Genomic DNA, 57,671 nt, shown 5'->3' on the forward strand with positions numbered 1-57,671 from the left:
ACCACAATCTTTTTGCCTGACGCTTTAGCTTCTTCCAACCCTTTGATAACGAAACTGTCTACTTTATCGAAAGTTTCATCTTTACCGTCTAGTTTAGGCTGCTTTACTTTATCGTTATCATAAAGAGAAAGTACACTTGCCTGAGCTCTTGCGTTAGTTTTACCTAAATCGCCACCAGCCGGGTTGGGTTCAATTTTGATAGGTCTACCTTCACGGGTTTTTACTAAAACACTAGCAAAGTCGAAACCGTCAAAATAAGTTGAAGCGTAATAATTAGGGATTCCCGGAATAATATCATGCGGCTTTACCACATAAGGAATCGTTTTGATTACCGGAGCTTCGCAGGCAGCTAATGTAACTGCTGCTGTAGAGAACCCTAGTAATTTAAGGAAATCTCTTCTTGAAGTACTAGATCCGTTTTTCTCAGCATCTCCAAGGAAATCTTCTACCGGAATTTCTTCCTGAAACTCTTTCTGAGCCAGCTTATTATTCAAAGCTGGATCTTTAAGTTCATGAATACTTCTGAATTGTATTTTGTTTGAAGCCATTTATACTTCTAATTTTTTAGTTATTAATAATGACATTTACCACACTCAAGACCTCCAATTGCATCTACAGTGATCTTACCTCCATCTTGAGGATATTGTTTTTTCAACTTGTCATGTAGATTTTTGAAGTACTCTTTATTATAACCGTTGTTCATATCAACTTCAGTCGTTCTGTGGCACTCGATACACCATCCCATAGTAAAGTCGTTTGCCATCTGAACAACATTCATTGTATCAATTTTACCGTGACAAGCTTTACATACAACATCAATTTTGTTGTTAGGATTCTTTTTGTTGAAAGAATTGATGATCGCTTGTTCTCCAGCAATTACGTGCTGTGAGTGGTTGAAGTAAACGAAGTCTGGCATGTTGTGGATTCTTGTCCATTCAACCGGCTGTGTTTTTCCTGTGTACTGTTGTTTTGCAGGATCCCAACCTGTTGCAGCGTAGATCTTCTGGATTTCACCGTCATAGAATGCCTTGTCTTTTCCTGGCTCCATGTAGTGATCTGCGTTGTATTCAGAAATCGTTCTGTGACAGTTCATACAAACGTTCATAGAAGGAATCTCAGATACTTTTCCGTATTTAGCACTAGAGTGACATAACTGACAGTCAATTTTCTGTTCTCCGGCGTGAATTTTGTGAGAGAAGTAGATAGGTTGCTCAGGTTTGTACCCTTTGTAAACCCCAATCCACATTAACCAGTTCCATACTCCGTAAGCGGCTAAAATAGCAAGGATTGCCAATAAACCTTTACCAATGAAGTGGAACTTCTCATACATTTCACTGAAAGAACGAACTCTTGTTTCATTAAGTCCAGCTAAATCTTCAGACTGACCTAGTTTTACCAATTGTCTTAGCTTAACCAAGATCCAAACCAGTAAACCTGCGATCGCTAAAAGTGAAATGATGACAACGTTTGTTGTAGTTTTGTCTGCAGGAGCTGCCGCAGTAGCGTCAGTTGCAGGAGTTGCTTCCGGTTTTTTCTCCTCCGGAGCAGGAGGGTTAGTTGTGAAAGCTAAAATGTCGTCAATATCCTTATCTGTAAGATTTGGAAAGACCTGCATTTCAGTCTTGTTAAACTTTTCAAAAATCTCATTGGCGTATTTATCCCCAGAAGCTCTTAGAGCTTTGTTGTCTTTGATCCACTTGTGAAGCCAATCTTTGTCTACACCACCTTCTGTCTTTACACGTTCTACAACCCCTTTTAGAGGTGGTCCTACAACTTGTTTGTCCAGCGCGTGACATGCAGTACAATTCGCTTTGAAAAGTTTCTCTCCGTTTTTAGGATCGCCGTCTTGCCCGTAAAATGAAGCACTGGTTGATAGCAATAAGCCTATTGCGATCAACGTTTTTTTATAATGCTTTCTCCAACTAATCATTTAAATTATCTTATGTTAGTAAATTATTGAACATTCAATCAATTCCGCAAAAATAATATTTTTAACAGGAATTTAACGGTATATCGAAAAGGGAAAATATCATTTACGTTTAATTTGTATTGATTCTAAATAACCAGTTTGGTATAGTTTTTTAATTTGTATAAATTTGCGGAAACAAGTTTAAATGAGAAATCTAATCAAAATATTTTCGATATTATCATTATTTGGATTTTATAATATTGAAGCACAACAAGTTGTTAAAAAGGATACCCTGTCGGGAACAGAGCTTATTATGACAATGGATTCCAAAATAAATGCTGCTTTGGAAGGAATTGAAGGAAAGTGTGCGAAAGTTACTCCAACAAATTCTCCTAAAGATTTCGGTAATAATGATAGTGGAATTTCTACAGGAATCAATACAAAACCACCTAAGATCTTTGTACCGAGCAGAGAGCTTACCAATGCTGAAATCTGTAAGAAAAATCCTAGAATTTTAGGGTTCAAAATCCAGATTACAACGGTAAAAAGTAATGAGGAGGCTAATGAGGTGAAGTCTTATTTCAGAAAAAGATTCCCGAATCTGAAAGTGGAGACCGATGCTTCTTTAAGACCAAATTATAAGATTTTAGCTGGAAGTTATTTCACAAAACAAAGTGCCGCCAGTGATCTTTCGAAAATCAGAGAATACTTTAAATCTGCAGTTGCAGTACAGTATAGAATTTTCTGTGCCGAGGCGAAATAAGAAGAATTTATTTCAATATAAAGAACAAAAAGCTGAGAAATTTCTCAGCTTTTTTTATTGATAATAATTTTCCATAAACCAGAAGAATTCTGCCATTCTAAAGATATTGTTGATCAGCAGATAAGTAAATAATATTGCCACAATGAATGTTAAAAATGACATCATTTTCGGTGATGATCTGTACGCAAAAAAGAGCCATCCTACAAGCAAAGGATAGACAAAAACAAAATGTCCTCCGTAGATGTAGGAAGTATGAAGACCAAATCTCATCACGCAATGGATGATGATATCAACTGCAAATGAAATAGTAATGATCTGGACCCATTTATTCTTGAAATTTTTAAAATAACTCCAACTTATCAGGATTAATAATATTGCTACGAAAAAGTAAGGAATGGCAGATGAATAAAGATCCATATAAAGTCCTTTGAAATTGAACCCTTTCATATTGTGCTTGTCTGACATGATGAAGCTGGGGAAAAGAATATTCCCGCCAAAGAAAAATGAAAGAATCATATCCCATGTCGGCATAGATTCTACATTGGAAAACTTTTCATATTGCTGATTGGTTTTTGAAAAGATATTCTGATATTTAAAATCAATTCTATTCAGATAAAGCAGGATAAAACAAATAACCGCAATTATTGCCCTTAATGTTGCATTTCCGAACTTCTTCCAGCTTGTAAAAATGCCTTTCTCAAAAATAAGAGGAATGAAAACTTTTACAAAGTTGGTAATAGTAAGTCCTCCGATAGTAATCCCTGCCAATGATAAGGCTGTTGCCGGTATTTTCTCTTCTTTCCTTAGTTTGATTGCCGCATAGTAGTTGTATAGCGATAGTAAAAATAAAGTGTAGGTAAAGTTTTCCGGTGTGAAAGACAAGATGATATTAGTGGCAAAAGCTCCAAAGAATAATACGATTAAAAGGCTTAACCATAAAGGAAGCTGAATGATATTCTTTACATATTTAAATACCTGAACAATGTTCAATGTGATGATGATATTACTGAGCCATGCCAGAGTAAGCCTGAAATTAGCATCCATTTTTCCTCCTGAAATAAATAACGAAAATTCTCTTATCCAGTTAAAAAAATAGTAAGATAAAGGGTGTCTCTCAAAGCTGCCTCCTGTCATAAGGATAGATTTGTTGTCAAAGCTGAAATAGGCATCCCATGGAATTCTGCTGTCAAAAATAATCCTGTAATGAAGGGCAATATAAGATCCCAGAATTCCATAGCAGACAATGAAAAACAGAAATACTGCCAGTTCGGTATAAGTGGATGGGAAAACCAGTTTAAGAAAATTGATAAATTTTGTTTTGATAAAAGACACGGGTCAAATTTTTTGCAAAAGTAAAATAAAAAAACCACCAAAATTGGTGGTTATAAAAGTTTGTATAAACGTTGTTATTGTTTGATTACTTTCTCGGTTTTGGAAGTTCCGTCTGAGAAGTCTACTTTTAATAGATAAACTCCTTTTGGAAGCGAAGAAATATCCAATCTTTCTGAAGTATTGTTGAGTAGAGATTTTCCACTTGCATCAATTATTGTAGCAGATTTGATTTTTTTGTCTGTTTTTATATTGATTTCTCCTTTTGTAGGGTTTGGATAGATGTTTGTGAACTCTTTAACTTTAGCATTGGCTTCCTGAGTAGCTAATGTAGCACTTGCTAAGACCTGTACATCATCTATGGAAAGACTATCTGCATCATTGGCAACATAACGGAATCTGAATTTAACGTTCGCCTGCCCTGCATAGGAAGCTAAGCTCACGGTAATTGCTAATGTTTCATAATCCGTATATACTCCGTAGTTTTCTTCAACCCATACCTGATTCCAGGTAGTTCCTCCATCTGTGGAGACCTCTACTTTTAAATCTCCGTTAGGATTTGGATCAACCATGTATTCGTATCCAATTTTAGCATTGAACTTTAGTACCGGACTTGTTGTTCCTACCAAACTGAAGGAGGGGCTTGTTAAATGAGCGTCCTGTGCCTGGGCAATCCATCCTATAGCGGCAGATTTTCCACCATTGATATTGAATGTTGCTTGTCCGGTTGCATTAAATATGGTAGTGGTAAATCCCCAAGGTCTTGAAGCCACATTTGTTCCGGTTGTCCATCCTGTTGGAGGAAATGTCGTACCCTGAAAAGTTTCTGTGAGAATCTGTGCATTCCCAAATACAAAAGAGATTAGGGAAATGAATAGTAATTTTGTTTTCATTTGGTTTACGTTTAAAGTTGTTAGTAAATGTAATAAAAAAATGAAAATAATTACATGTTTTTTAATTTTTCATGAATATTTGTTAATTACGAACTGCATGAAAGTGTGGAACATCCGGCAGTATCATCATATCCAGACGGTCTTTTGGCGGAGAACTCGGAGTATATTTCCTGATATGGATTTCCGAGTGCTTTCATGAGCTTTTCCAGCATCTCTTTTTTGCCATTGCTGATCTCTTCAATGCATTCGTAGAGAAGATAATTTCGGAGTATAAATGTTGGATTTGCCTTTTCCATCATAGCTAAAGAGTCTTCTTCTGAAATAGAGTTTAAAGCTTTTCTTGCTTCATATCTTTTGATGAAACTATTTAGCTTTTCCAGCTTTTCTTCATTCAGGATAATATAAGAGACATCTTTAAAATGTTCTGATATATTTGTGGCTTGGGTTATTTTTTTCAGTTGATTGAAAAACAAGGTGTAATCTAACTGAAGTTCTTGCATAAGACCCTGCCAGCTGGTGAAAAACTCTTCATCATCCTTTTGAAGCTGATCAAAACCGAACTTTTTACAAAGCATCTGGTCATGAGCTTCCCAAAAATAAGTTCCGAAATTATTTAAAGTATCTTCTAAAAACTTTTCATCTTTGATTAACGGATGAAGAGCATTGGCAAGCTGCCAAAGATTCCATTGAGCAATTTGTCCCTGTTTTCCGAATGCATATCTTCTTCCCGGAAGGTCTGTTGTGTTGGGTGTGAAATTCAAATCATATTCATCCATCATGGAATAGGGACCGTAATCAATGGTTAATCCGAGAATTGACATGTTATCTGTATTCATTACTCCGTGTACAAAACCGACTCTGAACCATTCAACCATTAAGTTAGCCGTTCGGGTGCAGATATTTTCAAAGAAATCTCTGTATTTCGTACTGTCAGTAGCTGTAATTTCCGGATAATAATTTTCAATGGTAAAATCGGCAAGTTCCTGAAGATTATTGTATTCTCTTTGGGCAGACATAAGTTCAAAATGTCCGAAACGTAAAAAGCTTTCAGCAGTTCTGATGACCACTGCACCTTTTTCAAGCTGTGGATTTCCACTGTACATGATATCGCGCATCACATCTTCACCCGTAAAAGCAAGGCTAAGCGCTCTTGTTGTAGGTACACCTAAATGATGCATGGCCTCACTCATAAGATATTCGCGTACAGAAGACCTTAATACGGCTCTTCCATCAGCATGTCTGGAATATGGAGTAGCACCGGCTCCTTTCCATTGTATTTCGGTCTTTTTTCCTGCCTCATTGGTAATTTCACCAGCAAGGATGGCTCTTCCATCTCCAAGCTGTCCTGCCCAGTTTCCGAACTGATGTCCTGCATAAGCTGTGGCGTATGTTCGAACGTTTTCCGGAAGGTTATTTCCAACCAAAAAATTCAGGTCTTCATCTTCATATTTTCCCAGGCCAATTTCTTCTGATAAAGCTTCGTTAAAAGCAATCAATTCGGGTTTATCAAAACCTGCAGGCTTAATAGTAGCAAATAAGACTTTTGGAGTGTTTCTCTGCATAGGGTTATTGGAAAAATCACCAGGAAAAGTTTCAATAAATGGCTGTCTGATACGTTCGATATTCATCCTTCAAAGGTATTAATTAAAAAAGAAAAGACCTTTCAAATTATTGAAAGGTCTTGTGTATTTCTAAAAGAGAATTTATTTATTGAAATCTACTTCATCATTAGAATGAAGGTTTTCATTGATGTTGTCCTCTTTCTTTTCTGTTGGTTTTTTTGGAGTTGGATCTGCCGGCCTTGGATTTTTGATCTCATCGATCGTCTGAAGACTTCCTTCATCTCCATATCCTCCGCTTAGTCCTTTAAGGTTTGAACATCCGTCTTTCCAGTCTGAAGGCTTAACAAACTTGTCATCAGGAGTTACACCTAAGCTCTTATCAGCCCATACTTTTTTCATGAAAATTGCCCAGATTGGTAGTGCCATTCTCGCACCCTGACCTTCACCTGTTCCAAAGAAATGGGTTGCTCTGTCTTCCCATCCAACCCATGCTCCGGTTGCCAGTTTTGGTGTGATTCCCATAAACCATCCATCGGAGTTATTCTGAGTTGTTCCTGTTTTAGCTGCAATTTCCACAGCTTTTGAAATTCCTCTTCTTCCTAATTCTCCGGAAGCAGTTCCGTATTGTGCAACACCTTTCATAAGTTCAATCATGGTGTAGGCATACATTGGGTTCATTACTTCTTTAGGCTCTACGTTTACTTCTTTAATTACTCTACTGTTGGCATCTTCAATTCTCCAGATCATCTCTGGTTTGTTGTAATTACCATAATTGGCAAAAGTACTGTAAGCACCTAGCATTTCGTAAATCGTGATGTCTGATGAACCTAAAGCAATGGTATTGTTTCTAGGAATATCTTCTGTTACTCCCAGATCTCTTGCCGTCTGGATTACAGCGTCTACTCCTGTCATTTCAATAAGTCTTGCAGCAACAGGGTTTTGAGAGTGTGCCAATGCATCTTTTAAAGTAAGCATTCCACCTCTTCCCGGTACATGCCATCCGTTATGATCATAAGTTCCGTTAGAAACAGCAGAACAAGGTGTCATTCCCAGTTTCATAATAGCAGTAGCATATACGAAAGGCTTGAATGTAGATCCTACCTGTCTCTTACCTTGCTTGATATGGTCATATTGGAAGTGCTGCCAGTCTATACCACCTACCCAAGCTTTGATTTCTCCGGTTCCCGGAACCATAGACATCAAACCTGCCTGTGCAATTTGTTTGTGGTATCTGATAGAATCCCATGGAGACATTTCCACCTCTTCTTCTCCTGCCCATGTGAATCGCGAAGTTTTAATAGGTTTTTTGAACTCCATCATGATAGAATCCTCAGGCATTCCATCAGCTTTCAGTAATTTGTAACGGCCGGTTCTTTTCATCGCCTGAACCATTACGTCCTTGATTTGTTTATCATTAAGATAGTAGAAAGGTCTGTTCTTTCTTCCTCTCTGTTCTGCATCAAATCTCTTCTGAAGATCTGTTAAGTGTTCTTTGATTGACTCTTCAGCATATTTCTGCATTTTAGAATCAAGAGTAACATATATTTTTAGACCGTCCTTGTAAAGGTTAAGCTTTTTACCGGTTTCTTTTTCATGAGCTTCAAGATATTTGTCAATCTCTTTTCTCAGATAGAACTTGTAATAAGCAGAATATCCATCAGTGATACTCTTGATAGGATGGAAGTCTACTTCAATCGGGGTACTGGCTGCTTTTTCATAAGTTGCAGCATCAATGTATCCGGTTTTCTGCATTTGATCCAATACAACATTCCTTCTTTCTTTAGCCTTTTCAGGGTATCTGTAAGGATTGTTTTTTCTTGGATTTTCAAGCATTGCTACAAATGTTGCAGCTTCCGGTAATGTAAGTTCAGACGTTTTCTTGTTAAAGTAAACTCTGGAAGCCATTTCAATACCATTAGCATTGAAAAGGAAGTCGAACTTGTTGAAATAAAGAGTGATAATTTCTTCTTTGGTGTATCTTTTCTCAAGACTTACTGCTACTACCCATTCTTTCAGTTTCTGGAATGCTCTCTGAACTTTATTCTGAGAAGCATTTCCTGTGAAAAGAAGTTTGGCAAGCTGTTGAGTAATGGTAGAACCTCCACCACGTCCACCACCATATGCTACGGCTCTGGCAACGGAGTATAAATCGATTCCTGAGTGTTCTTTAAAACGCTCATCTTCTTTAGCCTGTAGAGCATAAATAAGATAAGGAGGGAGATCCTTATAAACAATTGGTTGAGTCTTTTCTTTTTCGAATTTACCCAAAGTTACTCCGTCTGAAGAAATGATCTCAGAAGCAACAAAGATATCCGGATTTTCAAGTTCTTTTACATCAGGCATTTCCCCAAGGAATCCTTGAGAAACCGAAAAGAAAAGCCCTGAAATTCCCAGAACTACCGCAATGAGTCCGATCCAGATAAATGAAACCCATTTTCTCCAGGAGGTATCTTTCTTTTTCTTGGGAGGCAGAGGAAATGTTTTCCCCTTATTTCCTGTATTTTTTTTGTTTTCTTCCATTTATGGTTACGGTTTAGCCGTTTCTATTTTTACCCCAATATCCTCAATTCCCGGAAGGTTATCATTTCTCATCGCCTGAGTAAGACCGATTTCATATTTTCCTTTTCCCGGAAACTGGTAATTTACTTTATACTGAAACAAAGTTTCTTTCGTATCACCAAACCCTGTACCAAGCCATTCTCCGTTTGGTTTAGCCAGAACATAATTCAACGTGTCTGTTTCCTTTTTTTTGTTCTGTAGATTGGTGAAATTCACTATAAACCTTATATTGCTGTAAGGATAAGTGTTGTTATTTCTTACGACAAATATAATATTTTTAGGATTCTGCGGATCTGAAACTTCAAGATTAAATTTTTGTTCACTTTTCTTATTCCATTTGTTATCAACGGAATTCATGATGACATCTCCTCCTGAGGAAGAGTTGCAGCTAAAGAAAAGGATAAATGAAAGTAATCCTAAAATTTTATGCATTGTTATCTTTTTTTGGAGGATATTTCTTTTTGAATTTTTTCTTGTTCGGATTGTTGCTCTGTGGTTTTTTATCAGCGTCAGAATTATTCACTGCTTTTTCCACAGGTGTTTTTTGCTGTGGGTGCTGCTTTTGAGGTCTAGGCTGATTGGCGGATTGAGCGTTTGGGTTTTCGGTTTTTTCAGATCTTTCCGGTCTCTCTTGTCTTTCCGGTCTGTTTCTTTTTTGTCCTTGGCCCTGACCCTGACTTTGCTGGTTGTTGTTTTGCTTATTCTGGTTGCTCTGGTTGTTTCTGTTCCTGTTGTTTCCTCTGTTTTTCTTTTCGAAACGGTCCACATTGTTTTCCTGTATCAAATCGATCGTGTGAGTAGAGGTTTCAGGCTGTTTCAGGTCTTCAAGAGGAAGTGTTTTTTCTCCTCTTTTATTCTTTGAAATCAATTTTTTAACAAGGTCAATATCAAAATCATACCATGCAATTGAGCTGTCTACATAAGCAAACCACATTTTCTTTTTGAAAACGTCGATTTTAATACAGAATGCTTTTCCTTTCTCTGTTTCCAAAGTCGTTGAAGAAGAAGGGAAGTTGCTTAATGCGTCCAGATAGCTGTCAAGCTCATAGTTAAGGCAGCATTTCAGCTTACCACATTGTCCTGCCAGTTTCTGAGGATTGATACTCAGCTGTTGATATCTTGCAACATTGGTGTTTACAGACCTGAAATCTGTAAGCCATGTTGAGCAGCAAAGTTCACGTCCGCAAGACCCGATTCCGCCCACTTTGGCGGCTTCCTGTCTAAAACCGATTTGTTTCATATCGATCTTGGTACGGAATGCACTAGCGTAATCTTTGATCAGCTGTCTGAAATCTATTCTGTTATCAGCAGTATAATAAAAGGTTATTTTTGAAGAGTCACCCTGATATTCCACATCGGTAACTTTCATTTCAAGGCCTAATCTTTGTGCAATTTTTCTTGCTTCAAGCTTTACGCCGTCTTCTTTTTTTCTTGCTTCCTGCCATACCTCAAGATCTTTTTGGTTGGCCTGTCTGTATATTTTGAGTGCCGATTCTTCCGAAAATTTTTTCTTTTTCATCTGAATCTTTACTAATTCTCCCGTAAGGCTTACTACGCCTACATCGTGTCCCGGACTTGATTCTACTGTAATTACGCTACCTATATGTAAAGGAATATTATTTACATTCTTATAAAAAGATTTTCTGTCATTTTTAAACCTAACTTCTACAAAATCACACCTGTTTGGTGCCGGATTGTTGATGTTAGAAAGCCAGTCAAAAACACTTAATTTATAACTATTCCCGCAGGTATTTACATTTTCACAGCCATTTGCGGTTTTTTTAGGGCCGCAAGAATGTGCAGAATCGCCGGATGTTTTACATCCACAACTCATATTTTCTATTATTTATAATCTGCAAATTTATGTATTTTTATCTTTATGCGATTCTAAAATACTTAAATAAGGTGAATTCGGTATAAAAGATTTCCCTATTTTAACTAAGAATGATGTCTGTAGATGTAGTCAGAGGCTTTATAAGGGAATAAAAATGCTGATTTTTAATTTATTCTATTTTTTTTCCTTTAACATTTATTATCTTTTTCCTTTCCTGGATTGCTTTTTTAGTGCATTATTGTTTAATTTTAAACGATCGTTTAAAATTAAACAATGAATATAACTTGATTTTTAAACTATTTTAAGTGTTTAATAATGATTGTTTTGTATTTTATTTTCTTTGAGGTGTTATTTTAAACATAGTTTTCTTTTGCAATATTGTTTAAAATATTAGGAAATATTAACAGACGTATTCAAAATAATTTTATATTTGGCTTATATATATAATAATAGTCTATGAAAAAAATATTAGTATCAACTGCTTTATTGGCGGGAGTTCTATCTTACGCAGGAGGCTTCAGAGTTTCCCTGCAGGGGGTAAAACAATTGGCAATGGCGCATACTAGTGCTCATGCCGAAGACGCGAGTGTGACATTCTTTAACCCGGCGGGTATGTCATTTATCCCTTCCAAGCTGAGTGTAGTGGCAGGAGGGTTTGCAGCAAGTAACAAGGTTACTTTTCAAAACTTCAATACTTTACAAAGTACAGAGACAGATAACCCTGTAGGAACTCCTTTCTATGCCGCAATTACTTATAGACCGATAGAAAAGCTTACCGTAGGTCTAAGTGTAACAACACCTTTTGGAAGTACAATTAAGTGGCCGAATGACTGGGAAGGTAAAGAAATGGTTCAGAAATTAGAACTGAAAAGTTTCTACTTCCAGCCAATGGTCTCTGTAAAACTAGCTCCATGGGTATCTTTTGGTGCCAGCTATATCTATGCAAAAGGAGTTGTAGACTGGGATAAAGCAGTAACACAATTTGGAGGACAGGTAAATATCAACGATAAAAAAGCAAGCGGACACGGATATGGTTTTGGTTTCTACTTCAGACCTGATCCGAAATTAGATGTAAGTATTGCTTACCGTTCAGCAATAGATATGAAAGCTAAAAAAGGTACGGCTACTTTCCAGTTCCCTTCTCAATCTATCTATAATCAGCTGAAATTAAATGCTGCCGGACAGGATGGGTTCTCTGCAACACTTCCGTTAGTGGAAGAATACACCATTGGTTTAACTTATAAAGTGACACCGAAATGGCAGGTTTCTGCTGACTTTAACTATCACGGATGGGAAAGATACAGTAAGCTTACTTTAGATTTCGAGAATGCTCCTATTGGAAACAACCCATCAGATCCAACTGTTCTTACAAGTCCTAAAAACTTTAAGAATTCTAAAACATTCAGACTGGGAACTCAGTATGCATTTACCAATATGATTTACGGACGTTTGGGAGCTTATTATGATGAAGCACCTTACACTACAGAAAACTTTATCCCGGAAACACCTTCATATGATACGTATGTTATTACAGGAGGGATTGGCTTTAAGCTGAAACAATTCGGAATTGATATTGCAGGAGGATATGCAATGCCTCAATACAGAAATGTAAATAATGCTAATCTAGGTTTCTACGGACAGTCGAAAGCAACAGCATTTTACTTAGGTCTAGGTTTATCCTATAATCCATTTTAATTTTAGAAGACTATGAAAAAAATTATAATATCGACAATTGCAGTTTCTGCACTTCTTTTTACAGTAAGCTGTAATACGGATTTCGATACGGATGTGAAAGATATCCCGGTAACAAAAGGAGACGCAGACTTTTCAAAATATATCTCATTAGGAAACTCTCTTACTTCAGGATATCGTGATGGTGCATTGTATAGCAGTGGACAGAATGAATCTTATCCAAGTATGATCGCTGCACAAATGAAATTGGCAGGTGGAGGAGATTTTAAACAACCTTTAATGCCTAATGACGTAGGTGGGTTCAACAATCTTCCGGGTTTCCCGGGAAAACTGACTCTTCAGGTAGTTAATGGATCTTTAGCTCCTGTGCCAAGCGGGGCAGCAGCAGCATTAGATGTATTATCTGGCGGAGGTACTTATAATAATATGGGGGTTCCTGGTGCCAAGTCCTTCCACTTAGTTGCTCCTGGGTATGGTAGTCAGGCAGGTCTTGCAGCGGGTACGGCTAATCCTTACTTTGTAAGGTTTGCTTCTTCAGCTACTACAAGTGTATTGGCGGATGCTATGGCTCAGAAAGCAACATTTTTCTCTTTGTGGATAGGGAATAATGATGTACTGTCTTATGCTACTAATGGAGGAACAAACTCTCAGACTGTAGGAGGTGTTACCACTTATACAGCAGCTACAGTTCAGACAGGAAATACCAATCCTACAACGTATAAATCAAATGATATCTCTGATCCTGCATTAGTAGCTGGATCTATTAAAGCGGTTTTAGATGGTCTTAAAAGTGTAGGAACTACAAAAGGAGTTATTGCTAATATCCCTTCTGTTACTTCAGTTCCTTTCTTTACTACGGTACCTTATAACCCTTTGACGCCTGCTCTTTTAGGTTCAAACCTGACAACTCTTAACACCAGTTTATATGGTCCGTTGAAGCAGGCTCTTACTGCTTTTGGAGCTGGGGATAGAATTAATCTACTTTCCGCTACGGGTCCAAATCCTGTTTTAATTAAAGATGTTGCTTTGACAGATTTATCAGCTCAGCTTACAGCTGCTTTAACTCCTTCTTTGGGAGCACCGACAGCTGCTGCTTTTGGTCAGATCTTTGGACAGGCAAGACAGGCTACTGCAGATGATTATATTTTGCTTACGACTAGTTCTGTAATTGGAAGTACTGCGGTGGGAGTTCCTGCTCCGGTAAATGTTTATGGAATTTCTTATCCATTACAAAACCAACATGTATTAACAAAAACAGAAGCTGGCTATGTGAAAACAGCAACTACTGCATATAATGCTTCTATAAAATCACTTGCTGATTCCTATGGACTTGCATTTGTAGATGCCAACACTAAGATGATTGAACTGAATGCACAGTCAGGAATTTTATTTGATGGTGTAAAATATACTGCGAAATTTGTAACAGGAGGAGCTTTCTCTCTAGATGGAGTTCACCTTACAGGACGTGGATACGGTATTGTTGCTAATGAATTTATCAAGTCTATCAATGCTAAATATAAGTCTACACTTCCGCAGGTAGATCCGAACAAATATTCAGGAGTTAAATTCCCTTAATAATTGATAAAATAAAAACTTAGAAACCACAAGAGTAAATCTTGTGGTTTTTTTTTAAATTTGCAAAATCTTTTAAAAAGTAAAAATGGCCGATCAGTTAAGTTATCTATTTTGTACAAGAACCAGCAGGGACTTGGCAGAGAAAATTGCCCAGAGTTATGGGAAAGAATTAGGAAAAATCAACTTTCAGGAGTTCAGCGACGGGGAATTTGAGCCTGTTTTGGACGAATCTGTAAGAGGAGGAAGAGTTTTCCTGATTGGATCTACATTCCCTCCTGCAGACAATCTTTTGGAACTTCTTCTAATGATTGATGCAGCAAAAAGAGCTTCTGCAAAGAGCATCACCGTAGTAATTCCTTACTTCGGACTTGCCAGACAGGACAGAAAAGACAAACCAAGAGCGCCGATCGGTGCAAAATTAGTTGCTAACCTTCTTACTGCAGCAGGAGCGACAAGAATCATGACAATGGATCTTCACGCAGATCAGATTCAGGGATTCTTCGAGATTCCGGTAGATCATCTGTATGCTTCTACTATTTTCGTAGACCACATCAGATCTTTGAATCTTGATAACCTTACCATTGCTTCTCCTGATATGGGAGGTGCAAAAAGAGCGAAAAACTATGCCGGTCACCTTGGTGCTGAAGTAGTAATTGCTTATAAGGAAAGAAAAAAAGCAAACGTTGTAGAAGAAATGTTCCTTATCGGGGATGTTACAGGTAAAAATGTAATCCTTATTGATGATATGATTGATACTGCAGGTACACTTTGCAAAGCTGCAGATATCTTAATTGAAAAAGGAGCAAAAACAGTAAGAGCTATGGCTACTCACGGAGTGCTTTCAGGAAAGGCTTACGAGAATATTGAGAACTCGCAACTGCTGGAAGTTATTGTAACTGACTCAATTCCTGTTAAAAATAATTTGTCATCTAAAATAAAAGTGCTATCTTGCGCCCCGTTATTTGCAGACGTTATGACAATGGTTCATGAGCACAAATCAATTAGCAGCAAGTTTGTTATTTAATTGATTTTAAAGAAGTTGCAAATTAAAATAAGAACAATTTTTTAAATTTTTTATAAATGAAATCTATTACAATTCAAGGTACAAAAAGAGAAAGCGTGGGCAAAAAGTCTACAAAAGCTTTACGTGATGCTGAATTAGTTCCTTGTGTTGTTTATGGAGGTGAAGCACCTTTGAACTTCTCTGCTGAAGAGAGAGCTTTCAAAGGATTAGTATACACTCCTGAAGCACACACGGTATCTATTGAGGTTGACGGAAAAACAATTCCAGCTGTTCTTCAGGATATTCAGTTCCACCCGATTACTGACAAAATTCTTCACGTTGACTTCTATCAGTTATCTGATGATAAGCCAGTGATCATGGAAGTTCCGGTAAGAATTACAGGACGTTCAAAAGGTGTTGTAGCTGGTGGTGTTTTACGTCAGTCTTTCAGAAAACTAAAAGTAAAAGCTATCCCTGCTAACCTACCTGACGAAGTAGTAGTTGATGTTACTCCATTAAGAATTGGTAACAAACTTTACATCGGTGGTATCAAAACAGAAGGATATTCTTTCATGCACCCTGACAATGCAGTAGTAGTTGCTGTTAAGATGTCTAGAAATGCAATGAAAGGTGGTGCAGCTGCAATGGATGATGATGATGAGGAAGAAGTTGCAACTGAAGAAGGTGCAGCTCCTGAAGCAGCAGCAGAAACTGCAGCAGAATAAGAATTGCTTATTTAAACAATATAAGAACCCGTCAGTTATGGCGGGTTTTTTATTTGATAGCCAGTCTCAGCTGAAAGAACTGAGCAAACTTAAAAGGGTTGGTTTCAATTTCATCTTTTTGCTTTATTGTCTTTCTTCACCTTACACTATCGAATATTTCTATCAACTGACAATGATCAGGAGCCAACCCCATGCTTCCTTTCGGAAAAAAAGCCGTAAATTTGAAGAGTTCTAAATAAGGACGTTTTAATTTAAAAAATAAATAAATGTTTGACATTCAGGAAATAAGAAGCCAGTTTTCTATATTGGACAGAGAAGTGAACGGTAAACCTTTGGTTTATCTGGATAATGCAGCTACATCCCAAAAACCAAATTCAGTTTTGGAAGTCTGTCACGCATATTATACAGAACTTAATGCCAACGTTCACAGAGGAATTCATACACTGAGCCAGCTGGCAACAGAAGAAATGGAGCTTTCAAGAAGAAAGATTCAGAAATTCATCAATGCTGAACATGACTTTGAAGTAATTTTTACAAAGGGAACAACAGAAGGGTTGAACCTTATCGCTTATATTTTAACACAGAAACTGCAGAAAGATGATGAAATCATTATTTCTTATCTGGAGCACCATTCCAATATTGTTCCATGGCAAATGCTGTGTGAAAGAACCGGAGCGAAACTTCGCGTAATTCCGATTGATGAGAACGGAATCCTTCAGATGGATTATTTTGATCAGTTTTTGAGTGAAAAAACGAAGGTTGTTTCTGTAAATCAGGTTTCTAATGCTTTGGGAATTGTAAATCCAATTGAGGAAATTATTGCTAAAACAAGAAAAAATACCGATGCTTATGTTGTGATAGACGGAGCTCAGTCTGCTCCGCATTTCAATATTGATGTACAGAAGATGGATTGCGATTTCTTTGTGTTTTCAGGTCATAAAATGTATGCTCCGATGGGAACAGGTATTTTATATGGAAAACAAGAAATATTGGAAGCTTTACCGCCGTTTCACGGAGGAGGGGAGATGATTGCGACGTGTTCTTTCGAAGGAACTACCTATGCAGGTCTTCCATTCAAATATGAAGCAGGAACACCGAATGTAGGAGGAAATATCGCTTTAGGTGCTGCCGTTGATTTCATGAACAGAGTAGGTCGTGAGAATATTCAAAACCATGAAAATGCTTTGTTGGAATATGCTCAAAGACATCTTTTAGAAATTGAGGGTCTGAAAGTATATGGTGAGAAAGCAAAAAGAACAGGTGTTGTATCCTTTAATCTGGAAGGAGTGGGTATTGCCTCTGATGTAGGGATGATCCTTGATAAAATGGGAATCGCTGTAAGAACAGGACACCACTGTACACAGCCTATCATGAACTTCTTTAATATTGCCGGAACAGTAAGGGCAAGTTTCGCTGTTTATAATACTTTCGAAGAAATTGATGCCCTGGTGGAAGGTGTTAGAAAAGCACAGAGAATGTTGAGTTAATTAATAAAGAATCTCTACGATATAGAATTAAAGCAGTCTTTGAGCTGCTTTTTTTATTAGTCTATTGGTATACAATAACACCGGCCCTCAATAATGACCGGATAATTGCCGGTAGCACATTCCAGGCAGATTTGTCCTTCTACTATAATACTTTTCATCTTTACTTTGTTTAGCTTTTTCATATGATGTGATTTAAAGGGGTAATAATCAAATGTAAAAACCTCCGGAAAATTAATTACAATAAAAAAGCCCTGTTAACGGATAACAAGGCTATTGTATTTTTAAGAGAATAATCTTACAAATTCGGTTTCCAGTCTACTACTGCTCTGATGAAAGCTTCAGCATTTTCGACAGGAACATTCGGTAGAATTCCGTGGCCTAAATTGGCAATGTATCTGTCTTTTCCGAAACGGTTGATCATTTCATTCACCATCTTCTTAATGGTTTCAGGTGTTGAGTGAAGTCTTGCAGGATCAAAGTTCCCCTGTAGCGTCATTGTATGGTTCGTTAAAGTTCTTGCGAATTCCGGTTTAATAGTCCAGTCAACTCCAAGAGCAGAAGCCTTAGACATTGTCATATCTTCCAGAGCAAACCAGCATCCTTTTCCAAATACTACAACATGAGTAAGGGGGCTTAATGCTTCAACAATCTGGTTGATGTACTGCCATGAGAATTCCTGATAATCTGTAGGAGAAAGCATTCCTCCCCAGGAATCGAAAACCTGTACTGCAGAAACTCCTTTTTCTACTTTTCTCTTCAGATAAGCGATTGTAGTATCTGTAATTTTTTGTAATAATAAATGTGCTGCTTCAGGCTGTTGGAAGCAGAAGGATTTTGCAATATCAAAAGCTTTACTTCCTTTTCCTTCTACACAGTAACAAAGAATGGTCCATGGAGAACCGGCAAAACCGATCAATGGAATGTCATTGTCCAGCTTCTGAAGTGTAAGTTCAATAGCATCGAAAACGTACCCTAAAGTATCATTCACATCCGGAGTTTCAATATTCTGAACTTGTTCCATTGTTCTGATTGGAGTATCTAACCATGGTCCAACAGATTCTTTCATTTTGAAATCAATTCCCATTGCCTGCGGAACTACCAGGATATCAGAAAACAGAATCGCGGCATCCAAAGGAAATCTGCGGATAGGCTGTAAAGTGATCTCAGCAGCAAGCTCTGGAGTCTGACATCTTGTAAAGAAATCATACTGATCTCTTAAAGCAATGAATTCCGGCAGATATCTTCCAGCCTGCCTCATCATCCAGACAGGAGGTCTTTCAACGGTTTCTCCGCGAAGTGCTTTTAAATATAGGTCGTTTTTTATCATAATCTATTGTAACTAATATTACCGCAATATCCGGTAACAGATATTCTAAATCCTACTTCCGATTTCTTTTCTGATCAATGCAAATATGGATGTCAGTGTATTTTCTTCAGAAGTAAAAATTTCTTCCCGCGTATAATTTCTCAGCTCACCGGAAGTGGTTTCACCAATGGAAAACAGCTTCATGCCTTCCAGAGAATTTCGCCTTGCAAAACTACGAACTCCGCTCGGACTAAAAAATACCACAGCATGATATTTTTCAGTTATTATAGGATTGATTTCCTCAGTATTATAAATTGTAACTTTTTTGTACTTAATGTTTTGTAAAGGAAGGTCTTTGTCCAGAACATTGATGGCAAGATTACCACAAAAGTGCAGGAACTGCTCGTGCTGGCATTTTCCGATAATGAATCGCGAAAGAGTTTCAGCATTTTTCAGTACCTTAAATGTTCCAAAACCATGCTTTCTAAGCTCTCTTTTGGTCTTTTCACCTACACAATAGATTTTGTTATAGTTTTTGGCTGTAAAATTCTCATTGGGTTTGAATCTGTTTTTAAAAAAAGAAGCAACTCCATTGACACTGGTGAAAATCAGAGAATAGTTTTTCAGCTCAAAAGGACTGATCATAATGGGTTTAGTCTTAATTACCTCAACACAGTCGACCAAAATACCCTCTCCTAATTCTTTGGATATAATCGTCTGGTCTATATTTTTGGTAAATAAGATTTTCATGTCTGTAAAATTAAGAAGATGAAAAAGAGTGGCTAAAGGAAGGTGAAAATGTAAATCTGAGCTATCAGATCTGGCTTTTGATTTCTGCCATTAATTCTTTTCCTCCGTTTTCAAGAACAACTTTTGCAAACTTTTCTCCAAAATTCTCGGTTGGAGTATACACAAAGTTTTCATCCACAGAAATGCAGTTTTTCCCATCCAGAGAGCAAAGTGCCGCTTTGAAACGGATCTGATCACCGATGATTTCCGCAAATGCTCCGATAGGTGCAGTACAGCCTCCTTCTAAAGTGCTCAGGAAGTTTCTTTCAATCTCTACACAGATCTGAGTCTGTTGATGATTGATCTGGCTTACAATTTCGTTAATTTCCGGTTTGTCAGTATGTCCGGCTACAGAGATTACCCCTTGTGAAGGCGCAGAGATCATTAATGGAAGCATTTCGTAATCAATTTCCATTTTCATTCTTTTGATACCTGCCAAAGATAAAATCGTAGCATCGAAATCTCCGTCTTCAAGTTTTTGAAGTCTGGTTTGAATATTTCCTCGGATATCCGAAAAATCAGTAGTCGGATAATTTCTCAACCAGAAAGCTCTTCTTCTCAAACTGCTTGTAGCGAGTTTAAGTTCATGGAATTCTTTATTCCTTGAAGATTCTTTTCTGATCAGAATATCCTGTGGATAATCTCTTTCCAGATAAGCGATCATCTCAATATTTTGAGGCAATTGAGTGGGAACATCTTTTAAAGAATGTACGGCAATATCAATCTCGTCATTCAATAGAGCAATATCAAGATCTCTTGTGAAAACCCCGGTAATTCCTAAAGAATAAAGCGGCTGATTAAGGTTCTTATCGCCAGAAGAAACGATAGGAACAATTTCCGTTAAATAATTGTTGTTCTGAAGGTGCCTCGCAACCTCTCTAGCCTGCCAAAGTGCAAGTGCGGAATTTCTCGTTCCGATTCTAATGCTTTTCATTGAATTCGTTGTTTGGTTGTTCAACTAATATTTCGTGCATTAATTTACTAATTTCTTCGGCTTTTAAAGGATTATCGATGATATATTTTGCAAAACGGTTGGTGATTTTCTGGATCATTTTGTCAGAAAGTTCCATGTCCGTGATGTTTATGTATTTATTCTTTTTATAAAAATTATGCATTTCATTACGTTCCATGTTCTTTAGAACTGCTTTGAAATGATGAATATTGGGTGCCAGTTTTCTCTTTTTCTCCCATTCAATAAAGTCTTTCATCAGTTCCTTAATGATTTTTTCAGCTTTCGGGATTTCTCTTTCTCGCTGTTGAATCGTTTCCTGAATCTGTTTTGAAAGCTCATCTACGTCAATCAGGGTTACATTTTTATTTTCTGTAACATTCTTTTCAACGTTATGAGGAATAGAAAGATCAATGATCAGTGTTTCTTTTCCATTCGGGAAGTGAGACTGGTTGACAATAGGATGCTTGGCTCCTGTTGCCACAATAAGAATATCTGTATTTTTTAATTCCTGGTCAAAATCAGAATAATCAACGTGAGGAATATTATATTTCTGGGAAATTTTTTCCGCTTTCTCCTGAGTTCTGTTGGCAATTTTAATTTTCGGCTGATAGACATGTTTTACCAGATTTTCAACGGTATTCTGTCCAATTTCACCTACTCCCAAAAGAAGAATATTTTTTTCAGTGATTCTCTTCTGGTTGTTTAGAATATAATGAACTGCCGCATAAGAAACAGAAGCCGCACCATTGGAAATGCCGGTTTCATTTTTTATTCTTTTCGAAATCTGAATAGCCGCATTGATGGCTCTCTCCAGATAAGGATTAGAATTTTGTCTTTCTTTTTTGAAACGGCTGTATGCTTTTTTTATCTGCCCGATAATTTCAAAATCTCCGATAATCTGACTTTCAAGACCAGCTGCTACCCTGAAAAGATGAATCAATGCTTCCTCTTTGGTAAGAATATTCGCGAACTGAAGAAAATCTGTAAGTTGTACTCCAATGGTTTTGCAGTACTCTTCAGCTACTAAAAGATAATTGGGAGAAGTGGTGTAGATTTCGGTCCTGTTACAGGTGGAAACCACAAATGCATCACCAAGGTCTTCCTGATGGACTCTGGAAACAAAGTTTTTGATGTTCTCATCAAAGAATGCAAACTTTCCTCTCGTTTCTACGTCGGCTTTCTCGTAGCTTATTGAAAGCACGGCAAAATTTGACGTTCGATGAATGTTGGAATACTGTAACATAAGCAGTCGCAAATTTACGATTTTTTTAATTAACCTCTCTCAGATAGTGTATATGATAATTATCGTAAAAAACTATAAAAGGGAAGAAAAGGTGTTTCTGGCAGGAAGACAAAATCTTAAAATGATAAAATTCCGTGTTGGAAAAGAATTGTTGACGTTTCTGAGTTTTTGTTTTGGTCTTCAATACTGTGTTTTCTTGGTTTTTTACCCTTTTGTAATTACTTTTTTGCCCTTTTAACATCCTATTAATTTTAGTTGAAATCAAACTCTGTAAATGTCTAAATTGAAAGTTAATAAAGAATTATAAATTTTAATAAAATTTTAACCAAATTAAGTTGGTGGGAAATTTCTTTAGTAGTCTTAAATTTATATCTTTGTAAACTTAAAATCAGAAGAAAAATATGAGTTTATTTGATATGTTTACGCAAGAAATTGCGATAGACCTTGGAACTGCTAATACCCTAATCATCCATAATAATAAAATTGTTATAGATCAACCTTCAATTGTTGCAATTGAACGTTCATCGGGTAAGCCGATTGCCGTCGGAGAGCAGGCTAAGCATATGCAGGGTAAAACTCACGAGGATATCAAAACAATCCGTCCTTTGAAAGACGGGGTTATTGCTGATTTCCACGCTTCTGAACATATGATCAAGGAATTTATCAAGAAAATTCCTGGAATCAAAGGTAAATTCATTCAACCGGCATTACGAATTGTAATCTGTATCCCTTCTGGTATCACTGAAGTTGAAAAAAGAGCGGTAAGAGACTCTGCTCAGAAAGTAAACGCGAAAGAAGTAAGATTGATCTACGAACCAATGGCAGCTGCAATTGGGGTTGGGATTGACGTTCAAAAGCCCGAAGGAAATATGATCATCGATATAGGTGGTGGTACTACGGAAATTGCTGTGGTAGCGTTAGGAGGTATCGTTTGTGATAAATCTGTGAAGATTGCAGGAGACGTATTTACCAATGATATTGCTTATTACTTAAGAACTCACCATAACCTTTATATCGGAGAAAGAACTGCTGAAAGAATCAAAATTGAAGTAGGTTCTGCGGTAGAAGATCTTGATGTAGATATCGAAGACATCCCGGTACAGGGTAGAGACCTTATTACAGGTAAGCCAAAAGAAATTATGGTTGGATACAAAGAGATTGCACGTGCATTAGATAAATCAATCATCAGAATTGAAGATGCCGTAATGGAAACATTATCTCTTACACCACCGGAATTGGCTGCTGATATTTACAAAACAGGTATTTATCTTGCTGGAGGAGGAGCGTTATTAAGAGGTCTTGCGGACAGAATTCACAAGAAAACAGGTCTTCCTGTATTTGTAGCTGAAGATCCGTTGAGAGCTGTAGTTCGCGGAACAGGTATTGCCCTTAAGAATATGGATAAGTTCAATTTCTTAATTAAATAATTTTAACTTTTTACGACTTTATATCTGAATGGGATTTTTGCTGAGATTATTTTCGAAGAATACTCTTTTCGTCTTCTTTATATTCCTGCAAATTATTGCTCTGGTTTTGATATTCTCAAGAAATGCCATGCAGAGATCCTGGATTGCAGGCCAAACGGCTGCGTTCAATTCCTGGGTTTCCGGATATATTGATGAAGGAGTTTCTTATCTGAAGCTAAAACAGATCAACGAAGATCTTGTGGTTCAGAATAAAGCCCTTATGACTGAACTCTATGGAAAAGACGGAGAGAAAAATCCTGTTTTCAAAAGAGTACACGATACCATTGGTGGCGGGCAGATCTATACTTTTGTTGATGGAGAAATTGTTTTCAACAGTATCAACAGAAGAAACAACTATTTTACAATCAACCGTGGCCGTAGAGACGGAGTCTTTCCTCAAATGGGAGTAATGGCGCCGAGAGGTATTGCGGGAATTGTAATCAATTCTACAGATAGTTATGCATTGGTTCAATCCGTGTTAAGTGTTAACAAGATCAGAATTAATGCAGCACTTAAAAACTCAGGGTATTTTGGTACTTTAACATGGAATGGAGATAACTCAAGGGTGATGCACCTAGCAGATATTCCAAAATATGTTGCATTGAAAGTAGGTGATACTGTTGTTACAGATGGTAAATCTGCTATTTTCCCTAAGGGAGTAACCATTGGTACTATTGCAGGATACTCTGTGGACAATAAAACCGGCTTCTGGGACATTTCCGTAGAGCTGAGTGAAAAAATGGGAGCGTTGAATAAAGTGTATGTAGTGAAGAATCTTAAGAAAGCAGAAGTGCAGAAGATTCAGGATACTATGCAGGCTGTAATAAAAAAAGAAAATGATTAGCAGGACTTTATTTACCGATATATTGATCATGATCTTTCTTGTTGCATTACAGATATTTGTATTGAACAGGATTACTCTTTTCGGGAAATATACTCCGGTATTATATCCTGTGTTTGTTATGTTCTATCCATTTTTCAGAAACAAATTTCAGTTCCTGGCATTGAGCTTTTTAATAGGGCTGTCTATTGACGGTTTCCTCTATTCATGGGGGATCAATGCATTTGCAACAACGTTAATCGCTTATTTCAGAACGTTGATCTTCAGGACTTCCACAGATACGTCTACGGACTTTTTCTCATTCCAGTCCCTTCAATGGGCGCAGTTTTTGCTGTTTTTATTTTCAAGTATTTTCCTGCATCAGCTTTTAGTCCAGTATATTGAGTTCTTTAAGTTTAGCAGGTTTTTTGAAATATTATTTAATGTGTTGGTGACAAGTGTAATTTCATTTATCTTTATAGTCATCTACGCATTAATATTTAAAATCAAACAAAAAGTTTGAACACACGTTATTTAAAAATTTTTTCCATCCTCGTTATCATCGCCCTTATTTTTGTGGCGAGGCTTGCTTATTTGCAGTTGTTTACAGACCGCTATGCCTTAAATGCGGCTAATACCTCCATCAAAACAGAATATGTTATTCCACAGCGTGGAGTCATTTTTGATAGAAATGGGAAAATCATGGTGGGTAACCAGCCTGCTTATGAAATTTCGTTTACCCAAGCTTTAATGAAACCTGACTTTGATACACTGGCGTTTTGTAGTTTAATGAAAATTACAAAACAGGATTTTATCAATAAAATCAATGTGATCAAAAAGGAAAAATATTATTCTAAGCTGACCCCGATGACTTTTATTAAAGACCTCAGCAGAGAAGATATTGCAAGAGTTCAGGAAATTATTTTTAAGTATCCCGCATTTAATATTGTATCAAGACCTCAGCGTCAGTATGAAGTTTCCACCTCCGGAAACCTTCTCGGTTATACCAGTGAGGTGAATGAAAGAGATATTAAAAAAGATTCACTATACTATTTACCGGGAGATTTTATTGGAAAAACAGGGGTTGAAAAATCCTACGAAAAAGAGCTGCGCGGAGTTAAAGGAGTGAAATATATCCAGAAAGATATCAGATTAAGAAATATTGGCTCCTATAAAAACGGATCTTTGGATAAAGACGTGATTACGGGTAAAGATATTACTTTAACCATTGATTACGACCTTCAGAGGACGGCAGAAGAAATGCTGGTTAACAAACACGGCGCAATTGTAGCTTTAGATCCTAATAACGGAGAAGTTTTAGTGGCTGCAACCGGACCGGATATTGACCCAAACCTTTTTACCGGACCTAATAAATCAAAAAACTTATATGCCCTTTCAAAAGATACCCTTTATGAAAATAAGCCAACTTTTGATCGTGCACTACAGGCCGGATATCCTCCGGGATCAACATTCAAATTACTGACTGCTTTAGCAGCAATGCAGATGGGTGTGATGGACGAGAAAACTATTTTTCCTTGTGGAGGAGGATTTTTCTATAAAGGGAAAAGAATTAAAGGCCATGGTGGAGCAGATCCGCTTATTCCTTCCATTCAGGTTTCCAGTAACTGTTTTTTCACCTACGCCTTTATTGCTATTATCAAGAAATATCCGGGAAATCCTTCAAAAGGTGTTGATGAGTGGAAAAAAATCATGAGCAGCTTCGGAGTCGGTGAATTTTTAAATAATGACTTTGCCGTTGGGGCAAGGGGTAGAATACCTTCAGGAGATTTTTACGAAAAAAGATTTAAAGCCATCATGAAGGCAAGCGGTTCTCAGAGAACTGATTTTAAAAACTGGGATGAAATGTCCACTGGTGCTATTTATAACGGAATGGGGCAGGGCGATGTTTTGGTAACTCCTATTCAGCTGGCCAATTATGTGGCGGCTATTGCTAATAGAGGATGGTATTATACTCCTCATATTGTAAAAGGAATTGATGGGAAACCCAATCCGGATCCAAGATTTAAGGTTAAACATAAAACATTAGTTGATCCGAAGCATTTTGAACCGGTATTGAAAGGAATGGAAGCCGTAGTGTTGAGAGGAACGGCAAGAGGATTGAAATCCAATGACTTTACACAATTAGCAAAAACAGGAACAGCACAGGTGCCGCAAGGGAAGGATAATTCCATTTTTGTACTGATTGCTCCTGCTGATAAGCCTAAAATTGTTGTAGTAGCTGTAATGGAGCATGCGGGATTTGGTGCTACATGGGCAGGGCCAGCCTGTACAGTGATTGCTGAAAAATATATTACCGGTGATTTGAAAAGAGAAAATCTTTACAAAAAAATGATTACCTCGAGTTTCATGCCTGAATATAAAAGACAATGGATTGCAGATTTGAAGCGTAAAGGACTATATGTTGACCCTAAACCTGATTCCATCAAACAAAAAAGAATAAAGGATAGTCTGGAATTGGTAAAACAACAAAAGGCTAAGCTGCAAAAGAAAATAGAAGAGGACGCTAAAAAGAATAACACTGCTAAAAAACCTGTAAAGCAATGAAATGGACAGAAGGAATAGATAAACTTGGCCTTGGGCTGTATTTCCTGCTTTGCATTTTTGCCATTGCAAATATTTACAGTGTTGACCAGAAACTAGGAGAGAAGCAATTGGTTTTTTTCTGTATTTCTGTATTTGTAGGGCTGGTTATATTCGTAGGAAGAAGCAAATTCTTTGAGAATATGGCTGGTATTATTTACATTGGAGGAGTTTTACTGTTGATAGGTCTTTTCCCTTTTGGTAAAGAAATTCTGGGCCAGAAAAACTGGTATAAGTTTGGAAGTTTTACCATGCAGCCCGTTGAGTTTGCAAAGATAGGCACTGCTTTGATGCTGGCTAATTTTGTTTCAAGCCCGGATTTTAATATTAAAAATAAAAAATCTATCTGGACTGCCCTTGCTATTATAGGAATTCCGGCAGCAGTTGTTCTGGCTATTCCGGATGTAGGTTCTATGCTTGTGTTCATCGCCTTTTTCATCGCCTTATATAGAGAAGGATTGAGTGGTCTTTTATTCGGTATAGGATTTATTTTCGCCGGAGTTTTTCTGATCTCGCTGGCGATTCCTCCCATTTATGTTGCAGTAGCAGTTTTAGTGATTGCCGGTGTTTTGATCGCCATGAATTATCATAGAATGTCATGGGACGTCATTTCTATTTCAGGAATTGCAGGTTCTATTCTTATATTGTGCGGACTGGCTTTCGGATCACCTTATATTTTAGAAAAACTGCCGAAACACCAGAGAGAAAGAATTGAGGTTCTTTATAAGGGTGAAAAGGCATTCAGAGATACTTCCGGGTACAACTTATTATATTCAAAAACAGCCATCGGATCAGGTGGAATCTGGGGAAAAGGATACCGTGAAGGATCCGTTACCCAGGGGAAATTCGTTCCCGAACAGGAAACAGATTATATCTTTTGTACCGTAGGGGAAGAATGGGGCTTTGTTGGAAGTGCAGTTCTTATCCTGTGTTATATGGTTTATATCGGAAGAATCTACTATCTGGCAGAACAGCAGAAGTCTACTTTTAACCGGGTATTTGGATATTGCTTTGCCTCGATTCTGCTGATGCACTTTTCAATCAATTTAGGGATGGTTATGGGGCTTTTCCCAACCGTTGGGATTCCGCTTCCGTATTTCAGTTACGGAGGAAGTTCTTTATTGGCTTTCTCGATGATGACTTTTATCTTCTTTAAGCTTAATTATTCGGATAAGAATAGTTTGGTGTAAAAAAGGGAGGTTGGAAGCTGAATGATGGAAGTTTATCATTGTTCTGCTGACCAATTCGTTTTCAAAATCAACTTCATCAACACATTTTTATGAAACAATCCTATTTCTCAGACGAAGATTTCGAGAGCAAAGATTTCACGCAACTTCCTTTAGAAAAAAGTGAGTATGAAAACTGCACATTCAGAAACTGTAATTTTGAGTATGGAAACCTATCTGGCTTCAGCTTTACGGACTGTGAGTTTATCGAGTGTAACCTCAGCATGGCAAAATTGATAAAAACAGCATTCCATAACGTGATCTTCAAAGAATGTAAAATGTTCGGGCTTCAGTTCAATGAATGTAATGCATTCGGACTCTCTTTCAGATTTGATGGAAGTGCTTTACATAATTCCGTTTTTTATCAGACAGCCATTAAGAAAACAGTTTTCAAAAATACCAAGTTAATTGAGGTCGATTTTAGTGAATGTGATTTATCAAATGCCGTCTTTAGTAATTGTGATCTGTCAGGCGCTGTTTTTGATGCTACAAACCTCGAAAAGGCTGATTTCCGGACATCGGTAAACTATTCGATAGATCCGGCTTTAAATAAGCTTAAAAATGCCAGATTTTCACTTTCTGAAATCTATGGACTACTGTATAAATTAGATATTGAAATTGACAAGAACAGTTGATATCTTCAGTCGTGTATAACTGCTATATTAAAATTTCAAAATTAAATCAATAGGAGCGGATTTTAACCGCTTTTCTCTTTAGCTGCTATTCCCATTGGTTTTAGCGAAAACTTGCCAAAAATGAGCACATAAAAAAGCCGTCAGATTTCTGACGGCTTCATTATTTAAATCAATTATTTATAAAATTAAAAATTTGCGGGTGTAGCAAGAGTAGTAGCGGCTAAGTTATTGTAAGCTTCTCCTTCTTCGTTGATCACTCTTTTTGCGAATCTGAACTTAGGTCCCCAATAAGAATCATTCAGTGAAGAAATCATTACCCCTTTTGATGTTGCTGCGTGGATAAATTTAATCTCACCCTCTTCAGAAACACTTTCTACAATACCTACGTGAGAAATTCTTCTTCCGTGAGAAAAGAAAATTAAGTCTCCTTTCTGTAGCTCTCCTTTTTCAACTCTCTCTCCTTCTTGAGCCTGAGAAGCCGCTACTCTAGGTAAGCTAAGCCCTGCTGCTGCTCCGAATACAGAAAGAACAAAAGCTGAACAATCGATACCGTTTCTGGTTGTTCCTCCATATCTGTAAGGAGTTCCAAGGTATGTTTCAGCTTCTTCAAGGATACCGTCAATGGTTTTATTATGTTTGATTGCTTTTGCAATTTCAGAATTCTTAACTGCTTTTTTAGCACTAGCGATAGATGCCGCCTTTTCTGCAAGGAAAGAGTCGATAAGTTTTTGCTTATCCTGCTCCATTTTTTTGTTATCTATAGAAGCTAGTTTGGCATCTGTTTTGTATTCTTTTGTGTAAGTTGCTGGTTTTGAAACCACATAATTTGTAGCACACGATTGCAATGAAACTGTAGTAACTAAAGCAACTAAATAAAACAAAACTCTTTTCTTCATATATATTTGATTATCCGTGTTAAAAAGGAATATTTATTTTCAAAAGCATTACAAAAGTAGAGATTCCGAGCAAAAGACCCCTGATATGATAATTGTCAGGATCTTATTTTAACACATTTTAACATATAATTTACATATGTTAAAGAAAAATAAACCGCAACAGCCTGTTTTTGGTAAGTGTGCGGTTTTTTTTATTAAGATTCTTTAACAAACCTAATCGACTTTCTTCTAGAAATCAGGTTTTGTGACATAAAACTCTAATTTTAAGGGTTGTTAATAAAACAAAAAAAATTCCCCGGAAAACCGAGGAATTTAAACTAATATGGAACTTTACAGGTGTTATTTGGTAAACAACATTTCTCTGTATTTTGTCATTGGCCAAAGCTCATCATCCACCATCATTTCCAAAGCATCAGAAGCTTCTCTGATAGGATCAAATAATGGTTTTACTTTGTTACAATAGTTTTCTGCCTGTTTTTGGCTGTCAGATATAGTTTTTGCAGCCTCTCTGGCTTTGATAAGATCTTCAACACCAAGCTTGATTTTAGAAACATTTTCAGAAATGCTTGTAATTAAACTCATCTGCTCTTTTGCCAGCGTTTTAAATTCTTTATCACCAAAGATATCTTTAAGACCTTTTACGTTTTCAATTAATCTGTTCTGATAATTTAATGCAGATGGAATGATGTGATTTCTGGCGATATCACTTAACACTCTTGCTTCAATATCAATTACAGTAGAGTATTTCTCTAATTTAATCTCGTTTCTCGCTTCAACTTCTCTGTGGTTGAAAATTCCCATCTCTTCATAAAGGTCTAGGAATTTCTTGTCCATTTCCTGTTTTAAAGCTTCAGGAGTCGTCTTAAGGTTGTTCAATCCTCTTTTCTTAGCCTCTTTTGCCCAGTCATCAGAATAACCGTCACCTTCAAACATAATGTTTTTACACTGCTTGATGTATTCTCTCAATACATTAAAGATCGCTTCGTCTTTCTTAAGACCGGTTTCAATTAAAGCATCCACTTCTTTCTTGAAATCATTAAGCTGTTTAGCTGCAATTGTGTTCATTACAGTCATAGACTCTGCACAGTTTGCAGAAGAACCTACCGCTCTGATCTCAAATTTATTTCCTGTAAATGCAAATGGAGAAGTTCTGTTTCTGTCTGTGTTATCTAACAGGATTTCTGGAATCTTTCCGACTACATTTAATTTTAATTCTGTTTTTTCTTCCGGAGATAGTTTTCCGTTGGTTACTTTTTCAAGTTCTTCCAATACACTGAACAACTGGGTTCCGATAAATACGGAAATAATTGCAGGAGGAGCTTCGTTAGCACCAAGTCTGTGGTCATTGCTTGCAGAAGCAATACTTGCTCTTAAAAGGTCTGCATATTCGTGAACAGCTTTAATCGTGTTAACAAAGAATGTTAAGAACTGTAAGTTTTTCTTTGGATTCTTTCCAGGGCTTAAAAGGTTTTCACCAGTATCTGTTGCTAATGACCAGTTGTTGTGTTTTCCGCTTCCGTTTACTCCCGCGAATGGTTTTTCGTGGAAAAGAATGTGGAAGTGGTGTTTGTGAGCTACTCTTGCCATGATGTCCATCAACAGAGAGTTGTGGTCTACCGCAACGTTTACTTCTTCAAACATTGGAGCAAGCTCAAACTGGTTAGGGGCAACCTCGTTGTGTCTTGTTGTTGCAGGAATTCCTAACTTCATACATTCGATTTCCAGCTCTTTCATGAAGTTCATTACTCTTGTAGGAATAGAACCGAAATAGTGGTCGTCCAATTGCTGCCCCTTTGCAGGAGAATGTCCTAATAAGGTCTTACCTGTTAATACAAGGTCAGGACGAGATTGGTATAATGCTGAATCAACAAGGAAATATTCCTGCTCCCAACCCAAAGTAGGAGTTACCTTCGTTACGTTTTTGTCAAAATACTGCATTACGTTAGTCGCAGCCTCATCTACAGCATTCAAAGCTCTCAAAAGAGGTGCTTTGTAATCTAGTGTTTCTCCTGTATAAGAGATAAAGATGGAAGGAATACATAATGTAGTTCCCATAATGAATGCCGGAGACGTAGGATCCCAGGCTGTATAACCTCTTGCTTCAAAAGTATTTCTGATACCTCCGTTAGGGAAAGACGATGCGTCTGGTTCCTGTTGGATAAGCATGTTTCCGCTGAATCTTTCAATTGCTCTTCCTCCTTCAATGGGTGTAAAGAAAGAATCGTGCTTTTCTGCAGTAGTACCTGTTAAAGGCTGGAACCAGTGCGTGTAGTGGGTTACCCCTTTGCTCATTGCCCAGTCTTTCATCGCTACAGCTACCTGATCTGCAATATGTCTCTGGATCTTAGTTCCTTTTTTAATCGCATCCATGATAGAACCGAATGCTTCTTTTGTTAAATATTCTCTCATGGTTTCTTCTGAGAAAACATTTTTACAGAATAGCTCTGATAATTTCGCAGGGATCTCAACAGAGTTGTCTTTTCTGAAATCCTTAAATGGAAGGGTTTCTAATGCTTTGAATCTTAAGGTTGACATAATTGGGTTGATTTTTTACAGCGCAAATTTACAAAAAAAATGAATCAAAAATATTTTAACCCTAAAAATTTTAGGGGTGATTTGAAAATTTATATAATTTAAACAATTGTTTGGTGTTTTTTAACAGGGGTGTTTGTGATTTAATATTTAAGATGTGAGAATTCGCGCCTGTTTTATAGATGTCAATGTAAATATACTGTATATTGTGCAAATTAAAATAATACGATGGGATTAAACGACTTGTTAAAAGACAGTTAAAATAAAGTGGGCAAAGATTTTGTATATTTGTGTGAAATTTATTTTATGACAAATTCTAGAGCAAGAGAAACCACAGAGGCTATTGAAAGACTATATATCTCTATGAGACACCTATTTTATAGAGGATTTTTCAAGCCGGGCGGAGTTTCAGGAGAAAGTATCAGAAGTTTGTTGAAGACCATCAATCCCGAAATTTATGGAACCATGAATATTCCAAGTAAATTGGAACTTGACGGTTTGATGTATGTACTGGACAGACTTCCGGAAGGAATTGAAGAATGTGCTTTTATTCATCTTACATCTGATGAAGGGTTTGATAAAGGAAGTTTCGAACCCATTGTTCCGAAGAAAAGAAGAAGAAACTGTTATAGAATAGACGAACACCAGATGAATATTGAGGTTCTTTTGGGCCGTTCCGAAATTTATGATATTCTTACCCACCTTACCTTCCTTTTTATAGAAGCTGACAAAGTCCGTAATCTGGCATTTATCCAGGATGAAAACTGGAAGCCGACACGTGCCTTCAAAATTATTGAGGAAGTGGTAAAAGGTGAAAAGAAATACAGCAGAAAAGAAAAAGAAGTAGCACTTATTCATCTTTCTTCTTTAATAGGAAGATCTTTTGATGAGACTTTAAGAGCTTATAATACTTTTGGTGACGATCATAATCCTGACCGTCTGTTCAAAATCATTTACAACTTAGCAAAAGTAAGTCTTGATGATGCAAAAGGAAGCAGAGAAAGAGAGATTCATTTCAGTTCTATATTAAAAGAAAGAGTAGGTCACCACTATTTTGGAGAAAAATGGGCGAACAAAGTGAAAGAGGTTTTATTTGAAAATGATCTTCATATGCGTCCGTTACATATTATTTCAGCCAACATGCACTCGGTGAAAAATATGCTGTATGCCAATAATGCCCTTAAAAAGAAGCAGCACCACGAGGTGGATTATAAACTGTATGAAGAGATCTCCAACAAGAAAGAACTTCGTGATAAAGTTTTAAAATATGCTTTGGATGAAGGGATGATCCATATTGCAGATAAGAGTGGAAGTAATATTGACGTTCAGATTATAGACCTCAGCAAAACAGACCTGAAGAATACCCCATTTGCAGACATCAAGTTCGGAGGTGATGATGTGGTAATGGTTTTTGACTACGCATTCGGAGAGCAGGCTTTTGAAGTAATGGATGAATTACTTAGACCTTTTGAGCATAAAGGAGAAGTGTATATGATGCATGTAAAATCTGTTTCCATTATGGGTAAAGCAGGTATTCTTACCGGAGAAAAAGGAGATATCATGATTCCTACTTCTCATATCTTTGAAGGAACAGCAGATAACTATCCTTTTGAAAATGCTTTAAAACTGGAAGATTTTAAAGATGATGAATTAAAAGCTTTTGAAGGACCAATGATTACCGTTTTGGGAACTTCCCTTCAGAATAAAGATATTTTATCATATTTTATGAATACTTCATGGAAGGCTATTGGTCTTGAAATGGAAGGCGCTCACTATCAGAAAGCCATTCAGGTAGCATCTAAAATCAGACATCATATTTCACCGGATCTTTTTGTAATGTATGCTTATTATGCATCTGATAATCCGTTGGAAACAGGAAGTACATTATCTTCAGGAGGGTTGGGTCTTACAGGGGTGAAACCAACGTATCTGATTACTTTAAGAATCCTTGAAAAGATTTTAAGAAGTGGTAAAAAAGAAGCTTCTGCTAAAAAATAATTGTAATTCAATATTATAATATCAACCTCAGATACTTTTGTATTTGAGGTTTTTTTGTAACTAGTTAAACACGAATGTCACAAATGTATTTGCACAAATTGCACTATTTTATTGTGTTTAAAATAGTGGTTTTCATTGGTAACATTTGTGTTTAAATAAAAACTTATCTTTAGGAAACATAAATAAAATATCCATGAGCTCAGTTTCACAACTCGCCAAAAGATTCAGAGAAGTACTGCTTGACGGTTTCTGGATCGCCAATACCAATTTTAAAGATCAGCTTTCAGATGTTACCTGGCAACAGGCTGTGACAAAGATTGATTCTTTAAACACTATTGCGATGCTCACTTTTCACATTGATTATTATATTGCAGGAATTGTCAATGTCTTTGAAGGAGGAGATCTTGAGATTAAAGATAAATTCAGTTTTGATATTCCTTCCATAGAATCTCAGCAACAATGGGAAGCCTTGTTGAGTAAACTCTGGACGGATTCTGAAAGGTTTGCCGCATTATTGGAACAAATGCCGGATTCCCAACTTGATGAGGTTTTCGTTGATGAAAAATATGGAACTTACCGAAGAAATATCGACGGAGTGATTGAGCATAGCTACTATCACCTGGGCCAGATTACTTTAATTAAAAAACTGTTGAAAAGCCGATAAAGTATCCTTGTCAAGGTCTAAAACCTTGACAAGGATCACAAATAAGGTTAAAAAAAGAATTTAACCACCCGAAATAAAATCCATCTAAAACCATAACAAACAGAATAAAACCTCAGAATAACTCCTATTTGAGGTTCTTAGTTAAATTACCTACCTTTAGAAAAAATAAAATTTTAAATGAGAAAATCGGCTGCAATCATTTTTGCGTTTATCATTTCACAATTTCAGGCTCAGCAAGGAGCTTATTATCAGCAGACTGCGAAGTACAAGATGGATATTGATGTTAATGCTGAAAAATTTACCTATCAGGGAAAACAAACTTTAGAATACACCAACAATTCGCCGGATGAGCTGAATGTGGTTTATTTCCATTTATACTGGAATGCTTTCAAACCTAATTCCATGATGGATCAGAGAGTGGCTTCACAGGGAAAAAATGGTGATGGGAGACTTCAGAAAGACGGTATTTCAAGACTCGCTTCCATTCCAAAAGATCAGGAAGGAGCTCAGAACATTCACTGGATTAAACAAAATGGGAAAGAGCTGAAATTTGAAGTTCAGGAAACCATTATGAAAGTGTATCTGGCAGAACCTATCAAACCTAATTCTACGACTACCTTTACAATGGATTGGGATGCTGTGATTCCTATGCAGATCAGAAGAAGCGGAAGAAACAACAGAGAAGGAGTAGACATGACCATGACGCAGTGGTATCCGAAAATTGCTGAATACGATTATGATGGCTGGGCCACTTTCGATTATCTGGGAAGAGAATTTCATGCGCCGTTCTCCGATTTTGATGTTACTATTAAGATTAATAAAGATTATGTAGTTGGAGCAGGAGGAATTCTGGAGAACCCTTCAGAAGTGAAAGGCTATGATGCCAATGCAAAAATAAAAACGGAAAAAGATAAAAAGGCAATCTGGAAATGGACGGCAAAAAACATCCTTGATTTCGCATGGAGTGCAGACAGAGATTATTCTGTAGAAAGCTTCAATGTTCCGGAAGGTCCGAAAGTATATCTGGTGTATCAGAAAAATGATAAAACGAAAGCCTGGGGTGAATCTCAGCCTTATATTACGAAATATTTCCAGATCATGAATGCTCATTTCGGAAAATATGTATATCCTACCTATGCCTTTATCCAGGGAGGAGACGGCGGGATGGAATACGGGATGTGTACCATGATTTTAGGAGAAGCTAAAAGTGTTAAAGATTTGATGGGATTAATGGCTCACGAAGGATCTCACTCATGGTATCAGCAGATGCTTGCCACTAACGAATCTGTACGTCCGTGGATGGATGAAGGTTTTACAAGCTATGCGGAAGGCTATACCATGTATCAGTTATTCCCTGAAGATCTTCCGAATCCTTTTGTTGAAAGATTGGATGCCTACAGAAAATTTGTTAAGAAAGGAATTGAAGAGCCAGCTGTTTGGTTAGGTGATCACCATGATAACGGGACGTCTTACACATTTGCATCTTATGTAAAAGGTGAGTTATACCTGGTGCAGCTTGGATATATTATGGGAGAGCAGAATCTTGCCGAAACCTTAAAGCAATATTATGACCAGTGGAGTATGAAGCATCCTTCAGACAGGGACTTCCTTCACATTGCACAGAAAGTTTCAGGGATGGATCTGAAATGGTTCCATAACTACTGGATCAATACGACAAAAACTATCGATTACGGAATTAAGGATGTAAAATACGATGCAAAATCTACTACCATTACCTTAGTCAATAATGGCCAGGTTCCAATGCCAATTGATTTTGGCGTAATGACAACCGATAAGAAGATCGTTACGTATCAGATTCCAATGAATATGACTCATACATGGAAAGAAAAGGATGCGTATGGTGAGTTTAAAACAATGCCTTACTGGCCTTGGACTCAGAAAGAATATACGCTTACCATTCCTTACACAAAATCTCAATTATCTGTCCTGGGAATTGATTTCAGCCAGAGAATTGCAGATGTGAATATGGAAAATAACTTTGTTGAAGTGAAATAACAATAGACATATACAACGAAAAAACCACAGATGAATCTGTGGTTTTTTTTATTTTATTCCAAATTGCTGTACCATCCAGTGATTGGGATGATTTTGAGTAAGATCCTTCCGCAAATTTTCATCTTTGGTATTTAAATAACTGTATACCTTTAAAGGAACAGAATCCGGATATTCTTTTAAGCCGCTGGCCACCGTCATTTGTGCTTCTTCTTTTTTTGAGCCGCTATCTAAAGCCTCTGCTTTAAAAATGTAAATAATTGCCGGGAGCTTTCCATATACTTCTTTTGTTTCACTTTCCAGAAGATTCATGGTTTCAATCTGAAACAAGGGATTAGGTTTTTTCCCTTCTGCCACGGCCTGGCTGATATGCTGCTGATACATCAGAAAAAGATAAAGCAGGTGTATATTCTTGGTATTTGAATCAGAAACTGCTCTTTGAAGTTTGTGGGTAAACTCGGGAGTCATTTCATCATTGTCAGCCTGAAGATTTTTTTGATAAAACTCATCCATCAGATCATAAACTGTTTTATCCTGAGTATCAATTTTCGACTGACTCTTTATTTTTTGTAAAATGCTTGCCATTGAATTGCCGGATTGCGCAAAAATGGTGACGCTGAGGCATAGTAAAGTACCGAGGATCAGTTTTTTCATGAGTTAGTCAGAATAATTATAATGTGTTATTAAATATAGTGATTTGTTCAGGAGAAAGTCTCATATCTTTTTTTGTCAATTATTAATTTTCCAGTTAAACTCTTAATGTAAGAGAGGTGATATAATTTCCATATTCATAATTTATTTTTTACAAGCAAATACCTTACACATATCATTTTCTTTTTCAATAAATTGGATTAATCCTCGAATTTGTTCTTCAGTGTATAAAGGAAGGTTATTGTCGGCCCGATATTTTATAATATTTTGAATAAAAGCATTTATGATGTTTTTATCTGTTTCAGAAATATGCTTATTGTTAAACCCTTTTATACCTAGGAGATTTACATCGGTGTATTCCTGCTTTCTTGAAAATAAAGACGGTATTTTCAGATGAATCTTCATAAAAGTTTCAGTGTCTGCAATTAATATTAATAGAGGCCTTGAATAACTATAGCTCGAATTTATATAATTATATGTGGAATATTCTTTTTCATCCAATTTCTTCACATACTCAGTGGTTTCACATTTTATATTTTGTGAAAAGCAATGTATGAAGACTACACTAAAAAATAAAATAAATAGATTTTTCATATCTGTAATTATGATTTTAATTTAATTCCCAAATATCAATATATTCTATATCTCCATCAAAAAAATGACAGTTATTTACGCAAGTTCCACTTGATTGCAAACAATCTGCATGTCCAGAAGTCCATAAGCTATTTTTCGGAGAAACCATTGAAAAGATACCTTTGATCCCAGACTCATCAATTTCATAAGAATAGAAATCTTTTAAATAAATCTCGTATTCATATTTGCCTATTTTAGTTTTATCAGGTTGGATAATTTCCTGTCCAGAAATAAAATTGGACGAGAGGGAAAACATAATTATTAAAGAAGATAATAGTTTCATATTTTACTTCCCCCATAACTTTTTCTCATGTTTAGCTTTTTCTTTATAAAGCTGTTTTGCAAAGGAGTTTAGTTCTTTGCTTTCATAGTAGGAAAGACACGTGGAAATTATGAAATTTTTTCCCTTTATTTGATTCTCGTTTCATGAAGCATGTATACAGGAGGAAGATTAGAGATTATTTGCTTTGCTAAACTATCTTGTATTCTATCTTTTGTAATAAACGGTTCATCAGAAGGAGTAAATAAATCTTTCTCTGCCATTAATTTTCCTATTTTAAAATTAATATCCTTTCCATATCCATGTTGTAGACATTTATAAAATACAGCATCCCTAAATCTTTTGGTATAAAATTCCTTTTCATTGCTTTTGTGTTTTCTATCACTTCAATAGCTGAATTGTGGTCTTGCATTGATTGAACATGAATAAATTAGTAAAAAGCAAACGATAGGTATGATTAATTTTGGATTATTCATTTCTATTATCTTTGCTAATTAAAAAGATGGGTTTTTTGAAAGAATTAACGAATCTAAATCTTTGACCTTCTTATATTTATTAATATACTTAGTAGCAAACTTATCCAGTTCTTTACTTTTATAAACATACAAACAATTTCCAAATAGAATTTTCCCTGCTTTTGCTTCAGAGATCTTCCCGATTGATTCCATTGAATCTTCTTTCATTTTATTTATTTTAGGGTTAAAAAAGAATCTATCTCATTATCAAATAAGGCTATTGCAACAGGGTCATAGAGTGTCTAATCTATATCATATATTTTATTTACGAGGTCTTTATTCTGATATCCTTTCAATAGACATTTTTGTAAAGTTCTATCTTTGAAATTTTGTACTGTCAACTCTTCTTTAAAACCTAATTTATTAACGGTACATGACAGCATAAAACATCCTGTAATTGTTATCGCTAATTTTTTCATTAATTTATTTATTGATTCATCGTCAAATAAAGTCATTGCAAAGGAGTTGTAGGGTGTATAAGATTATTTCACTTTTTTATAGGTAATATAATATTCAAATTCTGTTGGGTCGGTTGGGCTATTGATAGCGTAATAATAATGGAGTCCTAGTTTTTTGGACTTTTTAAATCCTAATAAATAGATAGTTGCATTTGTTCCCCGTTGCATTCTACCTCAATAAGCCTAATGCTTAATGAGCAATCCATTTTATTCGCAGATGTTTTTGCTGCTGTTGCTTTATCGGGGAGTGGTGTGCCGTTGGAGAGTTCTTTAGTTCCCATGGGTCTGCCATCCAGGGTGATATATTCTACTGTACCTGTAAAATTATCAATCTGATAGTTTTTTGTTAGGTCTGCAGGTTTATATTTTGCGATAAAGCCTATACTTTTATTTTCATTATCAATACTATACACTAAAACATCTGATGATCTGTCCAAGTTTCTGATGACGGTACTATAAGAAGTTACATTATGTTGTGTAATTACTGTTACTGTGGCATCATCGGGTAAAGAAGAGAAAAAATCCTCTGTTTTACCATGCGTATGTGAAGGACCGTTTTTTATCCCGGTAATATACGTTTTGATTTAGTTTAATCGTTTTTCTGAAATCTGATTGAGTAATGCTGGTGTCCGTTTCATTGGTAAGTTCTGTTCTACAGCTGAATATAAAGGACATGATTGCCATTAAGATAAGCAAATTAATTTTTTTCATTGGTGTGATTTTGTGTTTTTAAATTCTTATTACAAGAATATTTTTTTTTGATCAATTAACAATACATTTTTTAAAAATATTTTTTAACTCCTTAAGAACACTGTGGATAGCAAAGTATCTCATAGTAATTAAATGTATCTCGTTTTGTTGCAAACAGACCTGTAAGGGACTTTTGGAGACCTCATTTGGTTTCCCACAGCTTGCAGGAATCCTTCGGTTATCACCGGAAATCTCCCGCAACTTGTTTTAAATTTCCGTACATCTCTAGAAGGTTAAAATACTATTGCTTGTAACTTCGGGAGGAATCATGCAGCTTACAAACAGCTTTGTTTTGCATTCAGGAGAATTCTACGAGTGATATTATTAAGATCATTGTAATTTATGGGAGATTGGCAGGTTGTTTTTAGAAAAATTATTAAATTTATTGCCTCAAAATCAAGCGGAAATTTCAATTATATATCATGAATTTCTTCTGAAAAATATGTCAATGAATTCAATCGTAATAAACGTAGGAAACAGCAATATCAGATTCGGTCTTTTCAATGGCGATAATTGTGATATTTCGTGGGTCATCAATACAAAACCTTACAGAACAGCAGATGAACTTTATGTACAGATGCTGATGCTCTATCAGACCTATAAAATTGATCCTAAAGAGATTGATAAGGTAATTATCGGATCCGTAGTACCTCAGCTTACCAAAGTAATGAGCTCCGGGATCAAAAAAATACACGGAACAAATCCTGTGATTGTTGACAGAAATACTCCTTCCGGAGTGCAGGCTAAATCTAAGCAGATGGGGACAGATATCTATGCCAACCTTGTGGCTGCACACAATCTGTACCCGGACAGAAAGAAGATTGTCATAGATTTCGGAACAGCACTTACCGCAAGCTGTGTAGCAGAAACAGGGGAAACTTTAGGAGTAATTATCGCTCCGGGAATTGTAACGTCTCTGAATTCACTGATTAACCAGACCGCACAGCTTCCGGATATCGAACTGAAGAAACCAAAATCTGTTTTGGGACTGGATACGGTAACCTGTATGCAAAGTGGTATGGTATATGGTTTTCTCGGTATGGTAGAAGGCTTTGTCAGCCGTATCAACGAAGAAGTGAACGATGATTGTTTTGTAGTGGCAACAGGAGGAGTTTCCCATGTCTATAAACCTCTGACGGATAAGATTCATGTGATGGACAGGCTCCATACATTGAAAGGTCTTTATTTCCTCGGAAAAGATTTATAAATTTAAATGATTAAGGTTGAGGTTGAATCCAGCTGATACTTTAGTTCCTCAATCTTACAATTAATATAATGGAAAAATTTCCCGTACTACAAACCGAAAGACTGATCCTTTCACAGCTGGAAGAAAAGGATATCCCTTTTATCGTTGAACTTCTTCAGCATAGGATTTTTTCTGATCTTACCTCCAATATTCCTTATCCATACGTGGAAAATGATGCCAGATCCTGGGTGAAAATGTCAAAAGAAGCTTTTGAGAATAATGCAGGATATACGTTTGCGATCCGGAATAAAGAAGGTCAAATCATGGGAGCTATCGGGCTGCATGACAGGGAAGATGATAAAGCTGAACTTGGTTACTGGATAGGAATTCCTTACTGGAACAAAGGATATGTAACCGAGGCTGCAAAAGGGATAATAGATTTTGGCTTTGATGAATTGAAGCTCAATAAAATTTTTGCCACTCATTTCCTTCACAATCCTGCTTCCGGAAGAATTATGGAGAAAATAGGAATGAAGAAGGAGGCTGTTCTCATAAAAGAAGTGAAAAAAGACGGAGAATATTTTGATCTGGTGAGATATTGTATTTTAAAAGACTAAAACAGAAAGTCTTGCTATTTATAAAATTGAAAGCCAGAGAATTGCAATATCCTCTGGCTTTTATTTTAAATTATCTTTTGCTTTTAAAAAATTCTTTAACAATAGAAGAGCATTCTACCTCCATGATTCCCGTAATAACTTCAGTTTTCGGATGGAGGGAAAGATGTTTATTGATAAAACCTCTTTGCTCATCTCGCGCCCCAATCACTACTTTCGAGATCTGAGACCAAGAAAGGGCACCTGAGCACATAACACAAGGTTCCATCGTTACGTAAAGCGTACAGTCTTTCAGGTATTTTCCTCCCAGGAAGTTGGCAGCAGAGGTGATGGCCTGCATCTCGGCATGGGCGGTCACATCATTTAATGTTTCCGTGAGATTGTGGGCTCTTGCGATGATTCTGTTGTTGGAAACTACTACACATCCGATAGGAACCTCATCTTTTTCTAAAGCGGCTTCTGCTTCCTGCAGTGCCATTTTCATGTAATATTCGTCGGTAAACATTAATCCGTTATCGTTAAGGTTAAAGGAAGTTTAAAGCGGTAAATAGTAGGGTCGCCCTTCAGCATTGCCGGGGAAAATTTTTCCGCCAGAGAATATAAAGCAATTTCTGCCTGTCTGTTAAAGGTAAAATTATCTCCCTGTGCATGAACATTACTGACTGTTCCATCTTTTTCAACAATAAAATCCACATCCGTTTTTATCATCTTCTCTTTAGAATATACTCCGTCAACATACAGCAGATTGGCGACTTCCTGCCTCAAAGAATTGATACCTCCGGGATAATCTGCAATCTTTTCAGCATCTGCAAACTTTTCAGATGAGGTGAGTCTGGGGTTTTTAATGGTTTGAAGGTCCTCCAGATTCCTGACTTTTAATAAAGCTCCGATCAGAGCATTGTTTTCAATGCTGTCCATTTTTTTCATGAAAAAAAGAAAGTCTCCCTTTATCGCAGCCTTTTTTGAAGTATCGGATTCTGCATCAAATTTCTTTTTGAACTCTTTATTCAGCATATTTCTGTGCTGATTATAATAACTCTTTACGAGTCTGAACTCTTCTTTCTGCTGTGCGAGAAAAAAGGAAGAAATAAAGCAGCTGATGCCAATGAATAAAGTTTTCAATAAAGGTTTATTTATGTAAATATAACAAAAAATATGAAATATATTCCTGATGATCAGCTTTCAAGATAACGGTTTAAAGATTCCTGTAAATGATTGCGGATGTCATCAACTAAACCTTTCGGTTCCAGAACGGTTACTTCTTTTCCGTAAGAAAGAATCTCCTGCATGAAATCATAAGTAGGGTGGAGGAAGAACTCAAAATAAATCTCTTCCGGAGTTTCTTTCGTTTCTTTCTGCGATTGGTGAAGAGGAAAACTTCTGATGTATTCTCCCTGATGGCGGCTGCATTTTAATACAATGTTCTGTGGTTTCTGTTCTGCCAGGTTCATCACCCCAAATGCATTTTTGAAATGCTCTCTGAAGTTGTATTTGTACTTTTCCCTGAACTGATTTTTGGCTACATCCAGATAATTGATCCTGTCAAGCCCGAATGATTTTAAAACTTTGTCTTTGGTATCAATAGCAATAAGATACCATCGGTCTTTAGATTCTTTTAAAGCCAAAGGGTGAACTTTTCTGGAGGTCATCAGTTTGTTCTTGTAATTGTAGTGTTCAAAACTTACAACTCTTTTATTTCTGATTGCAAAGAACAGATCATAAAAATGTTCTACACCAGTGGGTTTTCTGCTTTCAAAAAAGATGAAATCTGAAAAATCAGGGTGAAGATTCAGGGCATTGCTCACCTGGAAGGATTCAAGAAGTTTTTGATTGTATTCATCCACTTCCATAATCGGGCGGCTCTCGATATAATACCGGTTGTCGCCCTTTTTCTTGTTGTGAATAGAAAGGTTGAAAAGATCGGAAATCTCCCGGATATCCCTCTGCAGGGTACGGATAGAGTAGCTCTTGATTCCTGCATCCTGGAATTCAAAAGAGTTTAAAAGATAGTCCTCCAGTTGTGAATAGGTAGCCGGAGAACTTTCTAATCTTTTAATTATTAAGGCATATCTTGTCAGATAAAAATCTTTCTTCATTTCTCTATTTTTTAGGGTGCAGCAGCGCTGCATTCATGGTAAAGTTTTATAAGACAAATATATGCGGTTCATGCGACAAAACGTGTCGTGTTTTATTTTTGTTTTAAATAGACATTTATTTTTGGTCTTCAATAGTGGCTGCCGTAATATACAAAGGGAAACCTTCTTTGAAACTACTTTTTAGATGATTGTAAAAAAGTTGAAAATAATATAAGTTTTTATCTCTGACATTTTCCCGAATATTATAATGATATAATTCACCAAGAAATTCTTTAACATCTTCATAAAAAATAGAACGATTTGTAATAGGATCAAAATGTTCATTTTTGTAAGTTTTCAAATATTCCATAGAATTTTTGGTATGCTCTTCCGGTACTTTTTTCATTGTTTTCAGTACATCTCTAATTTTATTTTCCAGTGCATCAACAACAAACTCCCATGTGTTGGGTTCATAGTAAAAGTCTTTCTTCCCAAAGTCATCTCCTAAAAGTTCTTCAAAAACTTCTTTTTTGAAATCAAATTCATTCCATTCAGGATTTTCTTTATAGTCCTCTGTGCGTACATCAAAGCCTACATAGGTACCATCTGGGTTATACAACCCATTTTTTTTTACATCTGTTAATGAGATTATGATTTTATCTATTTTTTCTTCTTTCATAATAATTAGTTATTTGTGATATATTACTTTTAGTTCTTCTAATTTATTAATATCTCCTAAAAGATCATTGAATTCATTCATAGGAGTTTTCAATTCAATTTTATCAAAGCCTTTTTCTTTTGCCCAACTATAAGGAGCAATTTGTTTTACTGCTTCTATGATATTATCTTTTGTAATAGGTTTTCCTTGCATGGCTTTTTTAAATCGGGTTAAATTTACAGATTCTCCTCCATATGCAACATATGCTGAGCTCTTTTGGTAAAGACCATAGATTCCGTCAAATTCCTTTCCAAGGTCCATCTGAAGTGAGACAAAACCGTCATCATACATAGTTTTCCCCAGACTGATGTCAGAAAGATCTGCTTTATTAGCCCTTAAAGTTGCGTTTAAAGCTGGAGGAATAAAAAAATCACCTGAATATAAGTTTTTACCATTATCTTTTACTACATATACATTGCATAAAAATTGATCTTCTTTTATTTTATCATATACAGTCCAATTTTTCTTGTAATGCAATGTCTGATTTAATTCGTGAAGTTCATAGAAATATCCTTCTCCATTTTTCTTTTTAATTAAATTCCCTACATGTATATCTCCTGGTGGTAGTTGTGAATGTAAAATTCTTGTTCTTTCGGAAGCTTGTTTCGCAAAGAAGAAATTTTCCATGGCTGCTTGCCCTTCATTTTTGTAAACTACTACTGCTGCATCCATAAATTCCTTAGCTGCAGATTTACTACCTGAAAAAATTTCAGCTCCTTTAAAGAAAATGGTAACATCTGTTATTGATTCTTTTATTCCTTGTAAATAAAATAACAGCTTCCGTCCTCCTTGTGCTGCATAAAGTGCCGGGATGGCAGGTGGAATAACACTAAGCAATCCAATAGAAAGCGGACGATATATCTTTTTTGTTCCTTTTATAACTCTTACTCCATCTATTGTTGCTTCATAGGGTTCAAAATTAATTTTCTTTGCATTCATAGAGGCTCTGAGCTCTTGTGACAACCCTTTTACATTAATGAAATCGGTTGCTAAACGTGCCCACATTGCATAATGAATGTACTTTGTAATTACAGGATGGTCTTTTTTAAATTCTTTAAACAATGTAGCTCCAAAACCAGCATCTATTACGACACCGGTTGCGGAATAAGCCACACCAATTGTACTTCCTGCCTCTACAGCTGCCATTATTTCACCCACACCAAGAAGGCAGAAGGCTAGCTGTATCGTAACTTCTGCGGCAAGTATATTGGTTTCCCATGTTTCTTCATTATATAGGAGATAGACAAAGCAAGCAGGAAGTAAATAGATTTCACCTTTTTTCAGTTTATATTTTTCAATATCTTCTACAGGAGTTACACTTATGATGTCAAGAGGATTACAGGAAATAGGTTTTTGCAGATCTTCTCTTGTCATATTTGATAGAAAAGGAGCAACAAGACTCATTTTTCCAACTTTTACAAAAAGATTGAGATCTGTTGTGAATTTTAATTTGTTGTGTTTTATATCAAATTCTTCAATATTACGATTCCCAAAAGTTCTGTTATCGAATAAAATCTGTCTGCCAAATTCAAGGGAATCCGCATACTTTTTGTTCATTTCTCCCTTTTTAATGTAGGTCATATAAACTCCTGTGATAATAGTACATACTTGGGAAAATGCCTGAAATTTTAAGTTATTAAGCAAATGAAAGAGTTTTCCATCTTGCTCTAAACAGATTATAATATCAAAAAGCTCCTGCTTATTAGAACAGGTTTTAAATAATGCAGCAACAATATCTCCATTAGAGATTCCTCCTGAAATACTGAATCTTGGGAAAGCAGATTCTTCTCCACAATACATTTCGATGTATTTTTTCCTGGTTTCCATATCCAAACTGAAGAAAGGAGTATCAATGAACCATTTGAACATACTTCCTCCAGCAGTAAGATTTTGCTCTACAAAGGAATTCATATCTTCAATATTGGTGATTCTTCCGTCTTTAAGCTCCCCCATATTCTTTTTATAATCTTTCAGTTGGGCAATGAGCTGTTTCAGGTCTTTTAGAGAAATATCTTTATTATTGTTCAAGTGAATTCCAAAATAATTGTAGGGATCTGCTTTAGAAATAATCCACTCATTATAGGCATGTTTTTCTTCCGCTCTCATTTTGGCAATGGTTCTGTTTACTTCCTGTAAAGCCTTTATAGTACCTTGCTCTTTTAAATTTACTTTGTTTTTTAAAACCTGGCTTGGAATGGCAAATCTGGATTCCTGCTTAGTATTTTGTTCGCTTATAATAAATTGATAATCTGATATCGCATCATCAATAGCTGTTGAAATTTCATCGTGAGAAAAAGAAAATCCTTGTTGTCTGTCATTAATGATATTATTGATAACATATTCTTTAAACGTTATATCATCCTTAAATCCTTCATATTTAAATTCTTGTTGAGAGCTTAATAATTTATTGTAATCTTTTGATCTCCCGGTAATGGTAATATATAATTCATTTTTGCTTCCAAGTAAGTAAAATATTAATAGATCAGTATCGGTATGAGCTTTTAGAAATTTGGGATCGTTATATTCTTCCACCAATTTATTTATATCTCCATAAGCTAAAAATTTGTGGTAATAGGTAAGGCCGCTTCCATTTAAATGGCCATATTTATTTTCAGGCGAAAGTCCCAAGCCACTTATTTTGGTGATTTTAGGCATCTTTAATGAAGCTATGTCATGAGTTCCTAATGCTTTTATTGATTTCATTTTATAAGTGTTAAGTGTTTAAAAAGAAATGGCGGCTTTATGCCACCATTTCATTGAATAGTTTAATCTAAGGTGCTTGTTTCCTTATCTCCATGCTGTAATTGTGCATCTTCATCCAATCTGAAACTTGTTTCAAACTCCAATTCTGAAGGGTTTTCACAATTCTCAGGGGCATTTTCCGGGAAAATCGGTAATGGCTGATTTACCGGAAGTCCTGTGGATTTATCCTGAAGGATTGTTAAGGTAGTAGGGATTCTGGTAATCCAGTATTTCCCCTGAGGTTCTCCGGTAGGCTGTCTCATTTCGTCTACGATACTCATGTACATTGGGTCGCCGATTACCGGAACAGAACCGCCATTCCAGATCAATCCTGTTTCAAGGAAGAACTGAACAGCTGCTTCGAAACCTGGTTTTACGGTAACGATAATCCTTGCCATACCTGCCTGCAGGAAACTTCTGAACAATGGGTCCATACTTTCGCTGATGTAGAATTCCTGCCAGCTCTTACGGTTAGCCCAATAGTATGGGTAGAAGGTGTAATCCATAATTTCCCATTCGAATGCCTGTTCCATAAACTTGGCAAGGGCTGTATATCTGTCCAGATTTTCATTCAGGTATACCTGGAAATTATCCATGGTTGTTTTCTCATCGGCACCGTTAGTTGTTTCCTGGCCTAATGTATAAAGGTAATCCTGTAATAAATAAGCGATACAGTTGTGCTTTAAGACATCATGTTCCATATAACGGTAGAAAGTATCCTGTCTTTCTTTAAGCTGAGCTTCTTTTTCTTTTTGCTCTGCGTCTAATCTTGCCTGATCTTCCTGGAATTTGGCATAAGCAGCTTCATAGGCTTTAATAATATCATTAAAACTGTCTGTTTTCCACTTGCTGATAAAGGCATCGCTCAGCTCACAGTTCACAACGACTTTGATGGTATAACTTCTTACGTTGTGGCCCTTCACCTGGAAAGATACATTACCTGTGATATTGAAACCAGATGATCCATCGTCAAAATTAAGGTCTCCACCACGTTCAGAACGGCCAATCATATCTCCTTTTAAGTTTGAGAACATCACTTCAGAATAACGTGATCCTGACCATCCACCACCTCTGTTTCTTGTTGACCTGCACGCGAAACTTGCATTTTTACCAGCATAATTGTCTGGGATGGTAAATTGTGTATGATCAATTCCAAAATCATCATTTGTCTGAGGAACGCTGGAAGCAGTATGAATTACTTGTTTGGTTGCTTCCGGGAATGCCTCTAAAGTTACTCCGTATTCCTGAGCCCAATGCTGGATCTGTACAATCGTTGCAGATTTTGGATCTGCCATTAACCATGGTTCCGGTGCTTTTCTTGGATCTACAGGAGCTTTAAGCACCTGAGCCTTGGCAACAGTAAGAGCCAGACGGTGTAATCTTGAAGGTTCAGGAACCATAAATTCAAACATTGTACGCTTACCATAGTTGTAGATCTGGTTTTTCATTTTCTTGTCGATCCATCTGTAAACTCCGGTAATGTGTTTAGGCTGTGCCGCTTCAGCATTATCAGTGTTGGTTACCTTTCCTCTGTTATCATATTCATGAACATTGGTTTCCGTATATTCCTTGATGATTTTCTGTACTCTTTCTTCTGAAATTTTAGTAAGAACTCTTTCCATTGCTCTTTCTGTAATTTCCTGAGATTTCATTACAGCTTGTCTTGTACTGTCGTGCTGTGCCGTATTATTGGCATAGTCAGCTCCGATTTCAAACTTCATGGCACTGTCATTTCCATAGCTGAATCTTGTGTACGCAGAAATACTCTGCTGCTTTTCAATTTCTTTCGCAACTTCGGTCTGCATATCCGTTCTGGAAGTTTTGGAAGTGTCTGACATCTTCTCCGTTTCCTGAGATTTGGAAGTTGTATCCGTAATTTCAGAGTACTCTCTGGAAACGGAAGACTTATGTCTCAGTTCGCTTGCCATAACGTTCTCAATATTGGACACTTCTCCCGGAACATAAGCATGAACACTTTGCACGACTTTCATATAATCTGCTACACCCAATCTTTTGATCCCGAAATTTTTTCGTTTTTGGGTTGTACCTGGTTCAGGTGTACCCGGATTTTCAACTGCTGCACGCTTCAGAGTCAGCATTCCGGTAAGGTTTAAGTCTTCTTTCAGATATTGTGTGGCAATCTCTCCATAAGCCTGGCTTCCGTTATCAAAAATAATTTCTATTTTGAAACTAAAGCTGGTTCTGAATCTGTTTACCAAAGCCGCAGGTAAGGTAATTTTATTATCAACTACAGAAATATTGCTGTAATTTTCTTCGAAAGTTCCGGCAGCATCTGTTGTAGCCGTAATTTTAGCATTGGCAACACTCCACGAAACATCTTCAACTTCAAAAGAAAAATTAACAAATCCTCTGCTGCCTGCTACTACGTAAGCACTGTGAGCATACAAGCTGTATGCCATCGGTGTTCTGGTGGTATTCTGAATAAGAGGTATTGAAGCTCCGCCGATATTGGCATACTGCTGTTCCGGAAGAGGACTGTTTTGAAGTGCCGTCTCCATGGAAGCAGAGATATTGTTTCTTACAACAAGTAAAGCATCAGCATAGCTTTCAATCTCATCATCAAGAACAATGGTCTGGGCACCCATTCTTAAAGTGTCATGCGAAAGGATCTGAAGGCTATCTTTATCTTCTGCCACAGAAGTTAAGCTGGTTGTGGATTCACCGAAAAGTTCTACAAAAAGGTCGAAAGATTCCGGTGAAAGCTTTGCTTGCAAATCCTCCAAATTGATTTCATTTTTGTACGTAAATACGAAAGGCGCAACTTCATATTCTTTCAAAGTGCTGTAAAGGCGTTCTTTTTCTTCTTCGGACATGTCCGGAGTGATTTTACTGTCTACTTCGGCCAGCTTTCTGTCATACAGTTCCAAACGTTCTTTGTTTTCTGTCATATATCTGGAATACTCATCCTGGTAGGCCTGATGTCTGGATTTATGGAATTTTTTCTGAAGCTTTTCCAGTTCGGAATTCAGTGTGTTCAGGGATTCTTTTCTGTGGATGGCTTTACTGGATACAAAAGAAGCTCTTGCTTCAGATTCTAATCTCTGAACTGTTCTTGCTGCCAAAACCGGTTCGGAACCTTCAGCGTTTGCAGATGAAACTAAAGAAGCCGTTTCCGTATCCTCTGAAAATAGAATGGTAGGAAGTATAATTTTTCCATCCATTGCTTTTTCCAATGGTTTTTCTCCATTAATTTTGATGATTTCCTGATCTGTAAGGTCCTGATTGCTGGCAAAACCAAGCTGAATAGCCATTAAAATGTGGCTGATTGCTTCTTTAATATAGAAATCTCCCTGGGTAACAATCTGATAAATATAATTATTCCAAAGTTGGGAAAATATAGAAATTCCTTCTGCGTTCAGCTGTCTGTTGGTATTAATAAGGCTTTTGTAATAATCCGTAACGAACGTCCAGTCAGCGCTTTCTAATGTTTCTTTTTTAGAAAGCTTTCTTCCGATCATCAGAAGGTCTCTAAATGCTCCTTCTTCGATTTTCTTTTCGCTTTCGAATCCGGAATTGTTAAACTCTCCGGCAGCCCTTTTCATGGCTGTAAATTTTAAAGTTTTGGCAGGTCTTCCAACGACCGCTGTGTCAAAAACACCGGTTACTCCTTTAGGTCTGTGGATAAATCCTAAGTTTTTGTCTTTAATTTCTGTTAATTGAGGGTTTCTCAGACTTACAAATCTGAAAAGTGATTGTGATGCGTTATTGGTATTCATAGGGTTTGTTTCTTTATAGTTAATAATTCCTTCTCCTATTAAGGATTTTCCGACAGTAAATGCGGATTTTACTGTTGATGTATTATTTGTTGGCATTTTGTTCTTATTTTTTGGTGTATTCAAGTGTTAGAGTAAACGAATTGATAAGAGAATAATTATAATCAGGTGTATTCAACAGTTCAATAATTGCTCTTTCTCTTTCAATAGTGATGTAGACTTTTGTTCGCCACTGATTACCTGCAAATGCGGCTTTAAGATCATCCCATTCTGTAAACATTTCGTTGGAGATAATGGTTTCGAGATCCGGGAATTCAGGTCTTAAGTCAATTTCACCTGTTCTCGGAATCTGATTCAGATACAAGGTCTTTTTATAAACAGGCTTACCGTTGATCCATTTTCCACCCGTCAGCTCTTCTTTGGTACTGTAGGAATGCTGTTTGTCTGCATATTGTTTCTGGATGTAATCATTTTCCTGTGCGTTGTCTCCAAAATAAGTTTTAGAACTTAAGCCTCTGGCATTTGATACCTGATGTTCTACCATAACAGGCTCATCAGGATAATTACTTACCATAATTCCTTTACCGTCAGAATGATCGGTAAAACTCGTTAAAGAGGCTCCGGCATTACTTAAACTAAGTTTTGCACCATAAGCTCTAGCCAATACACCGTAATCTTTACTGACATCTAAATTTGATTGTATAGAATTATCTACACTGCCTGATGTGATCAAAACTCCGCTTGGAAAGAAACCTACCTGGTTTTTAATTCCGTCCTGAGTATTGATTTTATAGAGAAGAGATTCAATTTCCGGAGCTTCGGCATTTTCAAACTGGATATGACCGGAAACAGGATTGTTTGCTTCTGTTCCTGTGATAGGAATGTAGTTTTGAAAATCGGAAAGGTTTTTATATCCCAATACATTACCGGCATTAAGAACCGCAACTTTTGTATAAGTGTTATCTGCTAAAGGTGTTCTTTTTGCAGAAATCACGGCGTCAAAATCCAATGTTCTTGCAGCAAAGTCTCCACCAATTAAAGGCGTTACAAAATCATGGCGTCTTGCTACCGGATTGGATTCAATCACCAGTTTGTTGAAGGTTGAACCTCCTAATGGGGCATTACAGCCGATAACGACATTGTTGTCACCCCAAACCCCCATAGCATGTGTAGTGGAGGCGGCATTATATCCAACAAAAGTATTCGATCCCCATGCTCCTGAAGTTGTCGCTTTTCCATGAATATTTCCGGCAAAAGCACCTAAAAAAGTATTCTGAGTACCATTAGTTAAGGAATAAGCGGCTCCCAGACCAAGCGCGGTGTTATTGGTTCCGGCAATATTTTTGTTTCCTGCTTCATCTCCGATATACGTATTTCCGTTTCCTGTTGTTGTTTCAGTTCCCGCTTGTGTTCCGAAAAAAGCATTGAAATTACCTGTTGTAAGTTTAGTTCCGCTTGAAACACCTGTTGCGGTATTCCATCTTCCCGTAGTGGTTTCATTTAAAGCATAAGAACCAAGTGCTACGTTATTTGCTCCGGTGGTTAATTTTGATAATGTATTATAACCAATTCCCAATCCGTAGGCTCCGGTGTGATCCGTATTCAAATTTCCAAACCAGAAGGAATACGTTGTAGGACTGAAATTGATTTCGCCTGCTCTGCCCTGGCTTGGCTGAAAAATAATAGGTTTGGTTGTTCCGTTACCTCTGTCTATGACATTCTGTAAATTATCATTCCCGCTAAAAGTGGGTTTGTCAGAAAGGTCATTATAACTTCCTGTTAAAGCTACTTTTTTTACAGTGATTTTTTCCTGTCCTTCCTGTGATAATGTTACACTTCCATCAGCATTGGTAGTAGGAATAATGCTGAATTCAGAAAGATTGATATGAAAGGCAGAACCGTCATTCTGGGTAATGGTAATCATATTTTGAGAGGCATCATATGCTGCATTTTCAATACTGATATCACGGGTTACCAGACTGCTTAGATCTACAGATTTACTTTGCTGAACACCATTCTCACCTGTATAGAAAACAGTTAAGACATTTCCATTCAACTGTGGAACCTGAATTGTTGTCTGCGTTTCAATTTTTTCTTTCCAAAGCTGAGCATTCTGTGGGCTAAGATTGGATGCATTTACATCTGCTTTTTGAGAGAGATCATAATCTAATTGATCTGCAGGAATCTTTTCATCTTTGTGCCAATAGGAATCATGCCACTCCCAAAATTCTTCCTGTACCGGGATATCTCCGTTTTCGAAATATTTTTTTAATTCTTGTTTTGTTTTCATTTGCTTAAAAATTTTAATTGATGAGTTTTCCTCCCACGATTTCCACTGTGCTGTCAAAAGAATAAGGTAAATAGGTCGTTTCAGGGCCTAATGTTACTTTTGTAAGCTGGTTAACTCTGAAAGCATTGTTTTCAATTTTGAGTACACTGGCCGGAATGGTTACTGAGGTGAGTTGATTGCTGACAAAAGCATCCGAGTGAATTTCTGTTACTCCATCGGGAATCTCAACAGATGTCAGCTTATTGGCAGAGAAGGCTCCTTGTGAGATAATCGTTATTCCTTTGGGAAAACGAAGTTCTTTCAGTTGATTGGCTGTAAATGCTTGTATTCCAATATTGACAACACTGTCCGGAATAAATAAAGACGTCAATCTGTTATTGTAAAAAGCCCAATTGGAAATTTCGGTTACCTTTGGAGGAATTGTAAGAGTCGTTAATCCACCGTTACTAAATGCGCTTTCCTGAATACTTGTTACGGAGTCAGGGATTTCTACGTCAGTTACCTGCAGACCTGCGGTAAAATTTTTGGGAATAGTGACTGTTCCTTCTTTTATCACAATTTTCCTTTTTGAAAAGAAGGCTAATGAAGCATTTTTATCAGCATCCATTTCAGCATAGAGTATGTTGAATGTACCATTCTCCAGACCTGCGATCTTGCGCATGTCAATTTTCTCATCCTTATGCCAGTAAGCGTCCTGCCATTCCCAAAAATCTTCCTGTTTTGGGATATCTCCATTTTCAAAATAGAGCTTTAATTCTTCTTTTGTTTTCATAAAACGTTGTGTGATTGATTAATAAGTTGATTGCTGTGATCTGTTCTTTTATAAAGCATGCTCACTTTTGTGCTATATTTTCAGACATAGTTCTGGCTGTTCAGCATTTTGTGAATGGTGAATTCAAAGGAATTGAGAATGAATGTTTAATGAGTTTGCTGTACGGTTATTATAGAGATTTCAAAAGTAATGTTGAACAGCGCCAGAACTTGTCGTGTATTAATTTTTATTTAAAAAATATCTTCTTCGAGTAATCCTTTTTCAAAATCTTCCCTGAAGAAGTTTTCAATGTCAATGAGATAGTTTTCATAGTCCATCTCAGCATTTTCGATATCACTCCATTCTATTGTATAGAGATCTTCATTGAAGAGTACATCGGTATTGTGATCTGGTGTTTCCATGTTTTGTGTTGTAAGGTGTTGGTTATATTTTGAACATATTTTAGACTGTTCAGCATGAGAAAATGTTGAATTCAAAGGCTTTTAAAAGTTTTTAAGAATTGTTGTTGTGTCTTTTTAATACTCCAAAGGTAATGGGGCAAAGCGACAAAACTTGACGTGTTTTTAAAAGATTTTTTAATTTTTAAATATAATCTTAATAGCTTATATGATACTGTTATAAGGTAAAAAGCTTATATTTTATTTTTGATGAGTTTCTGAACAATCTGGTTCAAAGTTTCTCTGTGATCATCAATATAGCTCAATCCGGCTTGTATCAGATTTTCGATATTGGATCTTCTTACATTATCCATTGCGGGAGAAGCATTTTTCAGTGAAGGATTCAATCGGTAATAGTTTTTTTGATTTCTAAGTCCCAGCGTCTGAAACATTTGTTCCAGCTGATAATCCACTGTTTCTGCGTTGGCAGACATCAAAATGTCGACGATTGGGCTTACCCAGCCAATTTTTCCAGCCTTTTCCAATCTTTTAAAAGAATAAGTTCTTGCTTCAATTCCTGTTCCTATAGAGACAATGATCATGTCGTTTACGCTTGGGTGATTAGCTTTCTGATGGTTTTTTAAAACTTCTGCGAAAGGAATCTTCCTTGCTTCGGCATAAGCACAAAGCGCGGGATTATTAGCAAACATTCCTCCATCAATCAAACTGAAAATCTGGCCATACATGGATTTAATCTGAACAGGGCTAAAATACGTAGGAGCCGCTGAAGTTGCTCTGCAGATATCTCTTACATAGAAATTATCTGTGCTGAGGTTGGCTTTCCACGAGTTGAAAAGTTTTGCCCTTCTGTTCTCTATGTCATAACTTGTTATTAAACATGGTTTTATTAATTCTTTTAATTCTAAATTTCCAAAGAAATCATGTAAATTTTTTTCCAGAGCTTCCTGGGAAATTTTTTCATTCAATAATCCGAATGGATTAACCAGTTTTTCCCAAAAGGAAACCTGGAAGATGTCGCCGCCCTTTTCAGCATATAATTCCAATCCTTTCTGAATAGAATATTTTGCTTTTCGGGTTTCATCAGGAGAGAGAATAATAGAAGCAATCAGACCTCCGGTGCTGCTGCCAGCTACCAGATCAAAATAATCTCCCAGCTTGGCGGAAGGCTTATCATAATACTGGAGCTGTTCTTCTATGTAACGCAGAATAATGCAGGTTACAATTCCCCTTATTCCACCTCCGTCCAAAGAAAGAATGGTTGTCTTTTTCATGTGATATTTTTAATGGTTTGTTAAAAGGACACATGCAATCTTAAATCTACAGAACCTTATTGACTGGTCAGAAAATGTTGAGATTCCATATTGAGGTTTCATTGCTTTTTTGTTGTTTTCTTATAAAGCAAAGGTAGCTTGAGGAGGCGACAGAACGTGTCGTATTATATTTAATTTCAAATAAATGATACTAAAAAATAACGTAATTCTGTTGGTCTTTTGGCATCTTCAAGAGCGTTCTCCAACTGGTTTTTACAGGACCTTTTTTAGAGGGAATATTCTTTTTTTCGAAGTGGGGAAGGTCTTTAAATGTTTTCCAGTTTCCACCCCAGTCCCAGCCGTGACGGGCAAAAATTTTCACACATTCGTACCAATCTGCAACTTTGTCATTATCCCAGTCCTTTGCGGTATCCCAACTTGCTGTTTTCCCGTCGATCATCAGGCAGATATCTACGGCAAGTCCATAATTGTGGATGCTTTGCCCTGCCTTCGCATTGGTTACCTTTTTTCCTGAAGTAATTCTTCCGATGGCATAAAGCTTTTCCTGCTCTTCAAAAGATCTTAATCCCTGAGTGATTCGTATCTTAGCCCTTCCGGTAAGAGCTTCATCACATTCCTGTATAATCTGCTTCACTTCATCTCTTACCAACGGGTGAAGTTTCTGAATCCTTTCTAAGGTTACTTTGTCCATATTTTTTATTTTGTTATAAGACAAAAGTATAGCGCAGAGGCGACGAAACTTGACGTGTTTTATTTAAATTTTTATAATATTCAACCTTAGATAAAAAACATAATATGAAAAGAGATTTAGCAACAAGTAGCTCATCTGTACATCCAAAAAATGAGAAAAAATTGCTTTTAAATTTTTAAAAATCAAATAGAAGTAGTAAATATGATGGATAAAACACAATAGTAAATGCATACGATCCTACCTTTTTTATTAGCCATGGTGGCTGCCATTGTGCTGCTCAATATGTGGGCTACAAAATTAAAAATTGCTTATCCTGTTTTGCTCGTTGTATTCGGGCTGCTTGTTAGTTTTGTACCAGGTCTTCCGGTTGTAAAGATCAATCCGGATCTTATCTTTTTTATATTTTTACCTCCTCTTTTATTTGAAGCTGCGTGGTCTATTTCCTTTAAAGAAATGAAACGATGGTGGCGTATTATCGGAAGCTTTGCTTTTTTAGTGGTCTTTTTTACGGCACTGGCAGTGGCAGTGACTGCCAATTATTTTATTCCCGGATTTACACTTGCTCTCGGGTTTTTGCTGGGAGGTATCGTATCTCCACCTGATGCAGTAAGTACAGGAGCGATCATGAAATTTGTAAAAATCCCGTCCACTACTTCTGCTATTCTGGAAGGAGAAAGTTTATTGAATGATGCTTCTTCATTAATTATATTCCGTTTTGCTTTGATTGCTGTAGGAACCGGACAATTTATATGGCAGGAAGCCTCATTAGACTTTGTATGGATGATCATCGGAGGTGCCGGAATTGGCTTACTCTTAGCATGGATCTTTGTACAGGTTCACAAAAGACTCCCTACAGAAGCTTCTTCGGATATTGCTTTAACGATTATTGAACCTTATCTGATGTATTGGATAGCAGAACAGTTTCATGCTTCCGGAGTTTTAGCTGTGGTTTGCGGAGGTTTGTATATGTCAGGCAAACGATTGATATTTCTCAACAGTACCAGCCGAATTATGGGCTATAGTGTATGGCAGAGTTTTGTATTTATTCTGAATGGTATCGTCTTCTTAATCATCGGGCTCGAGCTTCCTGAAATTGTTGGAGGGTTGCGGTCAGAAGGAATTCCTTTGAGAATTGCTATCCAATATGGAGTGTTGGTGACCAGTGTTCTGATTGCCGCCAGAATCATAAGTTCTTATGCCGCCATGCTGGCTACATTGATTTTCCGGCCAAGTGTCGCTCCCCGTGCTTCTTCGGCAAGAAGACGCCTGTTGATGCCTTTGATGCTTGGATGGACCGGAATGAGAGGAGTTGTTTCACTGGCTGCTGCACTTGCCATTCCGATTACCCTTGAAAACGGACTTCCTTTTCCCAACAGAAACCTTATCCTTTTCATTACTTTCGTGGTGATTCTTCTTACATT

General features: G+C 36.7%; 50 protein-coding genes (2 of these 50 running past the window's edge). 18 read left to right on the plus strand and 32 right to left on the minus strand.

Annotated elements, in window-relative coordinates:
- Together PZ898_RS15895 and PZ898_RS15900 are read right to left on the minus strand one after the other, a co-directional pair.
- On the minus strand, positions 1 to 548 hold the start of the coding sequence (locus PZ898_RS15895; RefSeq protein ID WP_277693735.1) for a TAT-variant-translocated molybdopterin oxidoreductase. The gene continues 2,515 nt to the left of window position 1, outside the view; 548 of the gene's 3,063 nt are visible here — the first part of the coding sequence; it begins with the start codon at positions 546 to 548; its stop codon lies beyond the left edge, outside the window.
- 23 nt (positions 549 to 571) lie between these two features.
- Positions 572 to 1,930 (minus strand): c-type cytochrome, encoded by a 1,359-nt coding sequence (locus PZ898_RS15900; RefSeq protein ID WP_047426932.1) that lies wholly within the window; start codon positions 1,928 to 1,930, stop codon positions 572 to 574.
- A 184-nt stretch (positions 1,931 to 2,114) separates the two neighbouring features.
- Here PZ898_RS15900 and PZ898_RS15905 point away from each other — a divergent pair, with 184 nt between their 5' ends.
- Complete coding sequence (locus PZ898_RS15905) at positions 2,115 to 2,672, plus strand: hypothetical protein (RefSeq protein ID WP_062673122.1); 558 nt, start codon at positions 2,115 to 2,117, stop codon at positions 2,670 to 2,672.
- A 54-nt stretch (positions 2,673 to 2,726) separates the two neighbouring features.
- Here the strand turns inward: PZ898_RS15905 and PZ898_RS15910 are convergent, their stop codons facing one another.
- The 6 genes from PZ898_RS15910 to ricT form a co-directional block, all read right to left on the minus strand.
- A complete protein-coding gene (locus PZ898_RS15910; protein ID WP_228432352.1) occupies positions 2,727 to 4,004 on the minus strand; it encodes a DUF6080 domain-containing protein in 1,278 nt (425 codons plus the stop codon).
- 74 nt (positions 4,005 to 4,078) lie between these two features.
- Positions 4,079 to 4,894: a T9SS type A sorting domain-containing protein gene (locus PZ898_RS15915; RefSeq protein ID WP_277693736.1), complete on the minus strand. Its 816-nt coding sequence runs from the start codon at positions 4,892 to 4,894 to the stop codon at positions 4,079 to 4,081.
- 86 nt (positions 4,895 to 4,980) lie between these two features.
- The gene (locus PZ898_RS15920; protein ID WP_277693737.1) at positions 4,981 to 6,522 is read right to left on the minus strand and encodes a protein adenylyltransferase SelO family protein; all 1,542 of its coding nucleotides are present in this window, start codon (positions 6,520 to 6,522) and stop codon (positions 4,981 to 4,983) included.
- A gap of 75 nt (positions 6,523 to 6,597) precedes the next feature.
- Positions 6,598 to 8,976 carry a transglycosylase domain-containing protein gene (locus PZ898_RS15925; protein WP_062673128.1) on the minus strand — a complete coding sequence of 793 codons (2,379 nt, stop codon included), beginning with the start codon at positions 8,974 to 8,976 and terminating at the stop codon, positions 6,598 to 6,600.
- A gap of 6 nt (positions 8,977 to 8,982) precedes the next feature.
- Complete coding sequence (locus PZ898_RS15930) at positions 8,983 to 9,447, minus strand: gliding motility lipoprotein GldH (RefSeq protein WP_062673130.1); 465 nt, start codon at positions 9,445 to 9,447, stop codon at positions 8,983 to 8,985.
- Positions 9,440 to 10,849 (minus strand): regulatory iron-sulfur-containing complex subunit RicT, encoded by a 1,410-nt coding sequence (ricT, locus tag PZ898_RS15935; protein ID WP_120232430.1) that lies wholly within the window; start codon positions 10,847 to 10,849, stop codon positions 9,440 to 9,442. Before ricT ends, PZ898_RS15930 begins: the two co-directional genes overlap by 8 nt.
- A gap of 456 nt (positions 10,850 to 11,305) precedes the next feature.
- Here ricT and PZ898_RS15940 point away from each other — a divergent pair, with 456 nt between their 5' ends.
- The 5 genes from PZ898_RS15940 (at position 11,306) to PZ898_RS15960 (ending at position 17,331) form a co-directional block, all read left to right on the plus strand.
- Positions 11,306 to 12,544, plus strand: coding sequence for an outer membrane protein transport protein (locus PZ898_RS15940; protein ID WP_062673132.1), 1,239 nt, complete (start codon positions 11,306 to 11,308; stop codon positions 12,542 to 12,544).
- Between the two features lie 12 nt (positions 12,545 to 12,556).
- Complete coding sequence (locus PZ898_RS15945) at positions 12,557 to 14,116, plus strand: G-D-S-L family lipolytic protein (RefSeq protein ID WP_062673134.1); 1,560 nt, start codon at positions 12,557 to 12,559, stop codon at positions 14,114 to 14,116.
- An 85-nt stretch (positions 14,117 to 14,201) separates the two neighbouring features.
- Positions 14,202 to 15,140: a ribose-phosphate pyrophosphokinase gene (locus tag PZ898_RS15950; protein ID WP_062673136.1), complete on the plus strand. Its 939-nt coding sequence runs from the start codon at positions 14,202 to 14,204 to the stop codon at positions 15,138 to 15,140.
- 56 nt (positions 15,141 to 15,196) lie between these two features.
- Positions 15,197 to 15,844, plus strand: coding sequence for a 50S ribosomal protein L25/general stress protein Ctc (locus PZ898_RS15955; RefSeq protein WP_062673138.1), 648 nt, complete (start codon positions 15,197 to 15,199; stop codon positions 15,842 to 15,844).
- A gap of 266 nt (positions 15,845 to 16,110) precedes the next feature.
- The gene (locus PZ898_RS15960; RefSeq protein ID WP_062673142.1) at positions 16,111 to 17,331 is read left to right on the plus strand and encodes a cysteine desulfurase; all 1,221 of its coding nucleotides are present in this window, start codon (positions 16,111 to 16,113) and stop codon (positions 17,329 to 17,331) included.
- Between the two features lie 295 nt (positions 17,332 to 17,626).
- Here PZ898_RS15960 and hemE read toward each other — a convergent pair whose 3' ends face one another.
- From hemE to hemA, 4 genes are all read right to left on the minus strand, one after another.
- On the minus strand, positions 17,627 to 18,658 hold the full coding sequence (gene hemE, locus PZ898_RS15965; RefSeq protein WP_047376227.1) for a uroporphyrinogen decarboxylase: 1,032 nt from the start codon (positions 18,656 to 18,658) through the stop codon (positions 17,627 to 17,629).
- A gap of 45 nt (positions 18,659 to 18,703) precedes the next feature.
- Positions 18,704 to 19,387 (minus strand): uroporphyrinogen-III synthase, encoded by a 684-nt coding sequence (locus PZ898_RS15970; protein WP_120232436.1) that lies wholly within the window; start codon positions 19,385 to 19,387, stop codon positions 18,704 to 18,706.
- A 64-nt stretch (positions 19,388 to 19,451) separates the two neighbouring features.
- The gene (gene hemC, locus PZ898_RS15975; RefSeq protein WP_062673145.1) at positions 19,452 to 20,360 is read right to left on the minus strand and encodes a hydroxymethylbilane synthase; all 909 of its coding nucleotides are present in this window, start codon (positions 20,358 to 20,360) and stop codon (positions 19,452 to 19,454) included.
- A complete protein-coding gene (gene hemA, locus PZ898_RS15980; RefSeq protein WP_062673147.1) occupies positions 20,347 to 21,621 on the minus strand; it encodes a glutamyl-tRNA reductase in 1,275 nt (424 codons plus the stop codon). The genes hemC and hemA overlap by 14 nt, the downstream gene beginning before the upstream one ends.
- 401 nt (positions 21,622 to 22,022) lie before the next feature.
- On the opposite strand from hemA, the gene PZ898_RS15985 reads away from it, so the two are divergent.
- The 6 genes from PZ898_RS15985 (at position 22,023) to PZ898_RS16010 (ending at position 28,369) form a co-directional block, all read left to right on the plus strand.
- Complete coding sequence (locus PZ898_RS15985) at positions 22,023 to 23,048, plus strand: rod shape-determining protein (protein ID WP_002982450.1); 1,026 nt, start codon at positions 22,023 to 22,025, stop codon at positions 23,046 to 23,048.
- A gap of 28 nt (positions 23,049 to 23,076) precedes the next feature.
- On the plus strand, positions 23,077 to 23,931 hold the full coding sequence (gene mreC / locus PZ898_RS15990) for a rod shape-determining protein MreC (protein ID WP_062673151.1): 855 nt from the start codon (positions 23,077 to 23,079) through the stop codon (positions 23,929 to 23,931).
- On the plus strand, positions 23,924 to 24,430 hold the full coding sequence (locus PZ898_RS15995) for a hypothetical protein (protein ID WP_002982456.1): 507 nt from the start codon (positions 23,924 to 23,926) through the stop codon (positions 24,428 to 24,430). Before mreC ends, PZ898_RS15995 begins: the two co-directional genes overlap by 8 nt.
- A complete protein-coding gene (locus tag PZ898_RS16000) occupies positions 24,427 to 26,472 on the plus strand; it encodes a penicillin-binding transpeptidase domain-containing protein (RefSeq protein WP_062673153.1) in 2,046 nt (681 codons plus the stop codon). The genes PZ898_RS15995 and PZ898_RS16000 overlap by 4 nt, the downstream gene beginning before the upstream one ends.
- Positions 26,469 to 27,698 (plus strand): rod shape-determining protein RodA, encoded by a 1,230-nt coding sequence (gene rodA, locus PZ898_RS16005; protein WP_062673155.1) that lies wholly within the window; start codon positions 26,469 to 26,471, stop codon positions 27,696 to 27,698. The genes PZ898_RS16000 and rodA overlap by 4 nt, the downstream gene beginning before the upstream one ends.
- Positions 27,699 to 27,787: 89 nt before the next feature.
- On the plus strand, positions 27,788 to 28,369 hold the full coding sequence (locus tag PZ898_RS16010; RefSeq protein ID WP_277693738.1) for a pentapeptide repeat-containing protein: 582 nt from the start codon (positions 27,788 to 27,790) through the stop codon (positions 28,367 to 28,369).
- A 185-nt stretch (positions 28,370 to 28,554) separates the two neighbouring features.
- On the opposite strand, the gene PZ898_RS16015 is transcribed toward PZ898_RS16010, so the two are convergent.
- Positions 28,555 to 29,265: an NlpC/P60 family protein gene (locus PZ898_RS16015; protein WP_062673158.1), complete on the minus strand. Its 711-nt coding sequence runs from the start codon at positions 29,263 to 29,265 to the stop codon at positions 28,555 to 28,557.
- 339 nt (positions 29,266 to 29,604) lie between these two features.
- Positions 29,605 to 31,800: a glutamine synthetase III gene (locus PZ898_RS16020; RefSeq protein WP_277693739.1), complete on the minus strand. Its 2,196-nt coding sequence runs from the start codon at positions 31,798 to 31,800 to the stop codon at positions 29,605 to 29,607.
- A 303-nt stretch (positions 31,801 to 32,103) separates the two neighbouring features.
- On the opposite strand from PZ898_RS16020, the gene PZ898_RS16025 reads away from it, so the two are divergent.
- The 3 genes from PZ898_RS16025 to PZ898_RS16035 all read left to right on the plus strand — a co-directional run bounded on the left by PZ898_RS16025 (position 32,104) and on the right by PZ898_RS16035 (position 36,475).
- Positions 32,104 to 33,795, plus strand: a complete 1,692-nt coding sequence (locus PZ898_RS16025; protein WP_277693740.1) for a hypothetical protein — start codon at positions 32,104 to 32,106, stop codon at positions 33,793 to 33,795.
- Between the two features lie 193 nt (positions 33,796 to 33,988).
- Complete coding sequence (locus tag PZ898_RS16030) at positions 33,989 to 34,459, plus strand: DUF1572 domain-containing protein (RefSeq protein WP_277693741.1); 471 nt, start codon at positions 33,989 to 33,991, stop codon at positions 34,457 to 34,459.
- A 177-nt stretch (positions 34,460 to 34,636) separates the two neighbouring features.
- The gene (locus tag PZ898_RS16035) at positions 34,637 to 36,475 is read left to right on the plus strand and encodes a M1 family metallopeptidase (RefSeq protein WP_277693742.1); all 1,839 of its coding nucleotides are present in this window, start codon (positions 34,637 to 34,639) and stop codon (positions 36,473 to 36,475) included.
- A 48-nt stretch (positions 36,476 to 36,523) separates the two neighbouring features.
- Here PZ898_RS16035 and PZ898_RS16040 read toward each other — a convergent pair whose 3' ends face one another.
- From PZ898_RS16040 to PZ898_RS16070, 7 genes are all read right to left on the minus strand, one after another.
- Positions 36,524 to 37,126: a hypothetical protein gene (locus PZ898_RS16040; protein WP_277693743.1), complete on the minus strand. Its 603-nt coding sequence runs from the start codon at positions 37,124 to 37,126 to the stop codon at positions 36,524 to 36,526.
- Between the two features lie 141 nt (positions 37,127 to 37,267).
- Positions 37,268 to 37,717: a hypothetical protein gene (locus PZ898_RS16045; RefSeq protein ID WP_277693744.1), complete on the minus strand. Its 450-nt coding sequence runs from the start codon at positions 37,715 to 37,717 to the stop codon at positions 37,268 to 37,270.
- Positions 37,718 to 37,733: 16 nt separating this feature from the next.
- Positions 37,734 to 38,039: a hypothetical protein gene (locus PZ898_RS16050; RefSeq protein ID WP_277693745.1), complete on the minus strand. Its 306-nt coding sequence runs from the start codon at positions 38,037 to 38,039 to the stop codon at positions 37,734 to 37,736.
- Positions 38,040 to 38,164: 125 nt separating this feature from the next.
- Entirely contained in the window at positions 38,165 to 38,299 is a 135-nt protein-coding gene (locus PZ898_RS16055) for a hypothetical protein (protein ID WP_277693746.1), read from the minus strand.
- Positions 38,300 to 38,530: 231 nt separating this feature from the next.
- Positions 38,531 to 38,719 carry a hypothetical protein gene (locus PZ898_RS16060; protein WP_277693747.1) on the minus strand — a complete coding sequence of 63 codons (189 nt, stop codon included), beginning with the start codon at positions 38,717 to 38,719 and terminating at the stop codon, positions 38,531 to 38,533.
- 421 nt (positions 38,720 to 39,140) lie between these two features.
- Complete coding sequence (locus PZ898_RS16065; protein ID WP_277693748.1) at positions 39,141 to 39,446, minus strand: hypothetical protein; 306 nt, start codon at positions 39,444 to 39,446, stop codon at positions 39,141 to 39,143.
- 94 nt (positions 39,447 to 39,540) lie between these two features.
- A complete protein-coding gene (locus PZ898_RS16070; RefSeq protein ID WP_277693749.1) occupies positions 39,541 to 39,720 on the minus strand; it encodes a hypothetical protein in 180 nt (59 codons plus the stop codon).
- A gap of 487 nt (positions 39,721 to 40,207) precedes the next feature.
- Here PZ898_RS16070 and PZ898_RS16075 point away from each other — a divergent pair, with 487 nt between their 5' ends.
- Positions 40,208 to 40,966, plus strand: coding sequence for a type III pantothenate kinase (locus PZ898_RS16075; RefSeq protein ID WP_062673778.1), 759 nt, complete (start codon positions 40,208 to 40,210; stop codon positions 40,964 to 40,966).
- A gap of 68 nt (positions 40,967 to 41,034) precedes the next feature.
- Positions 41,035 to 41,562: a GNAT family N-acetyltransferase gene (locus PZ898_RS16080; protein WP_277693750.1), complete on the plus strand. Its 528-nt coding sequence runs from the start codon at positions 41,035 to 41,037 to the stop codon at positions 41,560 to 41,562.
- Positions 41,563 to 41,632: 70 nt separating this feature from the next.
- Here PZ898_RS16080 and PZ898_RS16085 read toward each other — a convergent pair whose 3' ends face one another.
- From PZ898_RS16085 to PZ898_RS16135, 11 genes are all read right to left on the minus strand, one after another.
- Positions 41,633 to 42,064, minus strand: a complete 432-nt coding sequence (locus tag PZ898_RS16085) for a nucleoside deaminase (protein WP_062673172.1) — start codon at positions 42,062 to 42,064, stop codon at positions 41,633 to 41,635.
- The gene (locus PZ898_RS16090) at positions 42,064 to 42,681 is read right to left on the minus strand and encodes a hypothetical protein (RefSeq protein WP_277693751.1); all 618 of its coding nucleotides are present in this window, start codon (positions 42,679 to 42,681) and stop codon (positions 42,064 to 42,066) included. Before PZ898_RS16090 ends, PZ898_RS16085 begins: the two co-directional genes overlap by 1 nt.
- Before the next feature lie 53 nt (positions 42,682 to 42,734).
- Positions 42,735 to 43,655: a WYL domain-containing protein gene (locus PZ898_RS16095; RefSeq protein WP_123278802.1), complete on the minus strand. Its 921-nt coding sequence runs from the start codon at positions 43,653 to 43,655 to the stop codon at positions 42,735 to 42,737.
- A gap of 115 nt (positions 43,656 to 43,770) precedes the next feature.
- On the minus strand, positions 43,771 to 44,313 hold the full coding sequence (locus PZ898_RS16100) for a hypothetical protein (protein ID WP_277693752.1): 543 nt from the start codon (positions 44,311 to 44,313) through the stop codon (positions 43,771 to 43,773).
- 9 nt (positions 44,314 to 44,322) lie between these two features.
- Entirely contained in the window at positions 44,323 to 47,055 is a 2,733-nt protein-coding gene (locus tag PZ898_RS16105; RefSeq protein WP_216443509.1) for a hypothetical protein, read from the minus strand.
- Between the two features lie 62 nt (positions 47,056 to 47,117).
- Entirely contained in the window at positions 47,118 to 50,927 is a 3,810-nt protein-coding gene (locus tag PZ898_RS16110) for a hypothetical protein (protein ID WP_277693753.1), read from the minus strand.
- Positions 50,928 to 50,934: 7 nt separating this feature from the next.
- On the minus strand, positions 50,935 to 53,118 hold the full coding sequence (locus PZ898_RS16115; protein WP_277693754.1) for a hypothetical protein: 2,184 nt from the start codon (positions 53,116 to 53,118) through the stop codon (positions 50,935 to 50,937).
- Positions 53,119 to 53,131: 13 nt separating this feature from the next.
- Positions 53,132 to 53,890 (minus strand): leucine-rich repeat domain-containing protein, encoded by a 759-nt coding sequence (locus PZ898_RS16120; protein WP_277693755.1) that lies wholly within the window; start codon positions 53,888 to 53,890, stop codon positions 53,132 to 53,134.
- Positions 53,891 to 54,120: 230 nt separating this feature from the next.
- Positions 54,121 to 54,291 (minus strand): hypothetical protein, encoded by a 171-nt coding sequence (locus PZ898_RS16125; protein ID WP_157885767.1) that lies wholly within the window; start codon positions 54,289 to 54,291, stop codon positions 54,121 to 54,123.
- A 230-nt stretch (positions 54,292 to 54,521) separates the two neighbouring features.
- On the minus strand, positions 54,522 to 55,559 hold the full coding sequence (locus tag PZ898_RS16130) for a patatin-like phospholipase family protein (RefSeq protein WP_277693756.1): 1,038 nt from the start codon (positions 55,557 to 55,559) through the stop codon (positions 54,522 to 54,524).
- A 190-nt stretch (positions 55,560 to 55,749) separates the two neighbouring features.
- Complete coding sequence (locus PZ898_RS16135; protein WP_062673190.1) at positions 55,750 to 56,250, minus strand: M15 family metallopeptidase; 501 nt, start codon at positions 56,248 to 56,250, stop codon at positions 55,750 to 55,752.
- A 225-nt stretch (positions 56,251 to 56,475) separates the two neighbouring features.
- Here PZ898_RS16135 and PZ898_RS16140 point away from each other — a divergent pair, with 225 nt between their 5' ends.
- Positions 56,476 to 57,671 carry the 5' portion of a Na+/H+ antiporter gene (locus PZ898_RS16140; protein WP_120232453.1) on the plus strand. It continues 388 nt past the right edge of the window, so the window shows 1,196 of its 1,584 coding nt (coding positions 1-1,196); the start codon lies at positions 56,476 to 56,478; its stop codon lies beyond the right edge, outside the window.

Origin of the sequence: Chryseobacterium sp. WX, from assembly GCF_029542485.1 — a bacterium.
GTDB classification, from domain to species: Bacteria; Bacteroidota; Bacteroidia; order Flavobacteriales; family Weeksellaceae; genus Chryseobacterium; species Chryseobacterium cucumeris.

Bases quoted from the DNA above. Each gene is read 5' to 3' on its own strand.
- PZ898_RS15900 (WP_047426932.1), bottom strand. From the start codon at position 1,930: ATGATTAGTTGGAGAAAGCATTATAAAAAAACGTTGATCGCAATAGGC.
- PZ898_RS15905 (WP_062673122.1), top strand. From the start codon at position 2,115: ATGAGAAATCTAATCAAAATATTTTCGATATTATCATTATTTGGATTT.
- PZ898_RS15915 (WP_277693736.1), bottom strand. From the start codon at position 4,894: ATGAAAACAAAATTACTATTCATTTCCCTAATCTCTTTTGTATTTGGG.
- PZ898_RS15920 (WP_277693737.1), bottom strand. From the start codon at position 6,522: ATGAATATCGAACGTATCAGACAGCCATTTATTGAAACTTTTCCTGGT.
- PZ898_RS15925 (WP_062673128.1), bottom strand. From the start codon at position 8,976: ATGGAAGAAAACAAAAAAAATACAGGAAATAAGGGGAAAACATTTCCT.
- PZ898_RS15930 (WP_062673130.1), bottom strand. From the start codon at position 9,447: ATGCATAAAATTTTAGGATTACTTTCATTTATCCTTTTCTTTAGCTGC.
- ricT (WP_120232430.1), bottom strand. From the start codon at position 10,849: ATGAGTTGTGGATGTAAAACATCCGGCGATTCTGCACATTCTTGCGGC.
- PZ898_RS15940 (WP_062673132.1), top strand. From the start codon at position 11,306: ATGAAAAAAATATTAGTATCAACTGCTTTATTGGCGGGAGTTCTATCT.
- PZ898_RS15945 (WP_062673134.1), top strand. From the start codon at position 12,557: ATGAAAAAAATTATAATATCGACAATTGCAGTTTCTGCACTTCTTTTT.
- PZ898_RS15950 (WP_062673136.1), top strand. From the start codon at position 14,202: ATGGCCGATCAGTTAAGTTATCTATTTTGTACAAGAACCAGCAGGGAC.
- PZ898_RS15955 (WP_062673138.1), top strand. From the start codon at position 15,197: ATGAAATCTATTACAATTCAAGGTACAAAAAGAGAAAGCGTGGGCAAA.
- PZ898_RS15960 (WP_062673142.1), top strand. From the start codon at position 16,111: ATGTTTGACATTCAGGAAATAAGAAGCCAGTTTTCTATATTGGACAGA.
- hemE (WP_047376227.1), bottom strand. From the start codon at position 18,658: ATGATAAAAAACGACCTATATTTAAAAGCACTTCGCGGAGAAACCGTT.
- PZ898_RS15970 (WP_120232436.1), bottom strand. From the start codon at position 19,387: ATGAAAATCTTATTTACCAAAAATATAGACCAGACGATTATATCCAAA.
- hemC (WP_062673145.1), bottom strand. From the start codon at position 20,360: ATGAAAAGCATTAGAATCGGAACGAGAAATTCCGCACTTGCACTTTGG.
- hemA (WP_062673147.1), bottom strand. From the start codon at position 21,621: ATGTTACAGTATTCCAACATTCATCGAACGTCAAATTTTGCCGTGCTT.
- PZ898_RS15985 (WP_002982450.1), top strand. From the start codon at position 22,023: ATGAGTTTATTTGATATGTTTACGCAAGAAATTGCGATAGACCTTGGA.
- mreC (WP_062673151.1), top strand. From the start codon at position 23,077: ATGGGATTTTTGCTGAGATTATTTTCGAAGAATACTCTTTTCGTCTTC.
- PZ898_RS15995 (WP_002982456.1), top strand. From the start codon at position 23,924: ATGATTAGCAGGACTTTATTTACCGATATATTGATCATGATCTTTCTT.
- rodA (WP_062673155.1), top strand. From the start codon at position 26,469: ATGAAATGGACAGAAGGAATAGATAAACTTGGCCTTGGGCTGTATTTC.
- PZ898_RS16010 (WP_277693738.1), top strand. From the start codon at position 27,788: ATGAAACAATCCTATTTCTCAGACGAAGATTTCGAGAGCAAAGATTTC.
- PZ898_RS16015 (WP_062673158.1), bottom strand. From the start codon at position 29,265: ATGAAGAAAAGAGTTTTGTTTTATTTAGTTGCTTTAGTTACTACAGTT.
- PZ898_RS16020 (WP_277693739.1), bottom strand. From the start codon at position 31,800: ATGTCAACCTTAAGATTCAAAGCATTAGAAACCCTTCCATTTAAGGAT.
- PZ898_RS16025 (WP_277693740.1), top strand. From the start codon at position 32,104: ATGACAAATTCTAGAGCAAGAGAAACCACAGAGGCTATTGAAAGACTA.
- PZ898_RS16030 (WP_277693741.1), top strand. From the start codon at position 33,989: ATGAGCTCAGTTTCACAACTCGCCAAAAGATTCAGAGAAGTACTGCTT.
- PZ898_RS16035 (WP_277693742.1), top strand. From the start codon at position 34,637: ATGAGAAAATCGGCTGCAATCATTTTTGCGTTTATCATTTCACAATTT.
- PZ898_RS16040 (WP_277693743.1), bottom strand. From the start codon at position 37,126: ATGAAAAAACTGATCCTCGGTACTTTACTATGCCTCAGCGTCACCATT.
- PZ898_RS16045 (WP_277693744.1), bottom strand. From the start codon at position 37,717: ATGAAAAATCTATTTATTTTATTTTTTAGTGTAGTCTTCATACATTGC.
- PZ898_RS16050 (WP_277693745.1), bottom strand. From the start codon at position 38,039: ATGAAACTATTATCTTCTTTAATAATTATGTTTTCCCTCTCGTCCAAT.
- PZ898_RS16055 (WP_277693746.1), bottom strand. From the start codon at position 38,299: ATGGCAGAGAAAGATTTATTTACTCCTTCTGATGAACCGTTTATTACA.
- PZ898_RS16060 (WP_277693747.1), bottom strand. From the start codon at position 38,719: ATGAAAGAAGATTCAATGGAATCAATCGGGAAGATCTCTGAAGCAAAA.
- PZ898_RS16070 (WP_277693749.1), bottom strand. From the start codon at position 39,720: ATGAAAAAAATTAATTTGCTTATCTTAATGGCAATCATGTCCTTTATA.
- PZ898_RS16075 (WP_062673778.1), top strand. From the start codon at position 40,208: ATGAATTCAATCGTAATAAACGTAGGAAACAGCAATATCAGATTCGGT.
- PZ898_RS16080 (WP_277693750.1), top strand. From the start codon at position 41,035: ATGGAAAAATTTCCCGTACTACAAACCGAAAGACTGATCCTTTCACAG.
- PZ898_RS16085 (WP_062673172.1), bottom strand. From the start codon at position 42,064: ATGTTTACCGACGAATATTACATGAAAATGGCACTGCAGGAAGCAGAA.
- PZ898_RS16095 (WP_123278802.1), bottom strand. From the start codon at position 43,655: ATGAAGAAAGATTTTTATCTGACAAGATATGCCTTAATAATTAAAAGA.
- PZ898_RS16100 (WP_277693752.1), bottom strand. From the start codon at position 44,313: ATGAAAGAAGAAAAAATAGATAAAATCATAATCTCATTAACAGATGTA.
- PZ898_RS16105 (WP_216443509.1), bottom strand. From the start codon at position 47,055: ATGAAATCAATAAAAGCATTAGGAACTCATGACATAGCTTCATTAAAG.
- PZ898_RS16110 (WP_277693753.1), bottom strand. From the start codon at position 50,927: ATGCCAACAAATAATACATCAACAGTAAAATCCGCATTTACTGTCGGA.
- PZ898_RS16115 (WP_277693754.1), bottom strand. From the start codon at position 53,118: ATGAAAACAAAACAAGAATTAAAAAAATATTTCGAAAACGGAGATATC.
- PZ898_RS16120 (WP_277693755.1), bottom strand. From the start codon at position 53,890: ATGAAAACAAAAGAAGAATTAAAGCTCTATTTTGAAAATGGAGATATC.
- PZ898_RS16125 (WP_157885767.1), bottom strand. From the start codon at position 54,291: ATGGAAACACCAGATCACAATACCGATGTACTCTTCAATGAAGATCTC.
- PZ898_RS16130 (WP_277693756.1), bottom strand. From the start codon at position 55,559: ATGAAAAAGACAACCATTCTTTCTTTGGACGGAGGTGGAATAAGGGGA.
- PZ898_RS16135 (WP_062673190.1), bottom strand. From the start codon at position 56,250: ATGGACAAAGTAACCTTAGAAAGGATTCAGAAACTTCACCCGTTGGTA.